Here is a 56153-nt window from a genome sequence, read left to right as displayed (position 1 = left end):
CAACTCCTTCTTCTTCGCCGAGAACACCATCTGCGGTTTCGTCTGGGCCGGTGACCACGGCTTCAAGGTCACCAACAACAGCTACTACACGGACCCGTGGCAGTTCAACTGCCCCGACAACATCGACCAGGCCGCCATCATCGAGGGCGTCAAGCGCGCTCAGGAGTACGCGGAGGGCAAGGGCTCCCTCCAGGTCGCGGCGGCGGGCAACGAGAACTACGACCTCGCGCACAAGACCACGGACTCGGCGAGCCCGAACGACTCCACGCCGACCACCCGCACCATCACCAACGCCTGCCTCGACATCCCGACCGAACTGCCGGGCGTGGTCACGGTCGCGGCGAACGGCACGGGCACCACGAAGGCCTCGTTCTCCAACTTCGGCTCCGGCGTCATCGACGTGGCGGCCCCGGGCAGCGACGTCTACTCCACCCTGCCGGGCGGCAAGTACGGCACCAAGAGCGGTACGTCGATGGCCACTCCGCACGTCGTGGGCGTCGCGGCGCTGCTCGCCAGCGCCAACCCGGGCATCACACCGGCGCAGTTGCGCGACAAGCTGGCCACCCAGGCCAACGACACCGCCTGCCCGTCGGACAGCCGCTGCACCGGGACCACCGCCAACAACTCGTTCTTCGGCGAGGGCCAGGTCGACGCGCTGAAGGCGGTCGGCGGCTCCACCCCGCCGACCGGCAAGTACTTCGAGAACCTCGGGGACTTCGCGATCAACGACAACGCGACCGTGGAGAGCCCCCTCACCGTCAGCGGGGTGACCGGCAACGCGCCCGCCACCCTCCGGGTGGGCGTGGACATCAAGCACACCTACATCGGTGACCTCAAGGTCGACCTGGTGGCGCCCGACGGGACCGTCTACACCCTGTCCGACCGGACCGGCGGCGGCACGGACAACATCATCCAGAACTTCACCGTCAACGCCTCCTCGGAGGTCGCCAACGGGATCTGGAAGCTGCGCGTGAACGACAACGCCAGCGCCGACACCGGCAAGATCGACGCCTGGAACCTCACCTTCTAGGACCGCTTCCGGTACCGCGGGGGGTCCGTCACCGCCTCAGGACGTCGGCGAGCCAGTCGAAGACGACGTCGCAGTGCTGCTGCGGGGCCATCGGGGAGCAGTGCAACTGCGCCCCGGTGGCCGCCGTCAGTTTCACGTACTCGCGCCGGGACCGCAGCAAGTCGTACATCCGCCGGGGCTGGCCGGGGTAGAACTGCTCGTCCTCGTAGTCCAGGACCAGCGTCGGCGCCTTGATCCTCGGCACCACCCCGGTGACGTCGAGGCCGATCGCCACCTGGGCCGGGGTCCACAAGTCCTTGAACACCCGGCCCGCCCTGGCCTCGCGCAGCGCCTCCGGGGAGAAGATCTCGAAGCGCTTCTTGACCGTGTAGGCGAGCTGCGGGGACAGGTCCGGGACCACCAGCTGGTTCCAGTTCCGGTTCGTCTCCGCCTTGTCCGCGGTGACCACGTCCCGCAGCGTCTTGTCGAAGGCCAGCCAGGGGCTGACACAGCCCGGCATGCAGGCCACGGCCGCCAGCCGGTGCTCGAAGGCCGCCGCCCGGGCCACCAGGTTCCCGCCCATGCTCAGGCCGGTGAGCGCGATGCGGGCGCCGTCGACGTCCTTGCGGGGGGTCAGCCAGTCGACCAGCGGGGTGACCACCCGCTCCCAGCGGGTGGTGAAGGGGAGCTCCTCCACGAAGAGGAGCTCGCCCTGGCCCGGGCCGTCGTAGACCAGCGCGTTCCAGCCCCGGTCGAGCGCGGCGCAGACGCCGTAGGTCCACATGTCGACGTTCTGGCCGTCGCTGCCGTTGGTGAGGATGACCGTCGGGCGCGGCTCGACCGGGCCCTCGGGGCGGAAGAACCACACCGGGAGCCGGGTGTTCCCGTACGGGACCCGCGCATGCTCCGCGGCCGGTGAGCACAGCCGGGTGAAGGTGTCCCAGGCCTGGCGCCCCGACTGGTACAGCGCCTTCTCGTCGCCCGGCTCGGCCGTGCCCAGGACGTAGAAGAGGGCCTGGGCGAAGTACTGGGCGGCCCGCAGCGAGCGGAACCGGCGGGTCTGGGAGGGGAATCCGCTGCCGTGGCGACCCTCGGCCGGGGGCGCGGCGAGTTTCTGGCCCCAGCCCCTGAAGGTGTCGGTGAAGGTCTGCTCGGAGGGGCCGGCCGCGTTGACGGTGTTCACCGCGGTGAGGACCTCGCCGGTCTCGGCGGCGCGCATGCCCGCCGCGCCGAGGGCGAAGAGGGCGGCGAAGTCGAAGCCTGGGTCGGCGAACAGCTTCATCGCCGCCGGCGCGGGGTCCGGCGGCGGGGTGGCCGCCACCGGTCCGGCGGCCGCGGCCGCGACGACCGGGGCGCCGCCGAGGGCGAGGGCCCCGGCACCGGCCGCGATCCCGGTGAGGGCCGCGCGGCGGGAGAACCCGGGGCCCCCGGACGGCCCCCCGGGTGACAGCGGCTGACGCGCGGTGCGTTCGCGCGGTGTGCGTTCGTGTGTCATGACCGGGACGGTAGGAGGCCGCTGCGGCGGGTCGCCCGGCGCCACACCCGCCACTGCTCCGAACGGGGCTCCCGCGTGCCGCTACCTGGTCCGCAGTACGCAGTCCCCGCACAGGCCGCCGCCGGGCGCCCGGTAGTAGAGGCAGCAGCTGCGCCGTACGAAGGCCACGCCGAGCCCCTCCTCGTACACGAAGGTGCCGGCGGCGCCCAGCGGCCCGTCCTCGGCCAGCAGGGCGGAGGCCAGCGCGGCGGCGCCGTCGGCCGGAACCCGGTCCATCAGTACCCGCAGAGCCCCGACCAGCCCGGAGGCGGTGTTCCCGCGCAGTACCCGGGGCGAGAGCGCGAAGCGGGACCGCAGCCCGGCGTCCAGGGCGGCCAGGTTCCCGAGCACGGTGTCACCGAGGGCCTCCTGCGGGAGGTCCACGGGTTCCGGCAGCCACAGTTCCAGCGATCCCGCGTCCGGCAGCCGCCACCACACCCGGTCTGCCGCCAGGTCCGGCACCCGCCCGCAGAGCGCCGCGCAGCCGAGCCCGAGGGACCACAGGCGGGAGGCGATGCCCAACTGCGCGGTGGACGCGGCCACGCGGCCCGGTCCGGTTCCCATGCGCCGCCCGACCTCGGCGACGTACCCGCCGAGCCGGTCGCCGTACAGCTCCGTCAGCGGCCGGAACCCGGACCCGGGCGGCTCCTTCCCGTACGGCACGGTGAAGAACGGCCCGATGGAGGCGAGCCGCCGCAGTACGTCGTCCAGATCCATGGCCCGATGATCCCAGGCGCCTCCCGGGGACCGAGAGCGGGGTGAGGCCCGGCACGTGCACGTCCAGGACCTGCCGGATCCGGTGGATCCCGCAGGTCCTGTAACAGCGCGGCCGCCGCCGTGGGGCGGTGGGGTCAGCCCGTCGGGAAGTGCGCGGCGACCTCGAAGTCGGACATGTCGAGCCCGCCTTCCTTGGTGTCGTCGTTCGCGAAGACGAAGGACTCGATCGGGACCCCGCGCTCGGCGCTGAGCTGGGCCACCAGCTCCTGGAGCACCACCGTCTCCAGGACCACCCGCGCCGCGTCCGCGCACCGCGGCAGGCGTACGACGGCCAGCTGCCCGGCCGCCTCGACCTCGGCCGTGGTGATCAGCAGGGTGAGGTGACCGGCTCCGGAGAGGGAGCGGGCCAGTTCGATCTCGCGGTCGTCGCCGAAGACGAGGTGGAGGGTGTTGCCCGCGGACTCCATCTCGCCGTGCAGGTAGTTGCGGGTCGCCGAGGCGGCCGCGGTCATCCGCACCACCTCGCGCAGCAGGAGCGCGCCTTCCTCGGCGGAGGCCCGGGAGGCCCCGGCGGTCACCGCGTCGGCGGCGATGCAGCGGGCGCCGCGCTCCCGCAGACCGGCGACGACCTCGGTGGCCCGCGAGTGGACCGCTGTGGTCTGCCCGGCGATCCGCAGCCAGGGGTCCTCGGCCGCGGGCCGCCCCGCGAGGGCTCCCGCGATCAGGTCGAGGGCGACGACGGTCCCGGGGTAGCCGATGGTCGAGGCGTAGGAGTCGGGCTCGTTGCCCAGGTCGACGGTGAGGTCGGCGAGGTCACCGAGCGGCGAGGGGACGACGTTGAGCAGCGCGGTCCTCGTGATGCCGGGGGCGGCGTGCTGGAAGGCGGCGAGGGTCTCGGAGCTGCGGCCGCCCTGGGAGACGGCGATCAGGCAGTCGGTGTCGAACCCGGCGGTGCCGGTCTCGATCTCGCTGGAGAGCACGCGCTGGCTGACCACACCGGCTTCGCGCAGCTGCTGCACGGGGACCGCGAGGGCCGCGTAGGAGGCGCCGATACCGGTGAACAGCGGGCGCCGGGCGGTGTGCAGGGCGGCCAGTGCGGGGCTCGCGAGCTGGATGCGGACGCGGTCGGCGACGCGCTCCAGCGCCGCGCCCTGGCCGGCCTGGCCCTGGAGGAAGGTGATACGGGATCCGGACATGCTGGTTCCTCTTTTCTGGGTGCGGTACGGGCGGTCAGGCGTCGGTATTGGCGGGGACGGCGTCCGCCGTGGGCGCGGCGGGGACGGCGTGCTCCGTGGGCGCGGCGGGGACGTCCGCGGTGGGCGCGGCGACCGCGTCGGGATCCCGTTCCCGTCCGGGGGTCGGCAGGTCGAACTTCACGATGGCCCAGCGGAAGAGCACGTAGTAGACCGCCGCGAAGCAGAGCCCGATGGGGATGATCATCCATGGCTTGGTGGCGATGCCGTAGTTGACCACGTAGTCGATCGCTCCGGAGGAGAAGCCGAAGCCGTCGCGGATGCCGAGGGCGTAGCACAGGGCCATCGAGACGCCGAAGAGCACGGCGTGGACGGCGTAGAGCGCGGCGCGACGAACATGAAGCTGAACTCGATGGGCTCGGTCACTCCGGTGATGACGGAGGTGAGGGCCACCGAGATCATCATGCCCTTGATCATGGTGCGGTTCTCGGGGCGGGCGGTGTGCGCGATGGCGAGCGCCGCGGCCGGGAGGGCGAACATATAGATCGCGAAGCCGCCGGTCATGAACTGGCCCGCGCTCGGGTCCCCCGCGAGGAAGCGGGCGATGTCGCCGTGCACCACTGCGCCGGTGTCCGGGTTGGTGAAGGAACTCGCCTCGAACCAGGGGAAGAACGAGAAGAAGTGGTGCATCCCGATCGGGATGAGGGCGCGGACGACCACCCCGAAGATGCCCGCGCCCATGGCGCCGGTGCCGACGAGCCACTCGCCGAACTCGAAGAACCAGCGGCCGACGGTGGGCCAGATGACACCGAAGACCACACCGAGGCCGACGCCCGCGAACGCGCTGAGGATCGGGACCAGCCGGCGCCCGCCGAAGAAGCCGAGCCACTCGGGGAGCTTGGTGCGGCTGAAGCGCTGGTAGAGGTGGGCCACGATGAGGCCCATCAGGATGCCACCGATGACCTTCGCGTCGAGCGGTTCTCCGTCGACACCCTTGGGGAAGGCAGGGCTGGCGAGTACGGCCTTGAAGACGAGGTAGCCGACCACCGCGGCCAGACCGGTCGAGCCGTCGGCCTTCTTGGCGAAGCCGATGGCCACGCCCACCGCGAAGAGGAGCGGCAGGTTGGCGAGGACCGTGTCGCCGCCCGCCGCCAGGACCATGCCGAACTTCTGGACGACCGTGGGCAGCGCGTCGCTGCCCAGCAGGTCCTCCTTGCCGAGCCGGGTCATCAGGGCGGCGGCCGGAAGGGTGGCCACGGGGAGCATCAGGCTGCGGCCGATGCGCTGCATCACCGGCATGACCCGGCCCGGGCCCTTCGGCTTCTTCCCGGCGGCCGGGGCGGTGGCCGTACTCATGTCGGTACTCCTCGTCGGGAGGGGGGTGGGGACGACTCTGAAGGTAGCTAGTGGTTTCATATTGGTCAACAGTGGTCTGGTGTGGTCTAGCCGCAAGAGCCTGAGTAGGGGCGAAGGTCCCGGCCTTCAGCAGGCCAGACGGATACCCCGAGTGGTAGCAAGTGGTATGGTTTTCCCCATGACCGACGACGCCACGACGGCTGCCACCGCTCCCGGCGCCGCCCAGGGAGCCGACCCCCTGTGGTCCCGGGCCGCCGACCGCATCCGCGAGGAGATCGCCTGCCGGGGCCTGTCCGCGGGCAGCAAGCTGCCGCCGGAGCGCGAACTGTGCACCCGGCTGGACATCTCCCGGGTGACCCTGCGCCGCGCCCTCGCCCACCTCGTCGAACAGGACCTCGTCACCTCCTCGCACGGGCGCGGCTGGTTCGTGGCCGCCCCCGCGCCGCCCGCACCCGCCCGCGAGTGGCCCAAGGACCTGGAGTCGTTCACCGCCACCGCGCGCCGCAAGCACATGCGGCCCAGCTCCGACGTCCTGCGCCACGACACCGTCACGGCCTCGCTCGACGACGCCGACCGGCTCGACGTGCCCGCGGGCACCCCGCTGATCCGGCTGGAGCGGGTCCGGCTGCTCAACGACGTACGGATCGCGCTCGACCGCACCCTGCTGGTCGCCGATCTCGCCCCGGAACTGGCCCGGACCGACTTCCGTGACGCCTCGCTCTTCGAGGAGTTGCGCCGCTGGGGCGTCGAGCCCGAGCGGGCCGAGGCGACCATCGAGGCACGCTCGGCCGACGCGGTGCTCGCCGGTCACCTGGGCATCGCCGAGGGCGCGCCCGTCCTCGTCCTCGACCAGACCGTGTACGCGCGTGACCAGCGGCCGTTGCTCCTCTCCACGGTGGAGTACAGCGGGGACCGCTACCGGCTGCGCACGACCCTCCAGACAGACTGACACGCGCGGGCGCGCGGCCCGGACGGCATCGGTCCCCCGCCCCGGGGTCCGAAGACCCGTCCGCGAGGGCCCGGACGGCCCGGCCCCGGGCGCTCACCCGGCAGGCCCGGACCCGGGCGGGCCACCCGGCCCGCCGGACGGTCAGTTCGCGCGTACGACGGCCCGCGCGCCCTCCGCGGTCCGCGCCTCCCGGTCCGCCGCCCAGCGCACGGCCGGACCCATCGCCCAGGAAGCCGCCAGCAGGACCCCGCCCAGCAGCAGCCAGCCCGGAATGCCCCACAGGAGCAGCAGCGAGGTCAGCAGCAGCGGGCCCAGGGTCCGGGCCACCGGCACCCCGGTACCGAAGAAGCCCTGGTACTGGCCGATCCGCTCGGGCGGGGCCAGCGAGAAGCTGATCTGCCAGGACCCGGCGGACTGCCGCATCTCGGCATGCACCTGGAGCAGCGCGCCCACGACCAGCAGGGCCGCGGCGGCCCAGGCCCCGGCGGGCAGCGCGGACAGCGCGAAGACCACGCAGGAGGCCGCCATCACCAGACCCGAGCCGCGCACCGCGTTCCGCGCGCTCGCCAGGTCGCTCACCGGTCGGGCCATCCGGACCTGGAAGAGCATCACGGCGACCGTGTTCAGCACGAACAGCGCCGACACCAGCCAGCCCGGCGCGTGCGTGCGCTCCACGATCCACAGCGGGATGGCCAGGCTCAGCAGCGGCATCCGCAGCAGCAGGATCGCGTTCAGCAGGGTGACCAGCGCGTACGGGCGGTCGCGGAGCACCGCCAGGCGCGGCTCCCCCGCCGCGCGCCCGGGCAGCGGTTCCACCGCGGGCAGCCGCAGCAGCACCCCGGCGCAGACGAGGAAACTCACCGCGTCCAGCACGAACACCAGGCGGTACGCCGCCCCCGTGTCCGCGCTGAGCGCGAGCCCGCCGATGGCCGCGCCGAGCGCCAGCCCGCCGTTCAGCATCGACTGGAGGTGGGCCAGCACCCCGGTCCGCTCCCCCGGGGCCACCAGCCCCGCCAGCAGCGCCTGGCGGGCCGCGGCCAGTCCGCACTGGGCGGTCGCGTACACGCACGCGGCCAGCAGGAAGGGCCAGAACGAGGTGATCAGCAGGAAGGACGCGACGGCGGCGGCCGTGGCCAGCGCCAGGAGCACCGAGGTGCCGCGCGGGCCCCGCCGGTCGGCGAACGCCCCGATCGGGACGCCCGCCACGGATCCGACGGCCCACGCGATGGTCAGACCGAGGCCGATCTGGGCGGCCGACAGACCGACCACCCGGGTGAAGTAGAGCGCCGAACACACGTAGTAGGCACCGTCACCGACGGAATTGCTCAGCTGGGCGGCGGCCAGTCGGCGCGACGCGCCCGGCGGCGGCAGGATCCGTATCGTCATCCAACCATTTCATCAGGCATACGGCGTCGGCGGATGGTGCAATTGACCGTAGGCCCACTGGGCCGCTTGCCGTCACCAACAGGTCCGGCGCGATCACCGCCGACGGAAGCCGCGCACGAGCGCCGAACGGGAGCCTCGCACGAGGGCGTGCCCTGGGGTCTCCCCGCGCATCCGCGCATCCGCGCGCCCGGCGACACGCCGCGCAGGCCCCCCGCACAGCCCGCTCCGAGCGGCGGAACGGATGCCCGCGGACCGGAAATACAGGTGCTCCGACACGGGCGCCGGGGCCCTCGGAAAACAGTGCCGCGCCGTTGCCAAAAGGGGGGTTCATATGGGGACTTCCAGGGGCTACATTGAGCCACTCGCGTTCACCTGACAGCCCGTTGCCTTTCACTCGCGTTTTGCGCGGGGGGTGACGTCAGGAGCGCAGACTGTGCAACCACCCCACCGCCCAGAAGGACCGAAGGCTCCGTGCCCGCACCCGTACTCCTCGCCGGCCGCACCGTGCGGCTCGAGCCCCTCGCCCCCCATCACACCGAGGCCCTGGCCCTGGCCGGGGCCGAGGATCGCAGGACTTACGCCTTCACCCCCGTGCCCCACGGGCTGCAGGCGTCCCACGAGTACATGGACCGCGCCCTCGCCGATCAGGCGGCGGGTCGATCCCTCCCGTTCGCGGTGGTCAGAGCCACCGACGGCCGGGTGGTGGGATCGACCCGGTTCCTGGAACTCGACTACTGGCAGGGCCCGCTGGTGTGGCCCGCTGTGCCCGGAGTCCCGTACGGCGATCCGGCCACGGCGATCCCCGATGCCGCGGAGATCGGGAACACCTGGCTCTCGCCGGGTGCCCAGGGAACCGGCATCAATACCGAGGCGAAGCTCCTCATGCTCCGCCATGCCTTCGAGACCTGGGGGGTCCGCCGGATCTCCCTGCGGGCCGACGCCCGCAACACCCGCTCCCGCGCGGCCATGGAACGGCTCGGGCTGACCTGCGAGGGGGTCCGCCGGGCCCATTCGCGGGGGCTGGACGGCGCCGTCCGCAGTACGGCCTTCTACTCGGTGCTCGACGAGGAGTGGCCCGCCGTCCGCTCCGTCATCGAGCTGCGGATCGCGGCCGGCCGGCCGCGCCGCTCACGGCGTTCCGCCGGATCGCTGATCCCGGCGTAAGGACACCGCGGTCCTGCGTTCCCCGTCCTTCCTCGGCCGTGCTCAGCCGAGGAAGGACGGGGCGAGGGCCGAGGGCATCAGGGGGACGGGTGCGCCGCTGCCGTCGGCCGGTACGGAGTACAGGTCGGCGCCGAAGTCCCCGGGCAGGGAGTAGACGACCGTGTGGTCGTCGGTCCACACCGCTTGGTCGTCGACGCTGCGCGGCTCGGCGAGCGGGGTTTCGGTACCGGAGGCGAGGTCCAGGGCGTAGAGCCGCCACGGCGCGTCCTCGGGGGCCCCCGCCACCCGCTTCTTGAAGGCGATCCGGGTGCCGTCGGGCGACAGCGAGGGGCACTCGACGTTCTCGCGGACCGTGGTGAGGGTGCGCTCGACGAGGTCCCCGTGGACCAGGTAGGTCTTGCCGCCGGTGGCGAGGGTCGCGTAGAAGGTCCGCTCGTCCGCCGCGAAGGTCACGCCCCAGAAGTTCATGTCGGCCGCCCGGTAGGTGTGCCCGTCCTTGCGGACGGTGAAGTCCTCCAGCGAGGCGTCGTACTTCCCGGTGCGGAGGTCCAGCACGGAGGTGCGGGTGGAGAAGTTGGTACCGGCGTACGAGTCCCCGCCGACGAACACCGTCCAGGCGACCAGGTGTCCTTCGGGCGAGACCCTGGCCCGGGTCGGGATCCCGGCGAGCGGATGGCTGGAAATCTCCTTCACGTGGTCGTCGAGCACGACCGCGCGGTAGCTGTCCTGGACCCCGCCCTTGACCGCCTTCAGGCAGATGCCGGTGCCCGCGGCGGCGAAGAAGCGCAGGCACGAGACCCCGGAGGCGGTGCGCTCCCCCTGCGGCTGCCCGGCGGGCACGGTGGCGAGCTCGTCGCGGTGCGGTCCCCAGGCCATGTTCCGGAACACGATCCGCCGTCCGCCGTCGCCCGGGGCCAGCGAGATGCGGCCTTCGGTGATCCGCGGGCCGCCCGCCCGCTCGTGGTTCTTCTCCTCCGCGCGGGAGGAGGCCCGTACGACGGCGACGGCGCCCACCCCGGCGAGGACGAGGACGGCGGCGAGCAGGATCAGGAGGCGGCGCTGGAGCGTCATGGAAGGGGGCCTTTCGGACGCGGCACTAGGCCGCGGAGGCGGGTCCGGTGCCGTCGCTGAGGCGCAGGCGGGCGCACACGGCGACGGATACGGCGAGCAGGGCGGCGGCGGCGATCAGCGCGGGCCGGGCGCCCCAGGCGGTCCAGGCGGCGCCGAAGCCGATGGAGCAGACGAAGCGGGAGAGCGCCTGGCCGGTCTGTACGAGGGCCAGGCCCGCGCCGCGGTGTTCCTCGGGCACGGTGTCCGCGGCGGCGGCCATCAGTACGCCGTCGGTGGCGGCGTAGAAGGCGCCGTGCAGGAGCAGGACGGCGTAGGGCATGCCGGGCAGGACGTCGCCGGTCAGCAGCAGCCCGTAGGCGAGGAGCAGGGCGAGGTGTCCGCCGAGGAAGACCCGGCGGCGGCCGATCAGGTCGGCGAGCCTGCCCAGGGGCAGCGCGAGCAGGAAGAAGGCCGCGGCGGTGCCGAGCGGCAGTAGGGCGAACCAGCGGTCGGCGATGCCGGTGGCGTGCTGGAGCAGCAGGAAGACGAAGGCGTCGCTGACGGTGCACAGGCCGAGCAGCAGGGCGCAGACGCTGATCCGGCGCAGGCCGGGGCGGCGCAGCAGGCCGACGGAGGCCCGCAGCGGGACGCGGGCAGCGACGGACCCGGGCTCCGCGGCCGGGGCCCGGCGGCCCGCGGGGGTGTGGCGGGGTACGAACAGCACGAGGACGAGGACGCCGAGGGCGGCCACGCAGGAGCTGACGGTGAAGACGGCGTCGTAGCCGTCGGCCGCCCCGCGCAGGATCAGGAAGGCGAGGACCGGGCCGATCAGGGCGCCCGCGGTGTCCATGGCGCGGTGGGCGCCGAAGGCCCGGCCGCGTGTCTCGGGGCTGCTGGCCAGGGAGATCATGGCGTCGCGCGGGGCGGTGCGCAGGCCCTTGCCGGTGCGGTCGAGGGCGAGCACGGCGCCGATGGCGGGGAGGGTGTGCGCGAGGAGGAGCAGCGGTTTGCACAGGGCGGAGAGGCCGTAACCGAGTCCGGCGAGCAGTTTGTGGCGGCCGGAGCGGTCGCCCAGGTGGCCGCCGGTGAGCCGGACGAGGGCGCTGACCCCGTTGTAGACACCGTCGAGCAGGCCGAACCCCAGCGGGGTGAGGCCGAGTCCGGCGACGAGGTAGAGCGGCAGGACGGCCGTGACCATCTCGGAGGAGACGTCGGTGATCAGGCTGACCGTGCCGAGGGCGAAGACCGTGGGGCCGAGCGCGGCGCGCCGCCCCGGGCGGATGCCCGGGGCGACGGCCTGCTCGGTGGTCACGGCGGGCGCGGGGGTGCCGCGGCTGTCCGCAACGTACATCGTCAGCTCGCCCAGATCCCCGTGATGTCGTGGGCGGTGGCGGCGTTGCCCGCGTGGGCGGTCAGGCCCGCCAGGCCCTCCAGGGTGCGCAGCATGTCGTAGTGGTTGTAGGTGGTGGCGCTGGAGGAGCCGGGGGTCACGGGCTGGCCGTAGAGCACGGTCGGGATCTTGTTGCCCGCGAGCCGGTTGTCCTCGTCGAAGGTGACGACGAGGAGGCTGTTGTGGGTCTTGGCCCAGTCCGCGTAGGCCTTGAGGTTGGTCTTGAGCCACGTGTCTCCGGTGCCGACCGAACAGTCGTGCATGTCGCTGCACAGGTTCGGGACGACGAAGGAGACCTTGGGCAGGGTGGTGTAGTCCGTCGGGAACTGGGCCATGGTCTTGGCCGTGCTCGTCGGGACGTTGGAGAAGGCGAACCAGGGGTTGTGCTTGCGGGCGTACTTGCCGCTGCTGCACGTGGTGGAGCCCTGGCTGGGCAGGGTCTCGTTGTAGCTGCCCCAGGTCTTGCCCGCGGCCAGCAGTTCGGAGGCCAGGTTGGGCGCGGAGCTGAAGCCGGGGGTGTAGCAGCTGTCGTCGGTGACGCCCTGGTGGGAGCCCGAGAAGAGCTGCATGTAGTTCGGCTGGCTCGGGTGGGTGACGCCGAACGACTGGGTGAGGTTGGCACCGCCCGTCGCGAGGGAGTTGATGTAGGGGGCGCTGGAGCTGCCGATGACCTGGTTGTAGGCGTGGTTCTCGAAGACCACGACCACCACGTGGTCGGGGGCGGGCAGGGCCGCCGCGTGTGCGGACTGAGCGGGTCCGAGCGAGGTCCACAGGGCCGCGAAGGCGGCGGTGAGGCCTATGGCGGCGGTGAGGGCGGTGGTGCGTCGGGGCCGTGACAGGGGCAGGCCGAACACGGTGATACCTCCGGCTGAGGGGGGGTTCTGGGGGCGGCGCGTCGGCACCATACCGACGGGGATGTGCGGTGGCCAGACATGCCGGGCCAACGGAATGCGAACGCGCGCTGCATGCTCGGGGGCGGGTAAGGAGCTGCCCTAGGGAGCCTCAAGAAAATCAAAAATTAGGAACCTGAGGCCTGTTTCGTTCATCCTTCGAACAGACGAAGACACGCATCGCCCCAACGGGGGCTGTAACAGCCGGAGAGCTCCGCACATGTCGTATTCGCCCGACGGGCCGTACCAGCCGTACCAGCCGTACCCGCCCGAGGGGCAGCGACCCGACGGGCCCTACCAGCAGCCGCAGCAGACCCAGCCCCTGCCCCGCGCCCAGTACCAGCGCCAGCAGCAGGGGCAGGGCCAGGGCCAGTACGGGGACCAGCCGCAGTACCAGCAGCAGCCCCGTCACCAGGGCGTCGCGCCGGGCGAACTGTGCCCGACCTGCGGGCACGTGGCCCCCGACGCCGAGCCGCGCCGCACGTCCAAGGTCAAGCGCTGGCTCATCGGCGGTGGCACGGTGCTGGCCCTCGCGGGCGCCGCGGCGGCCGCGATGACGTACTTCGAGATACCCCCCTTCACGGACAAGGGCAGCGCCGTCTCGTTCGGCAAGCCCGGCGGCGACGGCAACAAGGGGGGCGGCGCCCAGCAGGCGGCCAACTCCAAGGCCCTGATGCCCACGGGCCCCAAGGCCGACTTCAAGAACGCGGCGACCCTGGAGGACGGCACGCACGTCGCCGTCGTCACCCTCGACGGCAAGAAGTCCGGCTTCAAGGGCAAGGTCTGGGTCTGGGCTCCGAAGGAGTACTTCGACCCGAAGTACGCGAAGAGCGGCTTCCCCGTGATGGTCGCCCTCCCCGGCGGCGCCGGTTACCCCAACAACTACTGGATGGGCACCGACCTCGGTCTCCAGACCAGCATCAGCAAGTGGTCCGCGGAGGGCAAGGGCAAGCCCTTCATCCTCGCCATGCCCGTGCTGAACCCGGGGCCCGACGACAAGGGAATCTACTGGGACGGATCCGACATTCCGGGCCAACCCAAGATGGGTACCTGGCTCACCGACGACGTCCCGGACCTCATCCGGGAGAACTTCCGCACCATCAAGTCGCGTGACGGCTGGGCCTACATGGGCTCCTCCACCGGCGGGTTCGCGAGCCTCAAGGCCGTGCTGAAGTACCCGGAGAAGTTCAAGGCCGCGATCTGCTCCGGCCCGGACATCGTCCCGGACTCCTCGCTGTGGAAGGGCCACGACACCGAGAAGGCCGCGAACAACTCGGAGCTCCTGGCCAAGGAACTCATCACGAAGAAGGGCCCGGACGTCTACCTGGCCTTCCAGGTCGGTGACAACGAGAGCAACAAGAAGACCCTGCCGGACGTGCAGAAGTTCATCGCGAACTACACCAAGGGTCCGATCCACACGAGCCTGCGGGTCATCCCGGGTGGCCAGCACAACGCCAAGACCTACGTGCCGAACATGGGCGAGGGCCCGATCCAGTTCATCAGCAAGGTCATGGAAGGGCCAGTGGAGTAGCGGCCTCCCGCCGCGCCTCCCGCGCCCCCGCCCCCTCGCGCACGTCCTCCCGCTCCGGCCCGCCGAACACCTTCGGCGGGCCGGAGCCGTCCCAGGGCTCCCAGCCCGGGCAGCCGGTGACCGCGAAGCGCACCCAGGCGGCGTGCATCTCGTCCGCGAGGGCCTGCGGGGCGTCCGGCCCGGCCAGCCAGGCGCTCTCGGGCACGGCGAGGGTGTCGAACACGAAGCCCAGCTCCAGCGCGTGGCAGGCCCCGAGCCCGGGCACCCCGGACGGCCAGGCGAACTCGTACAGATAGCTGGGCGCGTCCCGGTCGGCCCCGGCGAGGCGGCGCAGCGGATCGCGCAGCAGCTGGTCCGTGAGCAGCCTGCCCACCACGTCGGCCGGGCCGGCCCCGGGCAGCTCCTCGCGCAGTTCCCGCACGGCCAGGCGGTCCTTGCCGCTGCGGTGCCGGGCCAGCGCGACGGCGAGCGGGCCGAGCTGGTCGACGAGGCGCATCGCCCCGCTGGGCGCCAGCCACAGCCGGTGCTCCTGGGCGGTCCAGCCCACCAGCAGGGGTATCTCCCGCGCCGCCCGGCCGCGGGCGAGCACCTCCAACGGCTCCTCGGGCAGCGTGTCCGGGTCGGTGACCAGGTGGAACCCGGGCCCGCCGAAGAGCGGGCCGGAGCGACGCAGCACCGCCGCCTGCGCGGCGAGCAGCGCGTCGGACGGCACCGCGGCGAAGGCCTCGGCGGTGGCGGGGACCTTGAGCAGGGAGGCCATCCGGCGGACCATCGGGCGGACCCGGTCGCGCGGGAGCACCTCGGGGGCGCCGCTCTGCAGGGCCGCCCGGGCGAACAGTCCGGCGGCGCGGGGGGCGGCGAGCAGGGCGCCGACGCTGATGGCGCCCGCCGATTCGCCGAAGAGGGTCACCCGGTCCGGGTCTCCGCCGAACTCCGCGATGTTGTCGCGGACCCATTCCAGGGCGGCGATCTGGTCCAGCAGGCCCCGGTTGGCCGGGGCGTCGGGGAAGAGGCCGTAGCCGAGCACGCCGAGCCGGTAGTTGGCGCTGACGAGGACCACGCCGTCACGGGCGAAGGCGGAGCCGTCGTAGACGGGTACGGCGCCGGAGCCCCGGGTGAAGGCGCCGCCGTGCAGCCACACCATGACGGGCAGCCGGGCCCCGGGGCCGGTGGCGGGCGTCCAGACGTTGAGGTTCAGGCAGTCGTCGCCGGGGATCCCGGGGTCGGGCAGCAGCGCGGCGAACCGCTGCGGGTAGGGGACCTTGGGCGCGGTCGGACCGTACGATCCCGCGTCGCGCACGCCGTCCCAGGCGGCCGGGGGTGCGGGCGCCGCGAAGCGCAGGGCGTCGACGGGCGGGGCGGCGTAGGGGATGCCCCGGAAGACCGCGAGGCCCTCCTCGGTACGGCCCTCGACCACGCCGTGCCTGGTCCGGGCCCTGGGGCGGCCGTCCGCTGCGCTCATCGCTTCCTCCTGAATCCGCTCCTGGGCGCACCGTCGCACAGCCACCTACGGGTGACAAGGCGTGACCCGGGACGGGGCCGGACGGGTTGGACCCGGGACGGGTGCACCCGCACCGACCGTTTTCCGACGTTCCCCAAGGGGCGAGGCCTCCATGCGTATCCACCACACCATCCGGACAGCCGTCGGTCCGGCCCTGCTGCTGGCCTGCGCCGCCGCGGCGGCGGGCGCCGCGGCGCCGGCCCTGGCCGCCGGTCCGGACTTCCAGTACATCGGCCAGGACGACCGGGTCCACTCGGTCCCGGCGGTCAAGGGGTGCCACGCGGCGGAGGGCGGCAGTTCCCGAGGCGTGGTGAACCACACGGGCCTGAAGGCGGCGCTCTACCGGGATCCGGGCTGCAAGGGAAACCCCGTGGCCTACGTCCTCCCCCGTACGAGCGCCCCCGTATCCCCTTATTTCGCCTCCGTACGGCTGTCCGGGTAGGCCGGACGGCACCAGGAGGGCGCACCGACCGTGACCCCCGGGCGGTCGGTGCGTTGTATGCCATGTCAACTGCCGCAGATCCTGCGGCGCCCCTTTACTCAATCTCACGAGGAGATCTTGTATGTCGCGTATCGCGAAGGCACTCGTCGTCACCGCTGCCGCCGCCGGTAGCATCCTGGCCGCCGGCGCCGGTATGGCCGCGGCCGATGCCGGAGCGCACGGTGCGGCGGTCGGCTCCCCCGGCGTCCTCTCGGGCAACCTGCTCCAGGTTCCGGTCCACGTCCCGGTGAACGTCTGCGGCAACACCGTCAACGTGATCGGTCTGCTCAACCCGGCGTTCGGCAACACCTGCGTCAACGCGTCGGGCGGCGACCACCACACCGAGGGTGGCTACGGCGGCTGATCGCTGCCCCCCAGCACCACCTCATGACGGTGTGACCGTACCGAGGGATCGAGGGAAGGCCCCCGCCGGCCGGCGGGGGCCTTCCCGTGCGTCCGGCGCCGCCGGCCGGGTCCCGGACCCGTTCGCCCGTCAGGTCTCGTAGCGGTAGAGGCCGCGGTGGTCCAGCATCTCGCGCGGCGCGATGCCCCAGGGCGGCATCGGCTCGTCCAGCGCGATCACCCGGCCGTGCTGGAGGTCGTACTCCGGGGGCGGGGTCGCCGGCAGGTAGCCGGAATCCGGATGGCGTTGCCGCCAGCGGTCCCAGACCAGGTCGACGAAGGCGTGGTGCAGCCAGAACACCGGGTCGTTGGGGGCGGTGCCGCCCGTCATGTGGCCGCCGACCCACTGGTGGACCTTGTTGTGGTTGCGCCAGCGCTCGCTCTTGGGCGCGGCCCAGCCCTCCAGCTTGTTGCGGAAGCCGCCCGCCCGGGCCGTGGAGTCCCAGGGGTCGGTGTCGTACACCGGGTCGTCCAGGGCCGTCTTCAGTTCGGCGGGCGTCGGCAGGCTGATGGGGTCCTTCGGGCGGCCGAGGTTGCGGGTGAGGAAGCGGGACTCGGTGATGCCCACGGTGACGGTCCAGTTGCCGCGCTCGTAGGCGAAGGGGCCGGTCATCACCTGCCGGTCGCCGGGCCGGCCGGTGCCGCCGAGGAAGTCCTCCGCCCACAGGGAGGAGACGGGGCTGCTGTCGGTGGTCCAGTCCCAGTACGGGATGGACACCCCGGGGTCCAGGGCGCGCAGCCGGTTCTCGAACTCCAGCAGATAGCGCCGGTGCCAGGGAAAGAACGACGGTGACATGTGACCGACCCGCAGTTTGCGGTCCCGGTCCGGTACGAAGTACTTCTCGTGGGTGCGCACGAACTCGTCATAGGTGCCGTTGCGCTTGAGCTCCAGCACGGCGGCCGTGAACCGCTTCTTCTGCGTGCTGGTGAGGTCCTTCTGGTTCTGCCGGGTGTACACGCGGGTTTCCTCCCCTTTCCCGTCGGGTGCGTCCGTCCGGTCCCGCCGCCGCGGGCGTCAGCCGTGGTGCGGGGCCGCGGCCGCCAGGGCGAGCTGGGCGGTCCCCAGTTCGTCGACGGCCGCGCGGGCCAGTTCGATGGGGGTCTCGAAGGACTGGAAGTGATTGACCCCGCTGAGGTAACTGCCGTCGGCGCGCCGCATCACGTGCAGCGGCCGTCCGTCGATGCGCACCCCGGCCGGTCCCACGGCGATGTGGCGGCCGCGGTACGACTCCTCCGTGAGCGGGGCCGGGGTCAGCGTCTGCCGGGGACGCCGGGCGCGCACCACGGGCGCCAGGGCGGCCGCGGTGACGGCGGCCACGGCGGCCGCGAAGGCCGCCCGCAGGGCGGTGCGGCGGGTCGGTGGGGCGATCGGGCCGATGGCGTCGTGCATGCGTTCTCCCTCGTTCGGTGACGCGCTACGGGGTCTAACGCGGCGCGGCGGGCGAGGTCACCTCCGGGCGGGCGAACGGACGCGGACCGCCGCCCGCGACGGGGGGCGCGGGCGGCGGTCGGGGGCCCGGGTCGCGGGTCAGCGGTCGGCGCGCCGGAGCCGGGGCAGGCGCAGGTCCGTGGGGACCGAGGCCATCCACAGGGCGAAGACCAGCCCCGCCGAGACCGCCAGGGAGACGGTGGGCGAGGCGCCGGTCCGGTGCGGGGCGAGGTAGCAGAGGGCCCCGGCGAGCGAGGCCGTCGCGTAGACCTCCTCGCGCAGCAGCACCCAGTCGCGGGTCCAGGACAGCGGGTGCCGGTCCAGGATCAGGTCGCGCGGGGTGCCGCCGGAGATGCCGGCGGCGAAGGCGAGGAAGAGTCCGCCGAAGGGATCCGTCGAGGATGCCGGAGCGGGCCGGGGCGCCGTATCGGCCGTTCGGCCACGGCTGCCGCGGGCTTGGCCGCCGATTCCTCACGGCCCCCTCGACAGATAGTCTGCGCGCAGATAGTCTCTGCACAGTTAATCAGTCAGGGTCCGACGAACCCCGAGGAGACCACCATGTGGGAGTACGAGCACACCGTGGAGACCGACGCCCCCGCCGCGGCGATCTGGGCCCTCTGGGCCGACGTACCGAACTGGGGCGCCTGGAACGGGGAGATCGAGCGGATCGACTTGCAGGGCCCCTTCGCGGTCGGCGCCGGGATCACCATGACCCCGCCCGGGGACTGCCCGGTCGAGCTGCGCGTCACCGACCTGGTGGCGGGCGAGTCCTTCACCGACGAGGCCCGCGTGGGCGGCCTCGTGCTGCGTACGGCGCACACCCTCACCCCGCTCCCCCAGGGCCGGACCCGCGTCGGCTACTGGATGGAGATCACCGGTACGGGCGCCGACGAGGTCGGCCCGCAGATCGGCCCCGGCATCACGGCGGACTGGCCCGAGACGATGGCGGCGCTCACGGCCCTCGCCGCCCGGGGCTGAGCCGGTGCGGCCCGGCGAGAGCCCCGGGTTCCTGCTCTGGCACGCCACGCTGCGCTGGCAGCGCGGCATCGCCGCGGCGCTGGCCCCGCTGGACCTGACACACGTCCAGTTCGTGCTGCTGGCGTGCACCTGGTGGATGAACGGGCAGGACGAGCGGCCCAACCAGCTGGCGCTCGCCCGCCAGGCGGGCACCGACGTGAAGATGACCTCCCAGGTGCTGCGGACCCTGGAGGGCAAGGGTCTGATCGCCCGCGAGGTCGATCCGGCCGACACCCGCGCCAAGCGGCTGCACGTCACCGCGCTCGGCGCGGAGCTGGCCCCGCGCGCGATCGCCGCCGTGGAGGCCGTCGACGCGCGGTTCTTCCAGCCGGTGCCGCTGGACGACACCCTCTCCCTGCTCGGCCGGCTCGCCCACCCCGAGGACGACTAGGCCCTCTCTGTCGGATCGTGCCGGGCTCGCGGATGACGGGACAGCCCTCAGGGCGCGGGGAGTTCGGCGAACTCCGCAACCAGGGAGCGGTGGTGGCCCGCCGTGCCGAGGGCCAGGGAATCGGCCTTGGCCCGCTTGAGGTAGAGGTGGGCGGGGTGTTCCCAGGTCATGCCGATGCCACCGTGCATCTGGACGCACTCCTCGGCGGCCCGGACGGCGACCCCCGAGCAGTATGCCTGGGCCACGGCCACCGCGAGGGGCGCGTCCGGGGCCGAGGTGGCCAGGGCGTCGGCGGCGGCCCGGGCCGCCGCGCGGGCCGAGGCCACGTCCAGCCACAGCTGCGCGAGGCGGTGCTTGAGGGCCTGGAACGAACCGATGGGCCGGTTGAACTGGTGCCGGGCGCGGACGTGCGCCACCGTCTCGGTCAGGCACCACTGCGCCAGCCCGAGCTGCTCCGACGCCAGCAGTCCGGCCCCGGCGAGCAGCGCTCCCGCGATCGCGGCGCGGGCGGTCGTCGGGTCGGCGAGCCGGGTGCCGCGCACCGCGTCCAGGGTCACGGCGGCCAGCGGCCGGGTCAGGTCCAGCGGGACCTGCGGCGCGATGTCGGCGTCGGCCGCCGGGACCGCGTACAGCCCGGTGTCGGCGAGTACGAGCAGCACCTCGGCGGCGGCCGCGTCCGCCACGGCGGTGACGGCGCCCCCGAGCACCCCGTCCCCCGCGTCGCGCACGGCGGCGGTGAGCGGCGCCCCAGGAGCCAGGGTGAGCGGCAGCGCCGGTACGCAGATCCGCTCGCCGGAGGCCAGTTCGGCCAGCAGCGAGACCACCTCGGCCTGCTGGGTGTCGCACTCCAGCAGGATCGCGGTCGCCAGGACGGAGCTGGTCAGGTACGGAACGGGGGCGACGGCCCGGCCCAGTTCCTCCAGGACGACGGCGGCCTCGCGATGGCTCGCGCCCTGCCCGCCCAGCTTCTCGGGGACCAGCAGCCCGGCCGCGCCGATGCCGGTGGCGAGGGTGTCCCAGAGCGCGGGGTCGTAGGGGGTCCCGCTCTCCAGGCGCCCCAGAAGGGCGGCGGGCACGCAGCGGTCGGCGAGCAACGCCCTTACCGCCGACCGGAGTTCTTCCTCGGTCTCGGAGTAGAGCAGGTCCGGGGAGGTGGTCATCGGGCCAGGTCCTTCCAGGCGAGGTCCTTGTCGTCGCGCGGCTCGGCGGGCAGGCCGAGGACGCGTTCGGCGACGATGTTGAGGAGGACCTCGCTGGTCCCGCCCTCGATGCTGTTGCCCTTGGCACGCAAATAGCGGTAGCCGGCGTCGCGGCCGGTGAAGTCGACGACTTCGGGGCGGCGCATGGTCCAGTCCTCGTACAACAGGCCTTCTTTGCCCAGGAGTTCCACCTCCAGGCCGCTGATCTCCTGGTTGAGTCGGGCGAAGGTCAGCTTCATGCCCGAGCCCTCCGGGCCGGGCACCCCGGCGGCGAGCTGCTGGCGCAGCCGCTCCGCGGTGAGCCGGGCCACCTCGGCCTCGACCCACAGCCCCAGCAGTCGCTGGTGCAGGGCGTGGGTGCGCAGTTCGGGGCGTTCGCGCCAGGCGGCGGCGACGGGCGCGATCATGCCGCCCTCACGGGGGATGCGCATGCCGCCGATCGAGACGCGTTCGTTCATCAGGGTGGTGCGGGCGACCTCCCAGCCCTGGCCGACCTCGCCCAGCCGGTGGCTGTCGGGGATCGTGACCCCGGTGAGGAAGACCTCGTTGAACTCGGCCTCGCCGGTGATCTGGCGCAGCGGCCGGACCTCGACGCCGGGGTCGCTCATGTCGCACAGGAAGTAGGTGATGCCCCGGTGCTTGGGCACGTCGGGGTCGGTGCGGGCGATCAGGATGGCCCAGCGGGCGGTGTGCGCGCTGGAGGTCCACACCTTCTGCCCGTCGACGACCCAGTGGTCGCCCTCGCGCACCGCGCGGGTGCCGAGCGCCGCGAGGTCGGAGCCGGCGCCGGGCTCGCTGAAGAGCTGGCACCAGACCTCCTCGCCGACCCACAGGGGACGCAGGAAGCGCCGCTTCTGCTCGTCGGTGCCGTAGGCGAGGATCGTGGGCGCGGCCATGCCGAGGCCGATGCCGATCCGGCGCGGCTCGTTGTCGGGAGCTCCGGGGGCCTCCAGTTCGGCGTCCACGACGGCCTGGAGGGTGCGGGACGCGCCGAGGCCGCCGAGGCCCTCGGGGTAGTGCACCCAGGCGAGTCCGGCGTCGAAGCGGGCCCGCAGGAAGTCGGCGCGGGGGGTGTCGGCGGGCGGGTGCGCGGCGAGCAACTCGCCCACCCGGGTCAGCAGGTCCTCCGAGGTGATCACCGGGCACCTCCGTCCTGGGCCGCCGCCGCGTCCAGGCCCGGTACGACGACCAGGCGTCCGGTGGTGACCCCGTCGGCCAGCCGCTGGACGGCGTCGGCCGCTCCGGCGAGCGGTACCCGTTCGCTGACCAGCGGTGCGATGGCGCCCTCGGCGGCGAGGCGGGTGAGTTCGGCGTGGCAGGCGAGGATGGCCGCCGGTTCCTTGGCCGCGTACAGGCCCCAGTGGAGGCCGACGATCGAGTAGTTCTTGACCAGGGCGTGGTTGAGGGCGGGGGCCGGGATGGTGCCGCTCGCGAAGCCGACGACCAGGATCCGGCCCTCGAAGGCGACGCACTTGGCGGAGGCGGTGTAGGCGTCCCCGCCGACCGGGTCGTAGACCACGTCGGCGCCGCGCCCGCCGGTGAACTCCTTGACCCGGGCGACCAGGTCCTCGGTGTGCCGGTCGATCACCAGGTCGCAGCCCAGCTCCTCGGCGACGGCCGCCTTCGCCTTGCCGCCGACGACGCCGATGACGGTGGCTCCGGCGGCCTTGCCGAGCTGGACGGCGGCGCTGCCGACGCCGCCCGCGGCGGCGTGGACCAGCAGGGTCTCGCCGGGCTGGAGCCGGGCCCGGCGGTGCAGGCCGAACCAGCCGGTCTGGTAGCCGATGTGCAGGGCCGCGGCCGCGGCGTCGTCGAGGCTGTCGGGGGCGGGGAGCAGGGCGCGCGCGTTCGCCGTGACGTATTCGGCGAACCCTCCGTGCGGAAGGCTCGGGTTGGCGATGACGCGGCGGCCGTCCTCGGTCTCACCGCAGACCTCCACGCCGGGGGTGAAGGGCAGCGGCGGGCGGATCTGGTACTGGCCGCGGGCCAGCAGCACGTCGGGGAAATTGATGTTGGCCGCGAGCACCTTGAGCCTCACCTCGCCCTCACCGGGAACCGGTTCGGGAACCTCCTCGAGGCGCATGGCCTCACGGGGCTCTCCGGGGGTATGTACTCGCCATGCCTGCATCCGGGGCCTCCAGCCGCCGTCGAGGAACCACGCTCGCGGGCATACTAAGCGGTCGCTTGCCATGTTGGGAACCAGCAGCGCGCCACGGAACGCAATGGCTGGTTTCGCCCCCGGCCATGGGGACAAGCCGTACAGCCGTTGGCGCCAAGCACTTGATCTTGGTCGTCTAGAACGGGTGATCGGCCTGGTGCGGGGGCTCTCCGGAAGATCCTCGATCACCGGCGGGGTCTGACTACCGTCCGCCGCATGTCGGCGGAATTTCTCACTGATGGGCAGGCTGAGGCGTACGGGGCGTTCGCCGAGGAGCCGACGGGGCCCGAGCTGGAGCGGTTCTTCTTCCTCGACGACGCGGACCGGAAGCTGATCGCGAAGCGGTGTGGTGACCACAACCGGCTCGGCTTCGCTCCCGGTGGGCTGGTTGCGTCGACACCGGGTGCTGCTGCCCGGGGTGAGTGTGCTGGCCCGGCAGGTCTCCGAGGTCCGCGTCATCGCGGAGAAGAGGCTGCACACCACGGCGGCGAAGGCCGCCCGGCGGGCGGACCCGGCGTTGCCCGGCGATCTGGTAGCCACGCTGAAGACGCCGGAGGGCAGCCGGTGCTCGGAGCTGGAGCGGATGCGCCAGCCGCCGACGCGGACGACGGGTACCGCGATGAAGGGCGCGTTGCAGCGGGTCGAGGCCTTCCAGCTGGGCCGTCTGAAGCCTCCGTCGACGGCCTGCTCCCTCAGCCGCCCCGAGGCCACCACGGGGTGGCTGCAGCCGTTGGCGGGAGGCATGCCCCGGGGCGTACGAGGTGGCGCATCGTCACGTCCTACTCATCCGGGTCCCAGGCGCTGAGCTGCTCGAAGAGACCTCGGTCGCCGTCGAGCTTCAGGGAGTTGAACGGGATACGGTCGTGCAGGATGAAGACCAGCTCGCTGGCCGTGCCCCGAGCGGAGGCGGAGGCAACGTCCGGGTCCTGGTCGGCAGCGGTGGCCAGCATGGTGCCGGGCCCGGGGAGGCGGGCGGTCCGTGCGCCGTCGGCGGAGAGCGAGAGGCGCCAGGAGCGGCCCTCGGAGGCGTGGAAGTCGATGGCAGCGGGCTTGTGCGGCCAGGCACTTGTCGTTGCGACGCAGGTGGACAGGAACTCGTCGACACCGTCGAGCGCCACCTCGTCCGGCAGCGGCTGCGGGGCACCTACGGTGATCTGGGCGTCGTACGTGTGCACCGCCATCTGCTGGAGCTGGTGCCGAGCTACGGCACCGGAGGTCTGCGGCGACTGCGACGTCTCCCACCACGTCCAGCAACCGCGATCCGGGCCGGCCTTCCACAATGCGTCCAGCAGTTGCTCCGTGGACTCCGCCAACCAGGCCAGCAGGGCCTCGCGCTCCCGAGGCGCAGCCGGGGCGCCCTCCGCCGCGGACTTGGCCGGAGCAGGCCCTGCGGCGACGGTGGCGGCCCAGTCGCGGCGCCCCTCGCCGATGTGCTGCGCCAGATCGAACAGCGTCCACTCGGGGCAGGTCGGCACCTGTACGTCGAGGCTGGGCGCGGAGGCGATCGCGGCGCGGAAGGCGGTCGACCGTTCGTCGATCAGTCGCAGCAGAACGGGGAACTCAAGTGCCGTTGTCACCCTGGATTTCTATCACTGCGTTCCGACAATCGGACAGCGATTTTCACAGCCGCTGCGGGCGGGCCCGCACCACCACGGACAAACGATGAAGGACCTCTCCGCCGCCGACTGTGCGTCACACACGGTCATGCTCATCAATGTTCATCTATGAGAGTTCTGCGACAGGCCCGGAGTGATCACGTTTCCGCAGGTCGCCGTTCGCAAAAGTCCTCTCGAAACCGACGTGTTGTGCGAAGCACTTCTGAGGGACTGCCCGAACTGTGACGCGCCCGTCGGCAGCGCCTGCCGCACCCGGGCGGGAAGACCGCCGCGAAGTACCACACCCCCCGCTTCGTCCTCGCCCCCGCGCTCCGCGAGGAACCGGAGATCCCCGGCCCAGCCGACCGGCACCCGGACCGCACGTGGAAGCGCAACGCCGCCGAGCTGATGACGCTGTCCCGCTGCGACCCAAGCCCGCCCCCATCCGCCGGCCCGGAGACCCGCTCACCGTCGAGGACATCGCGCTGCGCGAACGGCTCCCGGCCCAGCCCCGCGGCACTAGAAGTGGCTCGGGGCGGTGGAGCGGGATGATGTGGCCACAGTCCTCGATGATGTGACCGACGAGGTCGTCGGCCAGGGGCCGTAGCTGCTGTTCGAGCGCCGTCCCCACGGGGTGGGCCCCGATGGCCATCGTGGGCACGGTGAGCCGACGGGTGTCGGCGGCGTCCTGGACCTGGCGAGCGCTTGTGGGCAGTGCGCGGTAGTACGAGAAGGCGCAGTGCAGGGCCGCCCTCCCGGTATGGGCGCTGACGAAGGCGTCACGGATTTCGGGACGGAGCCGCTGCCCGAGGGTGCCGGAGTCGAGGAACCAGTCGATGTACTGCGCTTCGTGGCCCGTCAGTACGGTCTCCGCGAGGCCGGGTACCGAGTGGAAGCCGAACCACCACGGCGCTCCGCCCGCAAGGAAGCCTTCGGCGCCCGGGAGCCTTCCCAGCAGCGATTCCATGACCACCAGTCGTCGCACGAGGTCGGGGCGGCGCATGGCCAACAGGAAGGCCGGCGGGGTGCCTGCATCGACGCCGATCACGGCTGCGGAGGTCTCACCAAGAGCATTCAGGAGGGCTTCGGCCTCGGCGGCGGGGGTGCCGGCGTCGTAGCCGTCCGCCGCTCGCGTGCTGGCGCCGAGGCCGCGCAGGTCCGGGGCGATCACCCGGTGCCGTTCCGCCCGTGGGCCCAGAACATCGGTCCACAGGCGCCAGGTGTGCGGGAAGCCGTGCAGCAGCAGGACAGCGGGGCCCTCTCCGGTGATCGCCACGTTGAGTTCGACGCCGTTGGCGGTAACGCGGCGCAGCTCTATTTCGGGCCACTGGTGAGGAACGGCGGGGCGCGGCACGAGAGATGATGAACTCTTCTTAGTTACCAATGGTGACAACCCAACGATAGGTAACTCCCCTGGGGAGGCCAAGACCGCACCTTCGCCACAGGTGGTGAGCTTCAAGTGACCTCCCTGCACCGCGTGCGCCACAGCGCGCACGCGGTGATCTCTTCTCCCCGCAGTGCCCAACTCGGCGCCTGCTCGATCGGATCGGCACGAAATGGCCGTCAAGGTGCTGGCGGAGCCGTTCCCGGGCGAAGTGCGCTTCGCGGAACTGCAGCGTCGGATGGCGGGCGTCTCGCAGAAGACGCTGTCGGTCACTCTGCAAGGCCTGACCCGCGACGGGCTGGTCAGCCGAAGGGTGGAGCCCACGGTGCCGCCCCGGGTGCACTACCGGCTCACCGAGCTGGGCCTTTCACTGGAAGCTCCCCTGGCCATGGTCCGCAACTGGGCCGAGGAACGCGTGGCCGAGATCGACCGCGCCAATGAGCTCAGCGGGGAGCAGTCGGCCTACGTAGGGCGCCCTGAGCGCTGACGGGTGACGTTGCCGCCGTCACCGCCCCCTCCGCGGGGGCCGGGAGCGTCGTGCCCATGGCGATCTGGGCGGCAGCGCGCTATCGATGGCCCATGAAGTCCCACGAGCACGTCCCGCCGCCACCACCGCCGCCACCGCCGTCCGCTCAGTCCGCGCCCCGCGGCCTGCCCGGGCCGCCGCCGCTCGGGGCCGCCGCCCTGCCCGCTGGTACGTACGCGGGCCAGGTGGTCCTGGTGACCGGCGGCGGCACCGGGCTGGGCAAGGCCATCGCCGCCGAGTTCGCCCGGCTCGGCGCGGACCTGGTGATCGCGAGCCGGCGCGCGGACCAGCTGGCGGCGGCCCGCGCGGAACTGGCCGCCGTCCCCGGCGCGGGCCGGGTGACGGCGGCCGTCTGCGACATCCGGGATCCGGAGCGGGTCGCGGAGGTCTTCGACGCGGCCGAGGCCGCGCTCGGGCTGCCCGACGTACTGGTCAACAACGCGGCGGCCAACTTCCCCTGCCCGGCGGAGGACCTCTCCCCCAACGCCTGGCGGGCGGTGGTCGACATCACGCTCACCGGGACCTGGTTCATGACCCGCGAGTTCGGCCGCCGCCACCTGGCGGCCGCGACCCCCGGGTCGATCGTGAACATCGGCGCCTCCTACGCCTGGACGGGCGGCCCCGGCTTCGCCCACAGCGCCGCCGCCAAGGCGGGGGTGAAGAACCTCGTGGAGACCCTGGCCGTCGAGTGGGGGCCGTACGGGATCCAGATCAACGGCCTGGTTCCGGGCCTGTTCCCGCACGCCGACATGACCGGGGACATCCAGGCCGGCCTCGACCGGGCGGGGCCCGACGCCAAGGACGCCCGGCAGCCCGCCCTGCGGGTCGGCCGCCCCCGCGAACTGGGCTGGGCCGCGACCTTCCTGGCCTCGCCCTACGCCCGTTTCGTCACCGGGCACACGCTGGTGGTGGACGGCGCGAACTGGCAGCGGCGCGCCCTGGTCAACCCGGAGGTGGTCCCGGTCCGAGAACAGCTGGGCCGGGGCCCGTTCGAGGGGTGAGCCGCGGGCCGGGCACGCAGGACACGCCCTCATGCCGCGCTAGCGCCCCTCGAAGCGCGGGGGGCGGCGGGCGGCCTTGGCCGTGTAGCCCTCGCGGCTGTCCTCGGAGGTCAGGGTCAGGGCCGCCGTCATCGCGACCCGGTCCAGGGCGCCGGGCAGGGCCGCGTCGGCGTAGGCGTCGACCGCCCGCTTGATGCCCTGGACCGCCAGGGGGGCGTTGGCCGCGATCTCCGCCGCAAGGGCCCGCGCCTCCGCGTCCAGGGCTTCGGGGGCGGTCACCAGCTGGACCAGGTTCAGCCGCCGCGCCGTCGCCGCGTCGATCCGGCGGCCGGTCAGCGCCAGCAGCTTCGCCCAGCCCGCGCCCGCCTCGCGGGCGATCCGCAGGTCGCCGCCCGCGTCCACGGCCACGCCCAGCCCCGCTTCGGGCAGGGCGAAGACGGCGTCGTCCGCCGCGATCCGGATGTCCGCCATCAGGGCCAGCTCGAAGCCGAAGCCGAGGCAGTAGCCCTGGACCGCGGCGATCACGGGCTGCGGGAGCCGGGCGAGGACGGCGAAGCGTTCGTGCACCCAGCGGATGCCCTCGTAGTAGTTCCGGGTGCGTTCGGCGGCGGAGGCTCCGGTGATCGCGCCGCCGGGTGCGGTGACGTCGATGCCCGCGCAGAAGGCCCGGCCCTCGGCGCGCAGGAGCACCACCCGGACCGATGCGTCGAAGCGGATCCGGTCGGCGAGCAGGCCGAGCTGGCGGGTGGACTCCCAGCTCCAGCCGTTGAGTTGGTCCGGGCGGCACAGGGTGAGGACCGCCAGACCGTCGGCGGTCTCCAGACGGATGCGTTCCTCACCCTCACCGATGTCCATGGACAGGGTGTCGATCATGACCCGCTCCCATCTGACGATGCGTCAGGATAAGGGCGGGCGCGCCACCGGGGAAGGGCCGACGGCAGGCCGGTGACGGGCCGGCGACGGGTCAGCGGGGGAACACCTCGAACGGCACCGCCGGGCGGCCGCCGAACCGGGCGGCCGCCCGCTCGACGTTCATCGCCAGGAACCCGCGCGCGTAGGTCTCGGGGTCTTCGTCCGTCAGGCCCTCGATGTACGCCCGGTGCTCCAGCAGGGACCGTACCGACCGCTCGAACCCCGCTCCGGCGTCGGCCGCGTGGGTCGGCGTACTGGATCCGGCCACCGCCACCCAGCGCACCCCGTTCCAGGGCTCCAGGCCCTGTTCCGTGAGCAGCTCGGGGAAGATCCACCGGTTGCCCGCGTCACCGGCCGCGTCGATCGCGGCCCGGCCCACGGCACGGTGGTCGGGAGTGTTCCAGTAGCCGCCCCCGCCCTCACCGCCCCAGGTGTCGCGGTGGTTGAGGGTGATGACGAGTTCGGGGCGGTGGCGGCGGATGGCGGCCGCGATGTCCCGGCGCAGGCCGATGCCGTACTCGACGACCCCGTCGCGGTGGTCGAGGAACTCCACCGTCGATACGCCCACCACGGCCGCGCCGGCCCGCTGTTCGGCCTCCCGCAGCGGGGCGCACTCCTCGGGCCCGATCCCGTCGATGCCCGCCTCGCCCCGGGTGGCCAGCAGGTAGACGACCTCGCGGCCGCCGTCCGTCCAGTCGGCGATCGCCGCCGCGCCCCCGTACTCCAGGTCGTCGGGGTGGGCGACGACGGCCAGGGCCCGCTGCCAGTCGGTGGGCATGGGCTCCAGCTGGTTCTGTTCATCCGTCATGGTGCGCACCCTAGTGCCGCGTCAGGCAACGTTCGCCCCGTCGCGGCCCCGTCGCACGCCTACTCCTCGTCGCGCGCCTACTCCTCGTCGCGCACCAGGGCGAGGAGGCGGTCCAGTACGCGCGGGCCGCCCGCGCGGACCCCGTCGTGCTCGAACTCGTCGGTCACCCAGGTGCGCAGGCCCCGGATCCCGCGGGCGGTGGCCAGCGAGTGGCCGGTGTCCACGTACATGTCGTCGTGGTAGACGGCGGCGGCGACCGGGACCTCGTTCAGCGCGAGGCGCGCCGGGTCGTAGAGGGGCTGCCAGCCGGTCCGGCCGGCGAGCGCGTCGGCGGTCGCGCGCAGCGGGGCGAGGGCCGGGTCGGTGGTGAAGTGCCAGGGGTGGATGCTCTCGCCGCTGAACAGCAGGGGATCGTCGCCCGCCAGGGTCTTGGCGGCGTCGAAGCGGGGGTGCGCGGCGCGGACCCGTTCGGCGGCCCAGTCGGTGGGGGCGGCCGGGTCCTGCGCGTAGATCGCTTCGTGGAGCAGCGCGTACAGCGGGTGCCCGGCGAAGGACAGCAGGGGGCGTACGGCGTCCAGGAAGGCGTCCGAGAGGGCGGGCCCGGCGGGGGTGGGGACGAAGGCGTCCTCCAGGAGGTAGTGCAGGTCGTGGCTGCCACCTCCGGTGCCGAGCAGGACGCCGAGGGACTGGAAGGCCTCGGGGGTGAACCGGTGGCCGCCGGGGAGTTCGGTGGGGTGCTCGGCGAGGTGGGCGGCGACGGCGCGGGCGCGTTCGACGTCCATGGGGTAGCGGGCGTAGTGGGCCTGGTTCTTGCGCTCGACCCTCGGGACCGCGGCGGCGTACACCTCGTCGGCGGTGGCGGTGAGGGCGGGCAGGCCGCCGGTGATCAGCGCGGCGCTCAGCCCTTCGGGCGCGGTGGAGAGGTAGTGGGTGACGCAGAACCCGCCGAAGCTCTGGCCGAGTACGGTCCAGGGCGCGCCGCCCGTGAGGGCGCGGCGGACGCTCTCGCAGTCGCGGACGATCGCGTCGGAGCGGAAGCGCGCGAGGTACTCGGCCTGTTCGGCGGGGCCGCCGCGCAGCGGGAGGGTCTGGCGGTTCGCGGGGGTGGAGCGACCGGTGCCGCGCTGGTCGAGCAGGAGGACCCGGTACTCGGTCAGGGCACGCTCCAGCCATGCCTGGCGACCGGTGAAGCGGCGGGCCCCGAAGCCGGGGCCGCCCTCCAGGTAGAGCAGCCAGGGCAGCGTGGCCGGGTCCTTGCCACTGGCCACGGTCTCGCGGGCGTACAGCTCGATGTGCTCGCCGTCCGGGCGTTCATGGTCCAGCGGGACCGTGAAGTGGTGGTCGGTGAGGACGACGCCGGGCTGACGGTAGGCGGGGCCGTGGCGGTGGGTCACTGGTGTTCCCTGGGTCGGTTCGGGTGCGCTCGAGGGCGCGGGTCCGTGCCGCCGCCGGGGCGGCATGGTCCCGGGATCAGAAAAGGACCACGGAGCGGAGGACCTCGCCGCGCTCCATGCGGGCGAAGGCCTCCTCGACTCCGTCGAGCGCGATGGTCTCGGAGACGAAGGCGTCGAGGTCCAGCCTGCCTTGCAGGTAGAGGTCGATCAGCAGCGGGAAGTCGCGCTCGGGCAGGCAGTCCCCGTACCAGGAGGACTTGAGCGCGCCGCCGCGGCCGAAGACGTCGAGCAGCGGGAGTTCGAGCGTCATCTCCGGGGTCGGCACGCCGACCAGGACCACGGTTCCGGCCAAGTCCCGTGCGTAGAAGGCCTGCTGGTAGGTCTCGGGGCGGCCGACGGCGTCGATGACCACGTCCGCGCCGTTGCCGCCGGTCAAGGCCTGGATGGCCTTGACCACGTCCTCGGTGGCGCCGTTGACGGTGTGCGTGGCGCCCAGGCCCTTGGCCCAGGCGAGCTTGCGGTCGTCCAGGTCCACCGCGATGATCCGGCCCGCGCCCGCCAGCCGGGCTCCGGCGACGGCCGCGCTGCCCACTCCCCCGCAGCCGATGACGGCCACCGAGTCCCCGCGCCCGACGTTGCCGGTGTTGATCGCGGCGCCGAGGCCCGCCATCACCCCGCAGCCCAGCAGCCCGGCGGCGGCCGCCGAGGCGGCCGGGTCGACCTTGGTGCACTGTCCGGCGGCGACCAGGGTCTTCTCGGCGAAGGATCCGATGCCGAGGGCCGGGGAGAGCGGGGTGCCGTCCTCGAGGGTCATGCGCTGGGTGGCGTTGTGGGTGCTGAAGCAGTACCAGGGGCGGCCCCGCTTGCAGGCCCGGCAATTGCCGCACACCGCACGCCAGTTGAGGATGACGAAGTCGCCGGGGGCGACTCCGGTGACGTCCGGGCCGACGGCCTCGACCACTCCGGCCGCCTCGTGGCCGAGGAGGAAGGGGAACTCGTCGTTGATGCCGCCCTCGCGGTAGTGCAGGTCGGTGTGGCAGACCCCGCAGGCCTGGACCTTGACGAGTGCCTCGCCGGGCCCCGGGTCGGGCACGAGGATCGTCGTCGTCTCCACCGGCGCGCCCTTGCTCCGCGCGATGACTCCTCGTACTCGATGCGTCACGTCGTACCTCGTTCTCGTCGGATCCGTCCCGTATCGCGAACGTACACGGCGAGGGCGACGGGGGTGACGCGGTACGGGAGTCGCGTCACGTTTCCGGCCGCGGCGGCGCCCGCAGTTCCGGCGGTACGGCGGCACGCAGCGCGGCGGCGAAGGCGGCGACGGCGGGGTGGTCGGCGGCCCCGCTCCGGAAGGCGATCTTCGTACGGCGCTCCATCGGCAGCCGGGTCAGCCGCACCCCCGTGGCGCCGGGCGCCGCCGCCACCCCGAGCCGCGGCACGACCGCCACGCCCTGACCGGCCGCGACCAGGGCGAGGACGGTGGCGAACTCGTCCACCTGGTGGCGCACCCGCGGGGTGAACCCGGCGGCCTGGCAGGCCCGGACGGTCATGGCGTGGCAGAGGGTTCCGGAGGTCGCGATGATCCACGGCGCGTCGCGATGGATGCGGAGCGCCGCGCCCAGGTCGCGGACCGGGGCGGCGGGGACGCGGGGCACGGCGCCGACGCCTGAGTCGCCGTCACTGTCACTGTCGCCGTCGCCGTCGCCGTCGAGCGGGGGTGCCGGTTCGGCGAGGTACATCGGCTCGCGGCAGAGCGGCTCGGTGTCCAGCCCCGGCTCCTCGGCGGCCGGGACGAAGTCGTACTCGTGGACCAGCGCCACGTCCAGGTCACCGGCCCGCAGCGCGTGCGCGACGGCCGCCGGATCGGTCTCCGAGACCATCGGCTCCAGCGCCGGGTGGCGGCGGGCGAGCGCGACCAGTGCGGCGGGGACGATGGCCCGGGTGGCGGTCGGGAACGCGCCCACGCGCAGCGCCCCCGCGAGCCCGTCGCGGGCCGCGGCGAGATCGGCCCCGGCCCGCTCCAGCCGTTCCAGGACCGCCTCCGCGTGCCCGACCAGGTGGTGCGCGGCGGGGGTGAGCCGGACCCGGCGGCCGGTGCGCTCCAGCAGCGGGACGCCCGCCTCCCGTTCCAGGGCGGAGAGCTGCTGGGAGACGGCCGAGGGGCTGAAGGCCAGCGCCTCGGCGACAGCGGCGATGGTGCCCCGGCGGGCGAGTTCGCACAGGAGGCGCAGGCGGCGCACGTCGAGCATCGGCTCAGCTTACGCATAGCGCGGGAAACGTGAACTGGACGTGACGCTCGACGGCCCCCACCCTCGTACTCATGGCACAGGACACTTCTCGGCAGACATCCCCCCGCGGGATCCACGTTCCGCTCATCACCCCCTTCGACGCGTCCGGCGAGATCGCCGTGGACGCCCTGGAGGCGCTCGCCCACGAGGTGCTCGACGCGGGCGCCGCGGGAATCACCGCCCTCGGCACGACCGCCGAGGCCGCCATGCTCGACCCGGCCGAGCGGGACACCGTCACCGAGGTGTGCGCCCGCGTCTGCCGCGAGCGCGGGGCCTTCCTGAGCGTCGGAGCGGGGAGCAGCGGCACCCGGGCGAGCGGGGCGGCGCTGGAGCGGCTGCGGCGGTGGCCGGAGATCGGGGCCACGCTGGTCACCGTGCCCTCCTTCGTCCGGCCCTCGGCGGCGGGGGTACTGGCGCACTTCGAGCGGCTGGCGCGGGTGAGCCCCGTACCGCTGATCGTCTACCACGTCCCCTACCGGACCGGGCAGCCACTGGACGCGCGGGCGCTGCGGGCGGTCGGGGCGCTGCCGGGGGTGATCGGGGTGAAGTACGCGGACGGCGGCCTCGGCGCGGAGACGGTGGCGCTGCTCGGTGAGCGGCCGGAGGGGTTCGCGGTGCTGGCGGGCGACGACGCCTACGTCTCCCCGATGCTGGCCCTCGGGGCGCAGGGGGCGGTCCTGGCCTCGGCGCACCTGGCCACGGACCGGTTCGTCGCGCTCGCCGAGGCCTGGCGGGTGGGCGACGTACCCCGGGCGAGGGCGCTGGGGCACACGCTGGCCCGGCTGTCGGCGGCGCTGTTCAGCGAGCCGAATCCGGCGGTGGTCAAGGGGGTGCTGCACGCGCAGGGGCGCATTCCGACGCCGTACGTGCGGCTGCCGCTGCTGCCGGCCGCAAGCACGACGGTGGAGGAGGCGCTGCTGCGGGTGGCGGAGGTGGCGGCCCCGCTGCCGCACTGACGACAGACCCTTGCGTGGGGCATTGGGGTATTTGATGGCGGATAGCGTGGATTGCGCTGGCCGGTGATGTGAGTCACGCGGCACCCCCCGGCGCGCACCCCCTCCCGACAGTCGCGGAAGGCAGGATTCCGGACGCCGCAATGGAATGGCGCATTCCAGGACCGACCGTCCCGACGGGAATGCGCGCGGCCGGGGCCGATAAGACGATCACCGCACGGAATTCACCTCTTGCCCCACACCTCCGCACTCGTTTACGGTCACCGCAATCCGGATGGACCGCCGAATCCTGCCGCCACCCGGAATCCCATCCCACTCACGTACGGCAGGAGCGGGGGAACCAGGTAGGCCGCCGTTCCGGATCATGAATTCGGAACGGCTCGGGGTGAAGTCGCGCCGGTCACACACATGTCTCTTTCATGCCTCACGCATGTCTGCAGCATGCCGTGCGACCGAATGGCGCGGCCGGACATCTCCCGTCCGAACCCGACAGCTCACCTCGCAGGCGACGGAGAGGAATTCGCCATGCCCGCACCGGGCAAGCACCGCCGTCCCAAGAACAGCCCGCTGGCCCGCCTCCTCGCCGTGGCGGGCACCGGCGGCATCGCGCTGACCCTTCCGCTGATCGGCGCCGCCACCGCCGAGGCGGCGCAGCCGACGGCTGCCGCGACCACCACCTATTCCGTGGTGGCGGGTGACTCCCTTTCCAAGATCGCACAATCGCATTCCGTGAGCGGCGGCTGGAAGAAGTTGTACGAGGACAACCGTTCGGTGGTCGGTGACGACCCGTCGGCCATCCGGCCGGGAATCAAGCTGACGCTCGGCGGCCCGGCGAAGGCGATTACCGCCGCGGCGAGTTCGGCCAAGAAGAGTTCGGGTACGGCGGCCGCGCGTGATTCCGCGACCGGTTCCGCCCGCGCGGACCGCTCCACACGGCCCACGACGCTCTACGCGAACAACCTCGACGGATGGATCCGGCAGTCGCTGGAGGTCATGGCGCAGCACGGAATTCCCGGTACCTACGAGGGAATCCGCCGCAATGTGCTGCGCGAGTCCTCGGGCAACCCGCTCGCCGTGAACAACTGGGACTCCAACGCGCTCGCCGGAATCCCCTCCAAGGGCCTGCTCCAGGTCATCGACCCCACGTTCCGGGCGTACCACGTGCCCGGTACGGTGGCCGATTCCTACGACCCGGTCGCGAACATCACCGCCGCCTGCAACTACGCCGCCGCCCGCTACGGCTCGATCGACACCGTCAACGGCGCCTACTAGACGTCCTGTTGCGCGGGCCTGGGGGAGGTCCTGAGGGAGGTCCTCCACCGGACCCTCCCTCAGGACCTCCCTCAGGCGGTCTGTCAGACCGTCTGCCGATCCGACCAGGACGCGGCCACCAACGACCGCTGCGCGGCGTGCAGATGGGTGGCCGCGGCCAGCCAGGCCCAGGCGTAGCGGTCGGCGCCCGGGTCGACCAGTCGGCCGAAGACGTCGCGGGGCCGCCGGTCCGCCTCGGCGGCCAGCGCGGCGGTCAGCTCCGCGGCCGCGGTGAAACCGGCGCGGCGCAGCGGACCCCGCCCGGAGTTCGGCGCGTGCTCGCCCCGGGCCGCCTCCGCGACGGCCCGGCGGCCGCCCGCGACCCCGGACTCCAGCAGCCGTCGTACCCGCCACAGCGGCGACTCGGCCGTGACGTCGGATGCCGGGTCGGTGGCTCCGGCGCTTCCGGCCCTCCCGACGATCCCGGCCGTTTCGGCCGTTTCCGCCGGGAAGTGGGCTCCCTGGAGCCGGTCGTAGCCGAGGTCGGCCCGGCCCAGCCATTCCGGGGGCAGCCTCAGCGTGTACGCGGCCCCCGGCACCGGGCCCACGGCGAGCGGACGCAGGGTCGCGGCCCGGTCGAGGTCGGGCCGTCCGAGCACGCGCAGCGCCAGGCCGGGACGCTCGGCGAGACGGCGCAGATTGTCCGTGTGCGGCAGTTCCGGGTGCGGGTGCGCGGGGAGCAGCCGCACGAGCGGCCCGTCCGGACGCGGCGAACCGTCGGCCGACAGCTCCCGGACCAGCAGATGACCGCCCGATGGGCCCACCACCACGACATCGCAGCCGAGCAGTCCGGCGCCGGTTCCGGCGCCGCTCGACTGACCGGCGTCCGATCCGTTCACCCCTGCGGTCGGTTGTCCCGAGAGCACTCCCGCGACGGCTTCGGCCGCCGGGCGGGCGAAGAACGCCGACGCGGCCGGATCCTCGGCCCAGTCGATCCCGCGGAGCGGGGTCGCCCGTACGCCCCGGCCCGCCCCGAGGCGGCCGTCCTCGGACACCGTGGCGCCCACGACCAGCAGCCCGCCCCGGGCCAGGCCCGCGTGGTCGAGGACCGCTCCGCCGAGGGCGACGGAGCCCGAACCCGCGCCCCGGGCCCGGGCCAGTGCGCCGGGGCGGACATCGGCGAGGGAGTACGGGACGCCGTCGGAGCCGACGAGGTGGGTCACCACGCCCGCGTACCCGGCGGCGGAGAGCACGGGTTCCCGGCACAGGCCGTGCACGCGCAGGCTGCCGCCGGACCGGTAGGCACGGCGGGAGCCGTCGGCGACGGGCCGCGCGGCGGCGTACAGCAGCTCACGGAAGGCGCCGGTCAGCTCGGTGAGGCGCTGGGCGGCGCTGCGGTCCCGGGCGGCGCGCAGGCCCCGGACCACCCGGAGCGCGGCGGCCTCGGCGCCGGGCAGGCCCGCGAGGCGCGCGGTGTGCGCGGCGCGCAGCAGCTCGGCCTGCACCACGGCCCCGCCCGCGGGCACCCCCGCCGCCAGGGCCCCGGCGGCGGCCTCCCACAAGGCGGCGGCAGCCGCGACCTGCCCGCCGGTCAGCGCCCCGCCGCCGTCCTCCGCGCCCTCGGCGACGCCCTCGGGCTCGGGCAGGGCCCCCGCGGACCGGGGCGACGGCCCGGACGGAGCGCCCGGGTCCGGTGCCGGGACCGCCGCTGTGGGCTCGGCCAGGGGGCATACCGACAGGGCGGTGGTGCGGTGGAGGCAGCCGGGGGCCAGGAGGCAGCCGCAGGTGGCCTGGTCGGCGGAGGTGAGGGCGCCCGTGGGCCCGGGGCGGAGCGTGACGAGCGCGTCCGCACCGAAGCGGAAGGTGACCGCGCCGTCGGCGCCGGGCTCGGCGGCCGGCGTACCCGCCGCGCAGGCCTCGACAGCGGCGTCGAGCTTGCGGCGCAGCCGGTCGGTGAGCCGGCCGACGGCCTCGGCGAGCAGCTCGGGCGCCACCGCGGGAAGGGTGGCGACGGGTGCGGGATCGGTGGTCAACTGCGCTCTCCACGGAGGCGTTCGCCCACCCAGCGGGCGAGGGCGAGGGGGCTGAGGGCCGCCACCGGCATTCCGGCGGCGACGAGTTGCCGGGCGACCGGCACGGAGTAGCGGGGCGTCCCGCTGTCGTCGAGGGCGGCGCAGCCCAGCAGGTGGGCCCCCGAGGCGGCCAGCGCCCGGACTTCGCCGAGCAGTCCGCCGACCGGGTGGCCCTCCTCGAAGTCGCTGACCACGACGACCAGCGTCCGGCTCGGCACCGTGATCAGCGACCGCGCGTGCGCGAGTCCCGCCGCGATGTGCGTACCGCCGCCGACGCGTACCTCCAGGAGCAGGGACAGCGGGTCCTCGACCCGCCCGGTGAGGTCGACGACCTCGGTGGAGAAGGCGAGGAAGTGGGTGGAGAGGGTCGCCACCCCGCTCAGCACGGCGGCGGTCAGCGCCGACCACACGACCGAGGCCTCCATCGAACCGGAGACGTCGACCACCAGGATCAGCCGCCAGTCGGCCTCCCGGCCCACCCGGGTACGGAACACCGGCCGTTCGGGTACGACGACCACCCGGCCGTCGTCCAGCCTGCGGGTGTGCGCCAGGTTGGCCCGCAGCGTCCCGGGCAGGTCGAGGACGCCGCCGCGGCGCCGTGTGGGCCGCGGCACGGTCAGGCCGGACAGCGCGGGGCGCAGCCGACTGGTCAGTTCCTTGCTCAACTCGTCGACCAGGCGTTTCACCAGGGGCCGCAGCCGGGCCAGCCGGCTCTCGGGGAGGCCCCCGGCGAGCGAGAGCACCGAGGTGAGCAGCTCCACGGAGGGCCGTACGGAGTCCGGGTCGAGCTGGGTCAGTACGTCGGTCCGGCCCGCGCCCGCCGCTTCGGCGAGCACCTCCTCCCGTACGTCGGCCCCGAACAGGGAGTCCAGTTCCTCGGCCCATTCCCGGGCGGTGGGGAACGAGGAGTCCTGACCGCCCCCCGCGCCGCGCCCGGCGCCGATGTCGCGGGCGCCCTCGCCGCGCCCCGCGCCGTACAGCTCGTCCAGGGCGTGGGCGTAGCGGCGGGCTCCGGCGGAGAGCCGCTCGTGCTGGCGGCCGAGGAGCAGGCGCCAGCGGTCGGGCGGGGTGAGCCGGTGCGGGGCGGCGGCGGGGCCGGGCCGTGGTGCGTCTGCCGCCACCGGATCCCGGGACGGGCCGGAAGGGGGGACCGGCGGGGAGAAGGGGAGGGAGAGGTCCTTCAGGGCGGCGAGACCGGCGGCGTCGGCCGCCGCCCACCGGGCCAGCAGCGCGGGCGGCGCGTCGAGGGAGAGGTCGACACGGTCCCCCAGGCGTTCCGTGACGGTGTCGAGGAACCGCTCCCGGGCGGCCGGAGCCAGCGCGTCGAACCCGCCGCGCAGGGCCGGGAGCCGGTCCAGGAAGTCCTGGTCGGCGAGCCGCTCGACCCGGTCCAGCAGCGGGGTGAGCGCCGTCGGCGAGGTGTCGAGCAGGGGCCCGGCGGCGGTGAGCAGCCCCGCCAGTCGGCGCGTCAGGGCCCGGCGCCCGTCGGGGGTGGCGGCGCCCTCGATCCAGGCGGCCGCGCGGTCGCCGAGGACGGCGGCCGGATCCAGGTCGAGCAGGACCCGTACGGCGAGGGCCGCGCCCTGCATCAGGGGTGAGGCGGCGCTACCGGTGAGGGCGTCGAGGGCGGCGTCCAGACGGAGGCCGAGCTGCCGGGTGGCGGCGCGGTCCGCGAGGGCGACGAGAGCGGCGGCGTCGGCGGGGTCCTCGCTCCCGGCCAGGCCGGGCAGCGCGCGGACACAGGCGTCGAGGAGTTGGGCGCTCAGGGCGGTGGTGTCGGCCCGTACGCCGGACAGGTGGCCCCGGCGCAGGGCCTCCGACAGGTCGAGCGCACCGAGGAGTTCGGGCAGGGTGGCGGTCGTCGGCAGGACCTCGGCGGCCTCCGCCAACCGCTCCGCCACCAGGGCGGGCAGGTCGCAACGGGCCGCCGCGTCGAGACCGGTGAGGACCTGGGCACAGGTCGGGCCGCCGTCGGCGGCGGCCCGGCGGGCGGCGTCGCGCAGGGTACCGGCCGCGGCCTGCTCGGCCGTGACCCCGCGGACGCCCGCCAGGTCGAGGCGCGCGGGGACCGAAGGGGTCCAGGCCAGCCGCCACTTGGCGCCGAGGGCGGCGCCGTCGCCGGTCGCGGCGGTGGCGAGCGGTTCGCCGTACGCCGCCCCGCAGACCAGGAGCCGTCGCAGCAGGACCTCGCGGCGGCCGTCGAGCGGGGAGCGCAGCGGGTCGAGCCGGATCTCGCGCGGAGCCGGGTCCGGGTCGGCGGCGGACGGCAGGCGCAGCGCGGCCAGTTCGGCCTCGACGGAGGGGCCGAGGCCGGAGCGCGGGGTGCGGGGTGCGACGCGACCTCGGGCGGTACCGACGAGTACGGCCTCCAGGGCTCGGGCCAACGCCCTTCCGCGGCCCAGGGGTTCACCCTGGCCGAGTACGGTCGTGACGGCCTCCAGCAGCTCGCCCCGGCCGGGCGCGGGCAGCCCGCGCAGCCGGGCGAGGTCACAGGCGACCCGCAGGGTTTCGGCGGCCTCGCCGGTCCCGGCGGTGTGGCCGGCGCGGCGCAGCTCCCGGCAGATCCCGGTCACGGCGACGGACGCGGCCTCCCGCACCCGCCCGGGCTCTCCCGCCGCCCCCAGCACGGCCTGCTGCCACAACGGGTCCCGGATCCCGGCGGGGTACCCGGAGCGGGAGTCGAGCAGATCGAAGGAATAGGGCACGAGCGAGGTGACCACCCCCGCCCCCGGACCGGCCGGCCGGTCCGCGAGGCCCGTGGCCGCGGCGGAGCCGGGGGCCTGATGCCGCGCGCCCCCGCCCGGGTCGGCACCCGCTGCGGGCGCGCCGGGGGGTGCGGCGGAGCCCGCGTCGCTGCCCCCGGCCAGGTCGGTTCCCGCGCCGGGGCCTGGGGCCGCGCCGGAGGCCGGGGCCCCGGCCCCGCGCGGGGCCTTGGACGGGACGGGTGTCGGGTCCGGTGCCGCGGGGGTGGCCGTCAAGGCGGGGGCGTGGAAGGCGCCGATGACGGCGGCCACGCGGCGGCCCGCCGCGGTGAGGGCGGTGATCACGTCCCGCATGTGGGCCTCGCGCGCCAGGTCGGCGGGGGCGATGGCGGCGGTGTCCTCGCGCAGGGCCCAGCCCACTCCGAGGGCGGCCCGCCGGACCGCCTCGGGCGGGCAGCCGGGGGCCCGTACCTCCACCGCCCGGTCCCAGAGGTCCTCGCCGTCGCGCCCGGTGCCGGAGGCCGACAGCCCCTCGGCGTAGTCGTGGCCGGGAGGACGGTCACCGGGCGCAGGCTCCTGCGGCGGCTCCTCGGCGGCGACGCCCAGGGGGAGGTCGCAGCAGACGACCTCGATCCCGTGCGCGCGGGCCCAGCGGATCGCGGCGAGTTCCGGGGAGAAGTCCGCGAACGGGTAGAAGGCGAGGCGGCCGTCCCGCCCCGCTCCCGCCAGGGCGACGGGGGCCAGGGTCTCCGGGTCGGCCAGGTGTGCCAGCCACGGCTGGAAGTCGGCCGGGAGTTCCACGCACACCACGTCCGCGCCGGAGGCGTCCAGCAGCGCGGGGGTCACCGCCGCGAGCGCGGGGCTGTGGTGCCGGACGCCCAGCAGGTACGGCTCCCGGCAGGCGGCCAGCGCGGCCACCCGCGCCCGCGGACCGGGATCGAGGGCGGGGGTCGTCATCGCAGGGACCCCCGCAGGTCCCACAGGCGGCGCCACATCGCCGAGCCGTCCTCGGCGCGGCGGCGGACCGGTCCGTCCCAGTAGCCCAGCAGCCGCCCGTGGTCGGCCGGGTCGTCCTTGCGGACCACCCCGAGCAGATGCCCGGGCAGCAGGTCCAGCACGTCCCCGCCCGGCAGGTAGGCGGCGGCCACGCCCAGGGACGCGGCCACCTGCACGGCTTCCGCGGTGGACATGACCGTACCGGGGCGCTCCACGTCCCAGCCCTCCGCCGAGCGCCCGGAGCGCAGGTCGCGGAAGACGGTGACGAGTGCGTCGAGCACCGCGTCGTCGACCCCGAACGCGGCGCCCGCCCGCTCCACCGCGGCCACCGCCTGGCGGCGGATCAGCGAGGCCTCCGCGCCCGCGTCGGCGATCGGCTGGACCGTCTCGAAGTTGAACCGCCGCTTGAGGGCGGCGGACATCTCCGAGACGCCCCGGTCACGGAGGTTGGCGGTCGCGATGACGGTGAAGCCGGGGGCGGCGCACACCTGCGCGTCCTCGGTCCCGGTGAGTTCGGGCACGCTGACCCGCCGGTCGGACAGCAGGGACACCAGCGCGTCCTGCACCTCGGGCAGGCAGCGGGTGATCTCCTCGACCCGGACCACCCGACCGGTCCGCATGGCGGCGAGCACCGGGGAGTCCACCAGGGCCTGCGGGCTCGGGCCCTGGGCGAGCAGCAGGGCGTAGTTCCAGCCGTAGCGGAAGGCGTCCTCGGTGGTACCGGCGGTGCCCTGGACGGTGAGCGCGCTGGTGCCGCTGACGGCGGCGGACAGGAGCTCGGAGAGCATGGACTTCGCGGTGCCGGGCTCTCCGGTGAGCAGCAGGCCGCGCTCTCCGGCGAGGGTGACCACGCAGCGTTCGACGAGGGCGCGTTCGCCGACGAACTTCGGGGCGATGACGAGCCGGGCGGGCAGCCCGGACCTCCGCCGGGGCAGGGCCAGTTCGGCGCCGCCGCTGCCGCAGACGAAGGTGACGACGGCGCGCGGGGTCAGGGCCCAGCCGGGCGGGCGGGGGCCGGTGTCCTGGGCGGCGAGGAAGGCGAGTTCCTCGGCGTACCGTTCCTCGGCCGGGAGGGTCTGGCGGGCTCCCGGGGCAGCGGCGGGCGCGACGGGCGCGGGCCCGGGCTGGTCAGTCATGGTCATCGGGGTTCCTTGAGAGGTGCGGTCGGGGGCCGGGCCGGTCAACGGCGTCGGGTGCGCTTGACCTTGAGGGTTTCGAAGCGCGGGGCGTCGCCCTCGCGGATCCGCCGCCAGGCGCGCCGGTAGAGGTGGGCGGCGGGTTCGGCCGGCGCGAGCACGCCGAGGCCGGGGTACCCGTCGCTGAGCGGCCCGTACAGCGGGAGCTTCCACTGTTCCAGGGGCAGCGCGGGCGCGGCGGGCTCGGTCCAGCCGCCGGGGAGGAACAGGGTGCGCCCGGCCCGGGCACGGGTGGCGCTCACCACGACTTCGGTGGCGGCGAGTTCGGACCGGGCCGCCTTGAGGCGGACGGGCTTCCAGCCGGTCCAGCGGGCGGTGTTGCGGTCGGTGGGGTCGGGCATGGCGAGCAGCGCGAGATAGAGGGCGGCCGCGTCGGCGCCCAGTCCCAGGGTGGTCGCCGCCTCGGTCACCAGTTCCGGTACGGAGCGGCTCGGGTCCTGCGGCCACCAGGTGCCGTCGGGGCCCGCCGAGCCCGCCGCGGGGGCGCCCGGGTCGGCGAGCAGTGCGGCGAAGTCCGCGTCGCGCACGGCCGCCAGGGCGGTTTCGAGCCGGGTGGGGTGTTGCCGGGCGCCGCGCAGCAGGGTCAGGTAGGGGTCGGTTCCGGCGGAGTCGAGCAGGGTGGGGCGCAGCGCGGGCTTGGGCTGGTCGTCGGCGGTGGCCATGAGGACCGCGCCGTAGCGTTCGAAGCCTTCGCCGGTCCCGGTCGGCGTACCGGCTGCCTTGCGGAACTCCCCGAGCCGGGCGAACTCGCCGGTGCTGAGCAGGAGTCCGGGCGCGTCCAGGCGCCGGCGGACGGCGGTGAGCGCGGACGGCAGCGCTGCCCGGACGGGGTCGCCCGCGGGAAGGCGGTGGGCGAGCCATGCGGTCAGGGCGACCGCGCTGGTGAGGACGGTCGTGGTGAAGGGGCGGTCGGCCGGGTCGAGGGGCTCCGCGTGGTCGCCCTTGATGCCCCAGGGCACGTCGGTGGAGAGTTCGGGCGCGGACGCCGGGTCGAGGAGCGCGGGCAGGGCGCGGTGCGCGCCCCAGGCGGTGCGGACGTCCCGGACGGCTTCGGCGAGCAGCCACTCGGGGACCGGTGTACGACGGCCCACGTGCCGGTTCCAGACCTCGGCGGCGGCCGCCGTGTCCGGGCCGCGGGTCCAGAGTGCGGCCGGGTCGGTGGGCAGCAGCGCGCCGATCAGGGTGCGCCGCACGTCCGGCGCGAGGTCCTTGAGTTCGGTACGGGCGGCGGCCGCGTCGGCGACCTTGACGCCGAGCAGGGTGCGCAGGCCGGTGGGCAGGAAGTTGTGCTCGTAGCCGTCGATGTGCGGAAGTCCGGCGACCACCAGGGCGGCCAGGGCCGCCGAAGCGCCGGTGAGCCGGGCGAACTCCGCGGCGGCGTCAGGGAGCCAGGGGACGGGGCCGCGGTCGGCCGCTTCGGTGAGGAAGCGGGCCAGCCAGTCGGCCTCGCGCGTGGGGTCGCCGAGCGGGGCGAGGCCGCGCAGGGTGTAGGGCTCGGGGACGGTGAATCGGCCGGTGGGGTCGTGGAGGAGGGCGTCGAACTCGTGCCCGTCGGGGACCGTCCGGGCGGGATCGGTGAGCGCGAGGACGGCGCCGCCGCCGAGCGGGAGGACGGCGGGGTGGTGGGCGGCACGGCGCGGGCCGCCGGAGGTGCGGGCGCGGGACGGGGCGAGGTGGACCACGGCCCGGCGCCAGCTGTCCGCGGAGCCGGCGGCGGAGCCCAGGCCCAGGGCGTCGAGGGTGCCGAGCAGGCCGAGTACGGCCGCGCGCCCCGCGTCGGTGGTCGCGGTGGCGACGGCGCGGTAGGCGAGGGCGGCGGGCTGGTCCAGCAGGGCGGCCCACGGGAGGCCGGAGCGGGCCAGGTCCGGCATGGCGTAGTGGACCCGGTCGGGCACCGCGACGGCGTCGGTGTCGGCGCGGGCGGCGCCGAGGGCGTGCAGGTAGCGGTGGACGAAGTCCTGTGGGGCGTGCCAGCGGTGGTAGCCGGGGCCGGTGAGTCCGCCCAGGGCCTCGTCGAGCAGGCCGTCGGCGGGGCCGGGGACGGCCCCGGGGGCGGCGGCCGCGTCCGGGTGGAGGCGGGCGGCGGCCCGGTCCAGTACCCCCTGCTGCGTGAGGGTGAGGCCCAGCACCTCGACCACGCCGCCGATCAGCTTCGGGTCGGTGATCTCGGGCAGGGCCGCGCTCACCAGGGCGGCCCGGTCGGCGCCGTGGTCCGCGGCGGCCGCCTTGAGCAGAGAGGCGGCGGACTCGCGGTCCGCGGCCCGCAGTGCGGCCGAGCCCTGGGGGTCGCGGGGGCGCAGCGCGTACCAGTGGCCCAGCGGCGGCAGTTCCGTGCTGCCGGTGTGGAAGGTCTCGCCGGAGCCGCCGCGCGACTCGAGGGTGACGACGCCGTCGGGGTCGGTGACGGTCAGTTCGCGCCAGTGGTGGGTGAGGGCTCGGGGGCGGTCGTCGCCGGGGAAGGTGAGCGCCGCGACGGGCATCTCGCGGCCTTCGGGGACGGCGACCTGTCGCCCCGCCGTGTCGCGGGCGCGCCAGCCCCGGCCGGGAACGCGGACGGCGCACCAGCCGAGCAGCCCGTCCACGGGGCCGCCGAGCACCGAGTCGGGGACGGCGGGCGCGGGCCGCAGCCAGTTGCCCTGGCAGGAGCAGTTGCCGCTGCAGGGGCCCGCGGGCTCGCCGTCGTGGGCCAGTTCGCGCTGGGCGTCGGCGAGGAAGGCGGGCAGGGAGCGGCGTCCGTGGCCGCCGCCGACGGGGTCGTACTCCCGCCAGCCCGGCTCGCCCTCGCCTTCGGCGGCTTCCCACACCCAGTACGAGGCGCCGTCGCAGAGCACCGGTCGTTCGACGGGCAGCAGGGTGTCGCCGCGGTGCACGACTCCCCCGCCGACGGTGCGCCCGCCGCCGGGCAGCGGCAGGGAGACGTGGCTGGAGCGCAGGGACCAGTAGCCGCGGTCGTTCCCGTCCGTGCCCTGGCCGACGGTGAAGACCTGGTCGGGGCTGTGGTGCCAGTAGCCCTGGACGTCACCTCCGTACGTCGCCCAGAGCACCAGCAGTTCGCCGTCGACGTAGTGGAATCCGTGCCGGTGCGAGCTGCCGTGCGGGGCGCGCAGGTCGTGGACGAGGACAGTGGAGTGGGCGTCGATGACATGGACCTGGGTGGCGTTGGCCACGATCAGGTGGGGCCAGGCGTCGACGACGGTCAGGTCCTGCCGCCCCCGGCCGACGGCCAGGGCGGCGAGGGCTTCGTCCCAGGCGGGCCAGGCGAGTTCCTCGAAGAGTCCGCCGCGCAGGGTACGGGCGAGGGTTTCGGCGAGGTCGGCGGCCACGGCGGCGGCGACCTCGCGCGGGGCCAGTTCCAGGGCCTCGGTGGGCAGCCAGTTCAGCCGGGCGAGGGCCGCGGGCAGGCCGGGCAGCCCCGCGGCGGCCGATTCGGCGGCGACCGTACGCATCCACTCGGTCAGCATGATCCTGCCGCCCGCGCTCGCGGCGAGCCCGCGCAGGACCTGCGGGCCGGGTGGGACCTCGCCGAGCGCGTGGGCGGCGCGGGTGAAGGCGGCCCGGAACCGCGGGTCGGCCGCGAGGGCGGTCAGCTCGCGCCGCTGCTCGCCCTGGACCCAGTCGCGCAGGTTCAGCTGGGCATGGGCATCGCGCCGGGGGTCGGGGTCGGCGACCGGGAGGTCCAGCGAGAGCAGCAGGTCGAGCAGGTCCGCGTCCTGTACGCCGATGTCGAGGCGCCGGTCCGGGCCGGGCTCGCCCACCGGGGCGGGCCACGGGCGGTCGAGTTCGGCGCGCAGCTGTCCGGCGGCGCGGGTGACGAGGTCGAGCAGGAGCGGCAGGCTGGGCCGGGAGCCCCAGCCGGCGTGTCGGGCGGCGTGGAAGCGCTCCAGCCAGCCGGCGGTCCCGTCGGGGCTGCGCTGCCCCTCGGGGAGGTCCGCGGAACACAGTCCGGCGGTGGCCCCGGACTCCTCCAGTATCTCCAGCCACAGGGCGCTGAGTTCGGCGCCGTGGTCGGAGGAGCCGGGCGGGGTCAGCGCGAGCAGGGAGCCGCGGGTGTCCGGGTTCCGGCGGGCGAGGGCGACGAGCGGGGCCCGGTGCGCCTTCCACCAGCCGTGGGCGGCGCGCAGGGTCGCGGGCAGCGACAGCAGTTCGGCGAGGTGGTCCTGTTCGGCCCCGGCGGGGTCCAGGCCGGCCGCCCTGGCCAGGCGGCGCAGCTCGGTGGCGGCCTGCGCGGAGGGCGGCAGACCGCCCGCGGTGCGGCGTACGCACAGACGGCGGAAGCGCTCGTGGGCTTCGGCGGGGCCGACCCGGGTGGCCAGCTCCTTGCCGTAGCCGGTGAGCACCTTCACGGGAAGGGCTCCGGCCAGGGCGAATTCGAGGAAGACGGCGTCGACCCGGTCCTCGTCGACGGTGAGTCCGTGCCGGGCCTCGCTGGTGCGGGCCCGGGCGAACAGCTGGGCGGCGTAGGTGGTGTTGTCGACGGCGAGGAAGAGCCGGGCGGCCTGCTCGAAGTACACGGGCAGGAAGTGCGGTACGGAGGCGGCCAGTCGGCCGCCCAGTTCGAGGCAGCCGTCCAGGGTGGCCTTGGGCCGGGTCTTCGCCTGGCGGGCCAGCCGGTCCAGTTCGGGGACGACGGCGAGGGCGTGCTGACCGTCCTCGGGGTGGTGGACGAGGACCCAGGCGGGGAAGCCGAGGGCCTGGCGGCGGCCGAGGCCGACCACGACGGGCTCGCCGTCGGGGACCAGGCCGAGGAATCCCGCGGCGAGGTCCTCGGCGGGCCCGAGTTCGGCGGTGGCGAGGCGGACGACGACCCGGTCGTCGCCGAGGGCCGGGTGCCGGTAGGCACGGGCGGTCAGCTCGACCGCGCCCGGTCCGGCCTGGACGCCGCAGGGCAGCACCGCCCCGGCCTTGAGCAGCAGCCCGGCCGCACGCACGGCGTCCGCCTTACCGGCTTCGTCCGCCGCGCCGACGCCCTGTTCCACGATGTCCCGCCCCATGTCCCCCGCACCGTTCCCGCTCATGTCCCCGCCCTCGTCCCGGCCGATCACGCTCGTCGCACCGCTCGTCCCACTCGTCGTCCCGCCGCGGGAGCTCACGCGTCGCGGCCCTCGTCGATCCGGCGGCCCGCGTACAGCGCCGCGGCCATCCGCATCCCCTCGGACCAGGCGACCGGTCCGACCTCCGCGAGCCGGACCGCCCGGCCGTCCTCGTCGTGCCAGGTCAGCGCGCCGGTGCTCTGCTCGTCCTCCCAGTACGGTTCACCGATCCACACGGCCGCGGCGACGGCCCTGCCCGGGTCGCGGACGGCGCAGGTGGCATGGCCGCCGGACACCCGGTAGCCGAGGCCGGTGGCCCGCCCGGCCAGGCCGAACCGGGACGGGAACACCCCTCCCGCGTAGTCCCCCACCTCCGTGGCCTCGGGCGCGAGTCCCGCGGGCTTGTGCCAGGTGGCGCGGTGGATCTGCTCGACCCGCTGCACGACCCCGAGTTCGGCCGCGAAGTCCCGTACGTCGTCCAGGTCGGGCAGCAGCACGGGGTGCGGCAGGGTCACCGTGCGCGGGGCCAGCCGCAGCGTCTCCCCGTCGAGATCGACGACCCGCAGCTCCCCGGAGGCGGTGACGTCCCGCAGGAAGCCGGTCTCGTCCGGGTGTTCACCGCTCACCACCACGTCGCGCAGCGCCTCCCGCCAGGCGGAGTCCGGCCAGACCCGGGCTATCAGCGCGGTCGGTACCGGCAGCGCGGAGACCATCCAGGTGTCCACCTGGGCCAGGCACTCGGCGGCGTGCCGGTCCAGCCAGGCGATGAGCCGGTGCAGCCGGTCCACCTCGGGATGGTCGCGCAGCGCCTTGGGCAGCGTCTTCAACTGCCGCCCCGCCGACCGCCCGCCCGTGGGCCGCGCCGCCACCCGCCCTTCCACCAGGGCGATCTCATACCCCTCGCCCGCCGCCGTCCACGTCATCAGCCGTACCCCTCCGCCTGTCGATCAGGATGCGCGCAGCCTGGACAGGGGGGTATGAACACCCCTGAGCTGCGGCATGTCCCGAAGAGTAGGCGGCCCCACTGACAACACCGCCGCTCAGGTCCCGTTGCCCCCGAGCGGCCTCTGCAGCGGTGCGGAGAGCGACCCCCGCTACGAGGCGCGCCGACGGGTCGCGCTCCTCGTCGCGGGCCTGCGCCGGCCGCGCTGACCGCGCGTCCGGTCTTCCCCGGGACCGCGGTTCAGCGCAGCCGGTCCGCGAGGGCCGTGAACTGACCCCACGTCGGCTCCGGGGTGCGCGGGTCCCAGACCTTCTGCGCGAGGGCGGTCAGCGGCAGCCGGATGCCCTCCGCCACCTGGGCCTGGGTCTGGGATCCGGCGAGGTCGCACCAGACGGCGAGGCGGGCGCCCAGGATCCGAGCGGCGTAGCGGGCGGGCACGGCCTCGGTGCCGCGCAGCACGAGCGGGGTCCACTGTTCGTAGATCCGGCGCCCGGTGGGGTAGGCGAAGTCGTTGGGCTCGCCGAGCACGTAGTAGAGGTACTCGTCGTTGAGGTTGACCACGGGGCGGCCCTCGCGCAGGTACTCCAGGGGCGGCCGGGCGCCGATCTCCTTGCCCGTCCAGTACTCGACCTCGATGTCCCGGGCCGCGGTGGCGGCGCCCCCGGTGAAGAAGCCGTCGTTCCACGCCTTGGGGACGCGCCCCGCGCCCCGGACCACCGCGGCGCGGTCGTTCAGCCAGCCGGTGGCCAGGTCCGACACCCGGGCCCCGGCGCCGTACCGCTGCCGGGCGGCCGTCGCGAGCCGCGGGAAGGAGGCCTGCGGGTCCTTGACCACCAGGGCCTGGTACTCGTCGGCGCCGACGTGCCAGTGCGCGCCGGGGAAGAGCGGCAGGTACTCGCGCAGCAGCGAGTCGACGAGCTTCGCGGCCGCCGGGTCGGATATGTCCACGGCGCCCTTGACGGCTCTGCCGTTGACGTCGCGCAGTTGCAGGGCGGGGTAGGCGCGCAGCACGGCGCCGAGGTGTCCGGGCGAGTCGATCTCGGGGACCACCTCGATGTGCAGGCTGCGCGCGAGGGCGACGATCCGGCGCACCTCGGCCTGGGTGAGGTGCGGGTCCGAGACGATCTCGGGGTGGCTGACGGACTGGATGCGGAAGGCCTGGTCGTCGGAGAAGTGCAGGCCGAGCTGGTTGAGTTTGAGGTCGGCCATCTCGCGCAGCCGGGCCTCGATCCATGGGGCGGTGAAGTTCTTGCGGGCCATGTCGAGGTTGAGGCCGCGCTGGGGGCGGTCCGGACGGTCCTTGACGGTGCCCTCGCCGATGGATCCGGCGGCGCGGACGGCCTGTTCGAGGGTGCGGGTGCCGTAGAAGACCCCGGCGTCGTCGGGGCCGGCGATCCGCACCGTCCCGTTGCGCACGGTGAGGGTGTACGACTCGGGCGCGCCCTCGGCACCGTCGGCGGGGGCGGTGTCGAGGGCGAGTACCACGTCGCCGGGCCGGACCGCGGCGTCTTCGGCGAAGCCGAGCTTCAGGTCCTCGGCGAGCGTCCTGCCCTCGTCGGCGAGGGCGGCGGCGTCGGCGGGGGCGACGACGACCCGGGCCCGTGCGGCGGGTTTCCAGCCGGGGCCGCGGGCCGGTTCGAACGACCGGACCGCCGGGATGGTCCGCGGGGCGGTGGAGAGGGCGTAACTGCGGCTGGGCGAAGGGGCGGAAGCCGTCGGAGCGGCCGGGTCGGCGCTCCCGGGGGGCGCCGGGGAGCTGGCGGCGCCGCCGGTCCGCGCCGGGTCGCCCGCGGGGGCCGACGTACAGCCGGAGACGGCGAGCGCGAGCACCGCGACGGCGGCGGCCGTCGCGGTGGCGCGTATGTTCCCGTTCGGTCCCATGCTCACCTCATCCCCCACCAACCTCCCACCGCAGGGCGCGTTACGCGACCCGGGCCGGGGTGTCCGCCGCCGCGGAGGCCGTCGTACCGCCGGACGCGACGAGGCGGCCGGTGCGGGCGGTACGGCGCTCCAGGGCCCCGGAGACCAGGGCGAGGACCAGCGCGGAGGCGGCGAGGGCGGCGCCGACCCAGTTCGGGGCGGTCCAGCCGAGACCGCCCGCGATGACGAGGCCGCCGAGCCAGGCGGCGAGGGCGTTGCCGAGGTTGAAGGCGCCGATGTTCACGGCGGAGGCCAGGGTGGGGGCGCCCGCGGCCTGGTCGAGCACCCGCTTCTGGAGCGGCGGGACGGTGGCGAAGCCGAGGGCGCCGATCAGGGTGATCGTGACGGCGGCGGCGGCCTTGTGGTGCGCGGTGAACGTGAACAGGGCCAGTACGAGCGCCAGCGCGCCCAGCGTCACGTACAGCAGGGGCATCAGGCGCCGGTCGGCGAAGCGGCCGCCCAGCAGGTTCCCGCCGACCATGCCGAGGCCGAAGAGGACGAGCAGCCAGGTGACGGAGGTGTCGGCGAAGCCCGCGACGTTGGTCATCATCGGGGTGATGTAGGTGATCGCGGCGAAGACCCCGCCGAAGCCGAGCACCGTCATGGCCATGGCGAGCAGTACCTGGACGTTGCGGAACGCGGCCAGTTCGTGCCGGATCCGGACGCCTTCGGCGCGCGGCAGGTCGGGGACGAGCCGGGCGATGCCGAGCAGGCCGAGGACGCCGAGCCCGGCGACGATGAAGAAGGTGACGCGCCAGCCGAGGTGCTGGCCGACGAGGGTGCCGAGGGGGACGCCGACGACATTGGCCACGGTCAGGCCGGTGAACATCATGGCGATCGCGCCCGCCTTCTTCTCGGGGGCGACCAGCTCGGCGGCGACCACCGCGCCGATGCCGAAGAAGGCGCCGTGGGCGAGGGAGGCCAGGACCCGGCCCGCGAGCATCACGCCGAAGGCGGGGGCCAGGGCGGAGAGCATGTTGCCCGCGATGAACAGGCCCATGAGGAGCATCAGCATGCGCTTGCGGGGGATGCGGGTGCCGAGGACGGTCATCAGCGGGGCGCCGAGTACGACGCCGAGGGCGTAGCCGGTGACCAGGAATCCGGCGGTGGGGATCGAGACGCCGTAGCCGGCGGCGACCTCGGGCAGCAGGCCCATGATCACGAACTCGGTGGTGCCGATCCCGAAGGCCCCGATGGCGAGGGCGAGCAGGGCGAGTGGCATGAGGGGGGCCTCCGGAGGTGGCCGCGAGGGAGGATCGCGGGGTGGCGGATGGGGTGGACGCGGGGCCGGGGTCTCCGGACAGCAGGTTGCTCTCGCGCCTTACAAGCGCCCACATTAATTGCAGACGCGGGATATATGCAAGCGCGGGCTATTGCGCACGTGCCCTAATCTGGAGGGGTGGCGCGCGCCCTGCGCGTCTCGCGAGGAGGACCCATGACCGCCACGGACGGTGCGCTGACCGCCCTCTCCCAGGGCTGGTGCGCCCTCTCCCTGCTGCACGGCAGGATCGAGAGCCACATCGAGCGGGCACTCCAGGCGGGCCACGGGCTCAGCGTCCGGGAGTACTCGCTCCTCGACGTACTCAGCCGCCAGCACCACGGACCCGGCGGCCACCTGCGGATGCACCAGGTCGCCGAATCGGTGGTGCTGAGCCAGAGCGCGACGACCCGCCTGGTGAGCCGTCTGGAGGACCGCGCCCTGCTCAGCCGCTACATCTGCGACACCGACCGCCGGGGCATCTACACCGACGTGAGCGAGGCCGGGCTGGCGCTGCTGGCGGCGGCCCGGCCCACCAACGACCGCGCGCTGCGCGAGGCCCTGGACGCGGCCTCCGCGAACCCGGACCTCGCGCCGCTCGTCGCCGCCGTCACCGGCCCGGCTCCCCGCTGACCTGGGTTCCGGGCGGCGCGGTGCGCTCCGCGGACGGGCTGACGGCACCCGGGCTCGGGGAGCCGGAGCCACCGCCGGGGGACGGCGCGCGCAGGGGCGTCCCCGCGGGGTTCCGCGTCTGCGACGGAGACGCCGAGGGGCTGGCCGGCGGGGTGGCCGAAGGACCCCGGTTGCCGACGGACCGCGACACGCTGGGCTGGGGCGTCGGGGTCGGCGCCGCGGACGGGGACGAGGACGGCGCGGGCAGCGACGGCGGAGCCGCGGGCGGTTCCGGGCGCGGAGCCGGACCGGGCCCGAGGGCGGCGTAACCGACGGCGAGCGCGGCGGCCGCGGCGAGACCGGCCAGGGGCAGCGCGAACCGGCGCAGCCGTACGGCGGGCAGCGCGAACCGGCGCGCGTGCGGGCCGGGGGGAGCCGCGGGGCGCAGGTCCCGTACGGTGACCAGCTCGGCACGGGCCCCGAGCGCCTCCCGCAGCCGCCGCTCGACGGGCCGCTCCCCGCCGTTCCGGTCCCCCGGGTCGTTCGGGTCGCCCGGGTCGCCCGGGTCGAAGCCGCCGCCGAAGCCGCCGTGTCGGTACGCGCCGCGCCGGGCGGTGTCGGGGGCGGCAGTGGGGTCGTGGGTCATATCCGGCCTTCCAGGCTGCGCTCCAGCGCGTCCAGGGCGCGGCTCGCGTTCGACTTCACCGCGCCCCGGCTGATCCCGAGGGTGGCGGCTATCTCCGCCTCGCTCAGGTCGGCCCAGTAGCGCAGGACCAGGACCTCGCGGCGGCGCGGGGTCAGCTTGCCGAGGGCGACCAGGACCTCGCGGTGCGCCTCGTCCAGGACCACGTGCTCCTCGGCGGACGGTACGTCGGCCACGGCGGGCGGGGTCCAGGCGCGGACCGTACGGCGGCGGCGCAGCACGGAACGGGCGGTGTTGACCACGGCCGTGCGGAGGTAGCCGAGCGCGTTGTCGATCTCGGTGATCTGTTCCCCGTGGCGCCGGTAGAGCGCGGTGAAGGCGTCCTGCACCACGTCCTCGGCGGTGGCCTGGTCGTCGACGAGCAGCACCGCCAGGCGGATCATCCGCAGCCGGTGCGCGTGGTAGAGCTCCGTGACGGTGGGCGGGCGTTCGTACGCGTCCGCGTCGGCGTCCGCGTACCCGCCCGCGCCGCGCGAGGGGCCGCTCCCGGGCCGGACCAGGCTCTCGCGGAAGAGCATGACGCGCAGCGCGCGCAGGACGCGGGCGCCCCGCCCCGCCCGGCCGGAGCCGGGCAGGACGAGGCGCGGGAGCGGTGCTGGCCGCAGTAGTGCGGCGGGGTGGGGCATGAGCAGGTGGTTCCTCGGGTGGAGCACGTCAGCCGTTCGTACGGCGCCGTACCGCGTACAGGGTGCCCGCGCCCGCGATGAGGAGCACCGCGGCGCCCGCGCCGATGGCCGTGGTGGCCGCGTTGCCGCCAGTATGCGCGAGCTCGGGGGCGGAGGAGGGCGCGGAGGAGGGCGAGGTGGAGGGCGTGCTCGGGGCGCCGCTGGGCGCCGAGCTCGGGTTGCCGCTCGCGACGACGCTGGGCGCCCCACTCGGCGCGTTGGTGGGGCTCGAGCTCGGCACGGCACTCGCGCCCGTGGTCGGCGTGACGACGGGGGACGCGCTCGGGGCGCCGCTGGGGGAGACGCTCGGGGTGGCGCCCGGCGTCGCGGTGGCCGCCACGGCCGCCGCGGGGGCCGGGGCCGCCGCCGCGTACGCGGGGGCGGTCAGCGAGACGAGGACCCCGGCGGCGGCGAGGGCCAGGACTGCGGGGGCGCGCTTGACGATCTTCAAGGTGGTTTCTCCACGGTCGGGTGACGGACGCGGACTGCGCCCTTCACCCCCGCACGACGCGCGACCCGCCCCGAGGTTGCCGAGGTTCCCGAAAAACTTTTCGCGCCTCGCGCAACGCCGCCCCGAGCACCGCGATCCCCTCCTCGATCTCGCTCGCCGGGCCCGCCGCGTACCCCAGCACCAGCCCCGGCGGCCCCGGCCGCATCCGGTGCCAGGACAGCGGGTGCGCCTTTACCCCGGCGGCGAGCGCGGCGGCGGCGAGGTCCATGTCCGTGAACGCCTCCCCCGGGGCGCCACCGGCCCCGCCCGTCGCGGCCCCGCCGGTCCGGGCGCCGCCGTCGCCGCCGTCGCCGCCGTCGAAGGTGACCGTCAGGTGCAGCCCGGCGGCCGCGCCGTGCACGCGGGCGCCGGGCAGGTGCGTTCCGATGGCCCGCAGCATCGCGTCGCGCCGCGCGCGGTGGCGGCCCCGGACGAACCGCAGGTGGCGTTCCAGCCCGCCCGACTCCACGAGGTGGGCGAGCACGAGCTGCGGGAGGAGCGCGTTGCCGAGGTCCGCGTGGCGCTTGGCGCTCACCACGGCCTCGCGCAGCCCCGGCGGGACGAGGAGCCAGCCCACCCGCAGCGCGGGGGCGAGGAGCTTGGAGACGCTGCCCGCGTAGCAGACCCGGTCGGCCAGCATCGAGCGGAGCGCGGGGACCGGGGAACGGTCGTAGCGGTGCTCGGCGTCGTAGTCGTCCTCGATGATCAGCCCGCCGCCCCCCTCCTCCTCTCCTTCTCCGGCCGCCCACGCGAGCAGCTCCCGGCGCCGTACGCCGTCCAGGACCGCGCCCGTGGGAAACTGGTGCGCCGGGGTCAGCAGCGCCGCCCGCGCACCGCTCGCGCGCAGGGCGTCCACCCGCAGACCGCCCTCGTCCACCGGGACCGGCACGGTGACGAAGCCCCCGTACTCCAGCTGCTGGCGGGCCCCGAGCGAGCCGGGGTCCTCCACCGCGATCCGGTCCAGCCCCCGCGCGCGCAGCACGGAACCGAGCAGGGCCAGCGCCTGGGCGACCCCCGCCACCACGATCACCTCGCCGGGGTCGGCCCGGATCCCCCGGTTCCGGGCGAGCCAGTCCGCGACGGCCGCGCGCAGGGCGGGAGCGCCCTGCGCGTCCCCGTAGCCGAACCCGGACGGCGGCAGGCTGCCCAGGACGGCGCGCTCGGCGCGCAGCCAGGCGGCGCGCGGGAAGGCGGCGAGGTCCGGGACCCCGGGCGACAGGTCGATCCGGCAGGCGGCGGCCCGCAGCGCGTCCACCGCCCCGGCGGCCGCGTCCCCGCCGAACGGCGCCCCGGTCCGGTCCGCGGGCGGTGACGGCGGCGGGCGCGGTGACCGAGGCGCGGGGGGTGACGGCGGCGGCGGGGCCGCGACGACCGTGGTGCCGAGGCGGCCCCGCCCGGCCACCTGGCCCGCTTCGGCGAGGCGCTGGTAGGCCTCGGTGACGACCCCGCGCGAGACGCGCAGCTCCGCGGCGAGCACCCGGCTCGCCGGGAGGCGGCTGCCCACGGCGAGGCGGCCGTCCGCGATGGCCTCGCGCAGCCGCGCGGTGAGCCACTCGGTCCGGCCGCCCGACGGGGCCCGGCCGATGTCGAGCTGGAGGAAGTCGGAGCCGAGGGCCACGGGGGGCGCCGAGGCCTCTTTGGACCTGCCGACCAGGGCATCTTTGGACCTGCTCATGGGTCCATTGTCGCCGCAGGGTGGAGCCATGGACACACCCATGGACACCACGCGCTCACTGCGTTCCCTCACACCCGGCGTCGCCGGGATGGCCCTGGTCGGCACCAGCGTCACCGTCTCCCGCACCCTCACCGACGCCCCCCTCTTCACCGCCCAGGCCGTGCGGTACGCGGTCGCCGCCCTGCTCCTGCTCGCGCTGGCCCGGGCCGCCCGGGTCCGGGTGCTGTGGCCGCGCGGGCGGGAGTGGCTGTGGCTGGCCGGGCTCGCGGCGAGTGGGCTGGTGCTGTTCAACATCGCCGTCGTACGGGGTGTCGCGCATGCCGAACCGGCCGCCATCGCCGTCGCGGTGGCCTGCGTACCCATCCTGCTGGGGGTGATCGGCCCGGTGCTGGAACGGCAGCGGCCCAGCCGCCAGGTGCTGTTGGCCGCGCCCGTGGTCGTGGCGGGCGCCGTCGTCGTCGAGGGGACGGGCCGCACCGACGCCACCGGAGTGGCGTGGGCCGCGCTGGCGCTGGCCTGCGAGGCCGGGTTCACCCTGCTCGCCGTCCCGGTGCTGCGGCGGCACGGTCCCTGGGGTGTGTCCGTGCACTCGGTGTGGCTGGGCGCGCTGATGTTCCTCGTGCTCGGCGCGGCCGTGGAACCGCGGACCGCCGTGACCTCCCTGAACGGCGGCCAGTGGGCCGCCATCGGGTACTTGGCGGTCCTGGTCACCGCCGTCGCCTTCGTCCTCTGGTATTCGACGGTGTCCGCCGTGGGCGCGGGGCGGGCCGGTCTGCTGACCGGGATCGCCCCCTTCTCGGCCGCGGTGGGCGGCGCGGTCGCGGGCGGCGACGTGCCGGGGACGCCCGTCTGGCTCGGCCTCGCCGTCGTGATCGGCGGCCTGGCCCTGGGGCTGCGCACCCGGCGGGCCGCCCCGGAGCCGACGCAGCCGGATGCCGGGGACGCGCCGGGCGCCCGGGACCGCGCACAATGGGCGGCGTCGAGCGGGTGACCCGAAGGAGTGCGCGGTGGACGGAAACGACGAGGGCCACG

General features: G+C 74.5%; 46 protein-coding genes, 4 pseudogenes and 1 riboswitch (2 of these 51 running past the window's edge). Of the genes and pseudogenes, 17 read left to right on the top strand and 33 right to left on the bottom strand.

Going from position 1 to position 56153, the window contains the following annotated elements; translation table 11 throughout:
- Positions 1–1030: the 3' portion of a S8 family serine peptidase gene (locus QMF80_RS03565; protein ID WP_283449372.1), read on the top strand. It extends 728 nt beyond the left edge of the window; 1030 of the gene's 1758 nt are visible here — the last part of the coding sequence; its start codon lies beyond the left edge, outside the window; it ends in the stop codon at positions 1028–1030.
- Positions 1031–1058: 28 nt separating this feature from the next.
- On the opposite strand, the gene QMF80_RS03560 is transcribed toward QMF80_RS03565, so the two are convergent.
- From QMF80_RS03560 to QMF80_RS03545, 4 genes and pseudogenes are all read right to left on the bottom strand, one after another.
- Positions 1059–2504 (bottom strand): alpha/beta hydrolase family protein, encoded by a 1446-nt coding sequence (locus tag QMF80_RS03560; protein WP_283449370.1) that lies wholly within the window; start codon positions 2502–2504, stop codon positions 1059–1061.
- An 81-nt stretch (positions 2505–2585) separates the two neighbouring features.
- Positions 2586–3260, bottom strand: a complete 675-nt coding sequence (locus QMF80_RS03555) for a (2Fe-2S)-binding protein (RefSeq protein WP_283449369.1) — start codon at positions 3258–3260, stop codon at positions 2586–2588.
- 134 nt (positions 3261–3394) lie between these two features.
- Entirely contained in the window at positions 3395–4456 is a 1062-nt protein-coding gene (locus tag QMF80_RS03550) for an SIS domain-containing protein (RefSeq protein WP_283449367.1), read from the bottom strand.
- A 34-nt stretch (positions 4457–4490) separates the two neighbouring features.
- Positions 4491–5809, bottom strand: a pseudogene (locus QMF80_RS03545) (PTS transporter subunit EIIC).
- Between the two features lie 178 nt (positions 5810–5987).
- Here QMF80_RS03545 and QMF80_RS03540 point away from each other — a divergent pair.
- Complete coding sequence (locus tag QMF80_RS03540) at positions 5988–6758, top strand: GntR family transcriptional regulator (RefSeq protein ID WP_283449365.1); 771 nt, start codon at positions 5988–5990, stop codon at positions 6756–6758.
- A gap of 141 nt (positions 6759–6899) precedes the next feature.
- Here the strand turns inward: QMF80_RS03540 and QMF80_RS03535 are convergent, their stop codons facing one another.
- Positions 6900–8144 (bottom strand): MFS transporter, encoded by a 1245-nt coding sequence (locus QMF80_RS03535; RefSeq protein WP_283449364.1) that lies wholly within the window; start codon positions 8142–8144, stop codon positions 6900–6902.
- 471 nt (positions 8145–8615) lie between these two features.
- Here QMF80_RS03535 and QMF80_RS03530 point away from each other — a divergent pair, with 471 nt between their 5' ends.
- On the top strand, positions 8616–9308 hold the full coding sequence (locus QMF80_RS03530) for a GNAT family N-acetyltransferase (RefSeq protein ID WP_283449363.1): 693 nt from the start codon (positions 8616–8618) through the stop codon (positions 9306–9308).
- 42 nt (positions 9309–9350) lie between these two features.
- Here QMF80_RS03530 and QMF80_RS03525 read toward each other — a convergent pair whose 3' ends face one another.
- The 3 genes from QMF80_RS03525 to QMF80_RS03515 are packed head-to-tail and all read right to left on the bottom strand — an operon-like array spanning position 9351 to position 12602.
- Positions 9351–10379: a TolB family protein gene (locus QMF80_RS03525; RefSeq protein ID WP_283449362.1), complete on the bottom strand. Its 1029-nt coding sequence runs from the start codon at positions 10377–10379 to the stop codon at positions 9351–9353.
- A 25-nt stretch (positions 10380–10404) separates the two neighbouring features.
- Positions 10405–11709 carry an MFS transporter gene (locus tag QMF80_RS03520; RefSeq protein ID WP_283449361.1) on the bottom strand — a complete coding sequence of 435 codons (1305 nt, stop codon included), beginning with the start codon at positions 11707–11709 and terminating at the stop codon, positions 10405–10407.
- A 2-nt stretch (positions 11710–11711) separates the two neighbouring features.
- Positions 11712–12602: an alkaline phosphatase family protein gene (locus QMF80_RS03515; RefSeq protein WP_283449360.1), complete on the bottom strand. Its 891-nt coding sequence runs from the start codon at positions 12600–12602 to the stop codon at positions 11712–11714.
- Positions 12603–12858: 256 nt separating this feature from the next.
- Between QMF80_RS03515 and QMF80_RS03510 the strand changes: the two genes are divergently transcribed.
- The gene (locus QMF80_RS03510; RefSeq protein ID WP_349372168.1) at positions 12859–14169 is read left to right on the top strand and encodes an alpha/beta hydrolase; all 1311 of its coding nucleotides are present in this window, start codon (positions 12859–12861) and stop codon (positions 14167–14169) included.
- On the opposite strand, the gene QMF80_RS03505 is transcribed toward QMF80_RS03510, so the two are convergent.
- The gene (locus QMF80_RS03505) at positions 14147–15631 is read right to left on the bottom strand and encodes a carboxylesterase/lipase family protein (RefSeq protein WP_283449359.1); all 1485 of its coding nucleotides are present in this window, start codon (positions 15629–15631) and stop codon (positions 14147–14149) included. The two genes, QMF80_RS03510 and QMF80_RS03505, sit on opposite strands and share 23 nt — an antisense overlap.
- Positions 15632–15782: 151 nt before the next feature.
- On the opposite strand from QMF80_RS03505, the gene QMF80_RS03500 reads away from it, so the two are divergent.
- Positions 15783–16112 (top strand): hypothetical protein, encoded by a 330-nt coding sequence (locus tag QMF80_RS03500; protein ID WP_283449358.1) that lies wholly within the window; start codon positions 15783–15785, stop codon positions 16110–16112.
- A 121-nt stretch (positions 16113–16233) separates the two neighbouring features.
- Positions 16234–16515, top strand: coding sequence for a chaplin (locus QMF80_RS03495; RefSeq protein ID WP_283449357.1), 282 nt, complete (start codon positions 16234–16236; stop codon positions 16513–16515).
- Between the two features lie 129 nt (positions 16516–16644).
- Here QMF80_RS03495 and QMF80_RS03490 read toward each other — a convergent pair whose 3' ends face one another.
- The 3 genes from QMF80_RS03490 to QMF80_RS03480 all read right to left on the bottom strand — a co-directional run bounded on the left by QMF80_RS03490 (position 16645) and on the right by QMF80_RS03480 (position 18450).
- On the bottom strand, positions 16645–17511 hold the full coding sequence (locus QMF80_RS03490) for a tyrosinase family protein (protein ID WP_283449356.1): 867 nt from the start codon (positions 17509–17511) through the stop codon (positions 16645–16647).
- Between the two features lie 57 nt (positions 17512–17568).
- Positions 17569–17943: a tyrosinase family oxidase copper chaperone gene (locus tag QMF80_RS03485; protein ID WP_283449355.1), complete on the bottom strand. Its 375-nt coding sequence runs from the start codon at positions 17941–17943 to the stop codon at positions 17569–17571.
- A 138-nt stretch (positions 17944–18081) separates the two neighbouring features.
- Positions 18082–18450, bottom strand: coding sequence for a trimeric intracellular cation channel family protein (locus tag QMF80_RS03480; RefSeq protein WP_283449588.1), 369 nt, complete (start codon positions 18448–18450; stop codon positions 18082–18084).
- A gap of 90 nt (positions 18451–18540) precedes the next feature.
- Here QMF80_RS03480 and QMF80_RS03475 point away from each other — a divergent pair, with 90 nt between their 5' ends.
- Both QMF80_RS03475 and QMF80_RS03470 read left to right on the top strand, forming a co-directional pair.
- Positions 18541–18960 carry an SRPBCC family protein gene (locus QMF80_RS03475; protein ID WP_283449354.1) on the top strand — a complete coding sequence of 140 codons (420 nt, stop codon included), beginning with the start codon at positions 18541–18543 and terminating at the stop codon, positions 18958–18960.
- 4 nt (positions 18961–18964) lie between these two features.
- A complete protein-coding gene (locus QMF80_RS03470) occupies positions 18965–19390 on the top strand; it encodes a MarR family winged helix-turn-helix transcriptional regulator (RefSeq protein WP_283449353.1) in 426 nt (141 codons plus the stop codon).
- A 47-nt stretch (positions 19391–19437) separates the two neighbouring features.
- On the opposite strand, the gene QMF80_RS03465 is transcribed toward QMF80_RS03470, so the two are convergent.
- Genes QMF80_RS03465 through QMF80_RS03455 form a run of 3 tightly spaced genes read right to left on the bottom strand, consistent with a single transcriptional unit; the run spans position 19438 to position 22717 of the window.
- Complete coding sequence (locus QMF80_RS03465) at positions 19438–20550, bottom strand: acyl-CoA dehydrogenase family protein (protein ID WP_283449352.1); 1113 nt, start codon at positions 20548–20550, stop codon at positions 19438–19440.
- Positions 20547–21728 (bottom strand): acyl-CoA dehydrogenase family protein, encoded by a 1182-nt coding sequence (locus QMF80_RS03460; protein WP_283449350.1) that lies wholly within the window; start codon positions 21726–21728, stop codon positions 20547–20549. The genes QMF80_RS03465 and QMF80_RS03460 overlap by 4 nt, the downstream gene beginning before the upstream one ends.
- Positions 21725–22717, bottom strand: coding sequence for an NADPH:quinone oxidoreductase family protein (locus QMF80_RS03455; RefSeq protein WP_283449586.1), 993 nt, complete (start codon positions 22715–22717; stop codon positions 21725–21727). The genes QMF80_RS03460 and QMF80_RS03455 overlap by 4 nt, the downstream gene beginning before the upstream one ends.
- A 246-nt stretch (positions 22718–22963) precedes the next feature.
- Between QMF80_RS03455 and QMF80_RS03445 the strand changes: the two are divergent.
- A pseudogene (locus QMF80_RS03445) lies at positions 22964–23447 on the top strand (DUF4158 domain-containing protein); the annotation flags it as partial.
- Positions 23448–23526: 79 nt separating this feature from the next.
- Here QMF80_RS03445 and QMF80_RS03440 read toward each other — a convergent pair.
- Positions 23527–24324, bottom strand: coding sequence for a maleylpyruvate isomerase family mycothiol-dependent enzyme (locus QMF80_RS03440; protein ID WP_283449348.1), 798 nt, complete (start codon positions 24322–24324; stop codon positions 23527–23529).
- Between the two features lie 172 nt (positions 24325–24496).
- Here QMF80_RS03440 and QMF80_RS38215 point away from each other — a divergent pair, with 172 nt between their 5' ends.
- Positions 24497–24751 carry a zinc finger domain-containing protein gene (locus tag QMF80_RS38215; RefSeq protein ID WP_502962763.1) on the top strand — a complete coding sequence of 85 codons (255 nt, stop codon included), beginning with the start codon at positions 24497–24499 and terminating at the stop codon, positions 24749–24751.
- 111 nt (positions 24752–24862) lie between these two features.
- Here QMF80_RS38215 and QMF80_RS03435 read toward each other — a convergent pair.
- Positions 24863–25696: pseudogene (locus QMF80_RS03435) on the bottom strand (alpha/beta fold hydrolase); the annotation flags it as partial.
- Between the two features lie 179 nt (positions 25697–25875).
- Here QMF80_RS03435 and QMF80_RS03430 point away from each other — a divergent pair.
- Positions 25876–26213: pseudogene (locus tag QMF80_RS03430) on the top strand (winged helix-turn-helix transcriptional regulator).
- A gap of 92 nt (positions 26214–26305) precedes the next feature.
- Positions 26306–27253, top strand: a complete 948-nt coding sequence (locus QMF80_RS03425) for an SDR family oxidoreductase (RefSeq protein WP_283449347.1) — start codon at positions 26306–26308, stop codon at positions 27251–27253.
- A gap of 39 nt (positions 27254–27292) precedes the next feature.
- On the opposite strand, the gene QMF80_RS03420 is transcribed toward QMF80_RS03425, so the two are convergent.
- The 5 genes from QMF80_RS03420 to QMF80_RS03400 all read right to left on the bottom strand — a co-directional run bounded on the left by QMF80_RS03420 (position 27293) and on the right by QMF80_RS03400 (position 32616).
- The gene (locus QMF80_RS03420; RefSeq protein ID WP_283449345.1) at positions 27293–28126 is read right to left on the bottom strand and encodes an enoyl-CoA hydratase/isomerase family protein; all 834 of its coding nucleotides are present in this window, start codon (positions 28124–28126) and stop codon (positions 27293–27295) included.
- A 91-nt stretch (positions 28127–28217) separates the two neighbouring features.
- Positions 28218–28973 carry a PIG-L deacetylase family protein gene (locus tag QMF80_RS03415; RefSeq protein ID WP_283449343.1) on the bottom strand — a complete coding sequence of 252 codons (756 nt, stop codon included), beginning with the start codon at positions 28971–28973 and terminating at the stop codon, positions 28218–28220.
- A 77-nt stretch (positions 28974–29050) separates the two neighbouring features.
- Positions 29051–30367: an alpha/beta fold hydrolase gene (locus tag QMF80_RS03410; RefSeq protein WP_283449341.1), complete on the bottom strand. Its 1317-nt coding sequence runs from the start codon at positions 30365–30367 to the stop codon at positions 29051–29053.
- 76 nt (positions 30368–30443) lie between these two features.
- Positions 30444–31529, bottom strand: coding sequence for an S-(hydroxymethyl)mycothiol dehydrogenase (locus tag QMF80_RS03405; protein WP_283449339.1), 1086 nt, complete (start codon positions 31527–31529; stop codon positions 30444–30446).
- An 85-nt stretch (positions 31530–31614) separates the two neighbouring features.
- Positions 31615–32616 (bottom strand): LysR family transcriptional regulator, encoded by a 1002-nt coding sequence (locus QMF80_RS03400; protein WP_283449337.1) that lies wholly within the window; start codon positions 32614–32616, stop codon positions 31615–31617.
- Between the two features lie 71 nt (positions 32617–32687).
- Here QMF80_RS03400 and QMF80_RS03395 point away from each other — a divergent pair, with 71 nt between their 5' ends.
- Both QMF80_RS03395 and QMF80_RS03390 read left to right on the top strand, forming a co-directional pair.
- Positions 32688–33611 carry a dihydrodipicolinate synthase family protein gene (locus QMF80_RS03395; protein WP_283449335.1) on the top strand — a complete coding sequence of 308 codons (924 nt, stop codon included), beginning with the start codon at positions 32688–32690 and terminating at the stop codon, positions 33609–33611.
- A gap of 300 nt (positions 33612–33911) precedes the next feature.
- Positions 33912–34131, top strand: a riboswitch (cyclic di-AMP (ydaO/yuaA leader).
- Between the two features lie 2 nt (positions 34132–34133).
- Positions 34134–34880, top strand: coding sequence for a transglycosylase SLT domain-containing protein (locus QMF80_RS03390; protein ID WP_283449333.1), 747 nt, complete (start codon positions 34134–34136; stop codon positions 34878–34880).
- Between the two features lie 83 nt (positions 34881–34963).
- Here QMF80_RS03390 and QMF80_RS03385 read toward each other — a convergent pair whose 3' ends face one another.
- From QMF80_RS03385 to QMF80_RS03350, 7 genes are all read right to left on the bottom strand, one after another.
- The gene (locus QMF80_RS03385; protein WP_283449331.1) at positions 34964–36892 is read right to left on the bottom strand and encodes a proline dehydrogenase family protein; all 1929 of its coding nucleotides are present in this window, start codon (positions 36890–36892) and stop codon (positions 34964–34966) included.
- Complete coding sequence (locus QMF80_RS03380) at positions 36889–40590, bottom strand: DUF5682 family protein (RefSeq protein ID WP_283449330.1); 3702 nt, start codon at positions 40588–40590, stop codon at positions 36889–36891. Before QMF80_RS03380 ends, QMF80_RS03385 begins: the two co-directional genes overlap by 4 nt.
- Positions 40587–41771, bottom strand: coding sequence for an ATP-binding protein (locus QMF80_RS03375; protein ID WP_283449328.1), 1185 nt, complete (start codon positions 41769–41771; stop codon positions 40587–40589). Before QMF80_RS03375 ends, QMF80_RS03380 begins: the two co-directional genes overlap by 4 nt.
- Before the next feature lie 38 nt (positions 41772–41809).
- Entirely contained in the window at positions 41810–46840 is a 5031-nt protein-coding gene (locus tag QMF80_RS03370; protein WP_283449326.1) for a DNA-binding protein, read from the bottom strand.
- Positions 46841–46911: 71 nt separating this feature from the next.
- Positions 46912–47778 carry a DUF4132 domain-containing protein gene (locus tag QMF80_RS03365; RefSeq protein ID WP_283449324.1) on the bottom strand — a complete coding sequence of 289 codons (867 nt, stop codon included), beginning with the start codon at positions 47776–47778 and terminating at the stop codon, positions 46912–46914.
- Between the two features lie 260 nt (positions 47779–48038).
- Positions 48039–49679 carry a beta-N-acetylhexosaminidase gene (locus QMF80_RS03355; RefSeq protein ID WP_283449322.1) on the bottom strand — a complete coding sequence of 547 codons (1641 nt, stop codon included), beginning with the start codon at positions 49677–49679 and terminating at the stop codon, positions 48039–48041.
- Positions 49680–49719: 40 nt separating this feature from the next.
- Positions 49720–50940: an MFS transporter gene (locus QMF80_RS03350; RefSeq protein WP_283449320.1), complete on the bottom strand. Its 1221-nt coding sequence runs from the start codon at positions 50938–50940 to the stop codon at positions 49720–49722.
- A 213-nt stretch (positions 50941–51153) separates the two neighbouring features.
- Here QMF80_RS03350 and QMF80_RS03345 point away from each other — a divergent pair, with 213 nt between their 5' ends.
- Complete coding sequence (locus QMF80_RS03345) at positions 51154–51609, top strand: MarR family winged helix-turn-helix transcriptional regulator (protein WP_283449318.1); 456 nt, start codon at positions 51154–51156, stop codon at positions 51607–51609.
- Here QMF80_RS03345 and QMF80_RS03340 read toward each other — a convergent pair.
- From QMF80_RS03340 to pdxR, 4 genes are read right to left on the bottom strand one after another with little or no spacing between them, the layout of a single operon-like run.
- On the bottom strand, positions 51587–52234 hold the full coding sequence (locus QMF80_RS03340; RefSeq protein ID WP_283449316.1) for a hypothetical protein: 648 nt from the start codon (positions 52232–52234) through the stop codon (positions 51587–51589). The genes QMF80_RS03345 and QMF80_RS03340 overlap by 23 nt on opposite strands.
- Complete coding sequence (locus QMF80_RS03335; protein WP_283449313.1) at positions 52231–52917, bottom strand: RNA polymerase sigma factor; 687 nt, start codon at positions 52915–52917, stop codon at positions 52231–52233. Before QMF80_RS03335 ends, QMF80_RS03340 begins: the two co-directional genes overlap by 4 nt.
- 28 nt (positions 52918–52945) lie before the next feature.
- Complete coding sequence (locus tag QMF80_RS03330) at positions 52946–53407, bottom strand: LAETG motif-containing sortase-dependent surface protein (protein WP_283449311.1); 462 nt, start codon at positions 53405–53407, stop codon at positions 52946–52948.
- Between the two features lie 43 nt (positions 53408–53450).
- Entirely contained in the window at positions 53451–55121 is a 1671-nt protein-coding gene (gene pdxR, locus QMF80_RS03325) for a MocR-like pyridoxine biosynthesis transcription factor PdxR (protein WP_283449309.1), read from the bottom strand.
- A 28-nt stretch (positions 55122–55149) separates the two neighbouring features.
- Here pdxR and QMF80_RS03320 point away from each other — a divergent pair, with 28 nt between their 5' ends.
- Complete coding sequence (locus QMF80_RS03320; protein ID WP_283449307.1) at positions 55150–56112, top strand: DMT family transporter; 963 nt, start codon at positions 55150–55152, stop codon at positions 56110–56112.
- 16 nt (positions 56113–56128) lie between these two features.
- Positions 56129–56153, top strand: the 5' portion of a protein-coding gene (locus QMF80_RS03315; RefSeq protein WP_283449305.1) for a crotonase/enoyl-CoA hydratase family protein. 785 nt of this gene lie beyond the right edge of the window; the window shows 25 of its 810 coding nt (coding positions 1–25); the start codon lies at positions 56129–56131; its stop codon lies beyond the right edge, outside the window.

Source organism: Streptomyces sp. G-G2, assembly GCF_030063135.1.
Lineage (GTDB): Bacteria > Actinomycetota > Actinomycetes > Streptomycetales > Streptomycetaceae > Streptomyces.
Note: the sequence above shows the minus strand (reverse complement) of the source record. Positions and strands in the feature narration are given on the sequence as shown.

What these genes read in the sequence shown, in the direction of transcription:
- QMF80_RS03560 (WP_283449370.1), bottom strand. Translation starts at nt 2,504, where the DNA reads ATGACACACGAACGCACACCGCGCGAACGCACCGCGCGTCAGCCGCTG.
- QMF80_RS03555 (WP_283449369.1), bottom strand. Translation starts at nt 3,260, where the DNA reads ATGGATCTGGACGACGTACTGCGGCGGCTCGCCTCCATCGGGCCGTTC.
- QMF80_RS03550 (WP_283449367.1), bottom strand. Translation starts at nt 4,456, where the DNA reads ATGTCCGGATCCCGTATCACCTTCCTCCAGGGCCAGGCCGGCCAGGGC.
- QMF80_RS03540 (WP_283449365.1), top strand. Translation starts at nt 5,988, where the DNA reads ATGACCGACGACGCCACGACGGCTGCCACCGCTCCCGGCGCCGCCCAG.
- QMF80_RS03535 (WP_283449364.1), bottom strand. Translation starts at nt 8,144, where the DNA reads ATGACGATACGGATCCTGCCGCCGCCGGGCGCGTCGCGCCGACTGGCC.
- QMF80_RS03525 (WP_283449362.1), bottom strand. Translation starts at nt 10,379, where the DNA reads ATGACGCTCCAGCGCCGCCTCCTGATCCTGCTCGCCGCCGTCCTCGTC.
- QMF80_RS03520 (WP_283449361.1), bottom strand. Translation starts at nt 11,709, where the DNA reads ATGTACGTTGCGGACAGCCGCGGCACCCCCGCGCCCGCCGTGACCACC.
- QMF80_RS03510 (WP_349372168.1), top strand. Translation starts at nt 12,859, where the DNA reads ATGTCGTATTCGCCCGACGGGCCGTACCAGCCGTACCAGCCGTACCCG.
- QMF80_RS03505 (WP_283449359.1), bottom strand. Translation starts at nt 15,631, where the DNA reads ATGAGCGCAGCGGACGGCCGCCCCAGGGCCCGGACCAGGCACGGCGTG.
- QMF80_RS03500 (WP_283449358.1), top strand. Translation starts at nt 15,783, where the DNA reads ATGCGTATCCACCACACCATCCGGACAGCCGTCGGTCCGGCCCTGCTG.
- QMF80_RS03495 (WP_283449357.1), top strand. Translation starts at nt 16,234, where the DNA reads ATGTCGCGTATCGCGAAGGCACTCGTCGTCACCGCTGCCGCCGCCGGT.
- QMF80_RS03485 (WP_283449355.1), bottom strand. Translation starts at nt 17,943, where the DNA reads ATGCACGACGCCATCGGCCCGATCGCCCCACCGACCCGCCGCACCGCC.
- QMF80_RS03475 (WP_283449354.1), top strand. Translation starts at nt 18,541, where the DNA reads ATGTGGGAGTACGAGCACACCGTGGAGACCGACGCCCCCGCCGCGGCG.
- QMF80_RS03465 (WP_283449352.1), bottom strand. Translation starts at nt 20,550, where the DNA reads ATGACCACCTCCCCGGACCTGCTCTACTCCGAGACCGAGGAAGAACTC.
- QMF80_RS03455 (WP_283449586.1), bottom strand. Translation starts at nt 22,717, where the DNA reads ATGCAGGCATGGCGAGTACATACCCCCGGAGAGCCCCGTGAGGCCATG.
- QMF80_RS03425 (WP_283449347.1), top strand. Translation starts at nt 26,306, where the DNA reads ATGAAGTCCCACGAGCACGTCCCGCCGCCACCACCGCCGCCACCGCCG.
- QMF80_RS03420 (WP_283449345.1), bottom strand. Translation starts at nt 28,126, where the DNA reads ATGATCGACACCCTGTCCATGGACATCGGTGAGGGTGAGGAACGCATC.
- QMF80_RS03415 (WP_283449343.1), bottom strand. Translation starts at nt 28,973, where the DNA reads ATGACGGATGAACAGAACCAGCTGGAGCCCATGCCCACCGACTGGCAG.
- QMF80_RS03400 (WP_283449337.1), bottom strand. Translation starts at nt 32,616, where the DNA reads ATGCTCGACGTGCGCCGCCTGCGCCTCCTGTGCGAACTCGCCCGCCGG.
- QMF80_RS03395 (WP_283449335.1), top strand. Translation starts at nt 32,688, where the DNA reads ATGGCACAGGACACTTCTCGGCAGACATCCCCCCGCGGGATCCACGTT.
- QMF80_RS03390 (WP_283449333.1), top strand. Translation starts at nt 34,134, where the DNA reads ATGCCCGCACCGGGCAAGCACCGCCGTCCCAAGAACAGCCCGCTGGCC.
- QMF80_RS03380 (WP_283449330.1), bottom strand. Translation starts at nt 40,590, where the DNA reads ATGACGACCCCCGCCCTCGATCCCGGTCCGCGGGCGCGGGTGGCCGCG.
- QMF80_RS03375 (WP_283449328.1), bottom strand. Translation starts at nt 41,771, where the DNA reads ATGACCATGACTGACCAGCCCGGGCCCGCGCCCGTCGCGCCCGCCGCT.
- QMF80_RS03370 (WP_283449326.1), bottom strand. Translation starts at nt 46,840, where the DNA reads ATGAGCGGGAACGGTGCGGGGGACATGGGGCGGGACATCGTGGAACAG.
- QMF80_RS03365 (WP_283449324.1), bottom strand. Translation starts at nt 47,778, where the DNA reads ATGACGTGGACGGCGGCGGGCGAGGGGTATGAGATCGCCCTGGTGGAA.
- QMF80_RS03355 (WP_283449322.1), bottom strand. Translation starts at nt 49,679, where the DNA reads ATGGGACCGAACGGGAACATACGCGCCACCGCGACGGCCGCCGCCGTC.
- QMF80_RS03350 (WP_283449320.1), bottom strand. Translation starts at nt 50,940, where the DNA reads ATGCCACTCGCCCTGCTCGCCCTCGCCATCGGGGCCTTCGGGATCGGC.
- QMF80_RS03345 (WP_283449318.1), top strand. Translation starts at nt 51,154, where the DNA reads ATGACCGCCACGGACGGTGCGCTGACCGCCCTCTCCCAGGGCTGGTGC.
- QMF80_RS03340 (WP_283449316.1), bottom strand. Translation starts at nt 52,234, where the DNA reads ATGACCCACGACCCCACTGCCGCCCCCGACACCGCCCGGCGCGGCGCG.
- QMF80_RS03335 (WP_283449313.1), bottom strand. Translation starts at nt 52,917, where the DNA reads ATGCCCCACCCCGCCGCACTACTGCGGCCAGCACCGCTCCCGCGCCTC.
- pdxR (WP_283449309.1), bottom strand. Translation starts at nt 55,121, where the DNA reads ATGAGCAGGTCCAAAGATGCCCTGGTCGGCAGGTCCAAAGAGGCCTCG.
- QMF80_RS03320 (WP_283449307.1), top strand. Translation starts at nt 55,150, where the DNA reads ATGGACACACCCATGGACACCACGCGCTCACTGCGTTCCCTCACACCC.